This is a genomic window from Streptomyces sp. NPDC001315 (assembly GCF_042896175.1).
Classification (GTDB): Bacteria; Actinomycetota; Actinomycetes; order Streptomycetales; family Streptomycetaceae; genus Streptomyces.
Window position 1 is genome coordinate 493,024 of the sequence record NZ_JBIAWZ010000005.1, and the last position, 54,101, is coordinate 547,124.

55 protein-coding genes and 2 pseudogenes (1 of these 57 running past the window's edge) are annotated in these 54,101 nt (G+C 71.9%); 18 read left to right on the forward strand and 39 right to left on the reverse strand.

Annotation, left to right across the window (positions count from 1 at the left end):
* Positions 1-280 precede the first annotated feature (280 nt).
* The gene (locus ACFY16_RS18285) at positions 281-2,107 is read right to left on the reverse strand and encodes a rhamnogalacturonan lyase (RefSeq protein ID WP_390648199.1); all 1,827 of its coding nucleotides are present in this window, start codon (positions 2,105-2,107) and stop codon (positions 281-283) included.
* Positions 2,108-2,203: 96 nt separating this feature from the next.
* Entirely contained in the window at positions 2,204-3,178 is a 975-nt protein-coding gene (locus tag ACFY16_RS18290; RefSeq protein ID WP_390648119.1) for a helix-turn-helix transcriptional regulator, read from the reverse strand.
* Positions 3,179-3,218: 40 nt separating this feature from the next.
* On the opposite strand from ACFY16_RS18290, the gene ACFY16_RS18295 reads away from it, so the two are divergent.
* Together ACFY16_RS18295 and ACFY16_RS18300 are read left to right on the forward strand one after the other, a co-directional pair.
* Positions 3,219-3,698, forward strand: a complete 480-nt coding sequence (locus ACFY16_RS18295) for a hypothetical protein (protein ID WP_390648120.1) — start codon at positions 3,219-3,221, stop codon at positions 3,696-3,698.
* Positions 3,695-4,174, forward strand: coding sequence for a hypothetical protein (locus ACFY16_RS18300; protein WP_390648121.1), 480 nt, complete (start codon positions 3,695-3,697; stop codon positions 4,172-4,174). The genes ACFY16_RS18295 and ACFY16_RS18300 overlap by 4 nt, the downstream gene beginning before the upstream one ends.
* On the opposite strand, the gene ACFY16_RS18305 is transcribed toward ACFY16_RS18300, so the two are convergent.
* Together ACFY16_RS18305 and ACFY16_RS18310 are read right to left on the reverse strand one after the other, a co-directional pair.
* Positions 4,140-4,886 (reverse strand): class I SAM-dependent methyltransferase, encoded by a 747-nt coding sequence (locus ACFY16_RS18305; RefSeq protein ID WP_390648122.1) that lies wholly within the window; start codon positions 4,884-4,886, stop codon positions 4,140-4,142. The two genes, ACFY16_RS18300 and ACFY16_RS18305, sit on opposite strands and share 35 nt — an antisense overlap.
* 31 nt (positions 4,887-4,917) lie before the next feature.
* Positions 4,918-5,223: a 4a-hydroxytetrahydrobiopterin dehydratase gene (locus ACFY16_RS18310; protein WP_390648123.1), complete on the reverse strand. Its 306-nt coding sequence runs from the start codon at positions 5,221-5,223 to the stop codon at positions 4,918-4,920.
* A 131-nt stretch (positions 5,224-5,354) separates the two neighbouring features.
* Between ACFY16_RS18310 and ACFY16_RS18315 the strand changes: the two genes are divergently transcribed.
* The 3 genes from ACFY16_RS18315 to ACFY16_RS18325 all read left to right on the forward strand — a co-directional run bounded on the left by ACFY16_RS18315 (position 5,355) and on the right by ACFY16_RS18325 (position 8,058).
* Positions 5,355-6,200, forward strand: coding sequence for a helix-turn-helix domain-containing protein (locus ACFY16_RS18315; protein ID WP_390648124.1), 846 nt, complete (start codon positions 5,355-5,357; stop codon positions 6,198-6,200).
* A 97-nt stretch (positions 6,201-6,297) separates the two neighbouring features.
* Positions 6,298-7,161, forward strand: coding sequence for a helix-turn-helix transcriptional regulator (locus ACFY16_RS18320; protein WP_390648125.1), 864 nt, complete (start codon positions 6,298-6,300; stop codon positions 7,159-7,161).
* 81 nt (positions 7,162-7,242) lie between these two features.
* The gene (locus tag ACFY16_RS18325; RefSeq protein ID WP_390648126.1) at positions 7,243-8,058 is read left to right on the forward strand and encodes an SAM-dependent methyltransferase; all 816 of its coding nucleotides are present in this window, start codon (positions 7,243-7,245) and stop codon (positions 8,056-8,058) included.
* Positions 8,059-8,104: 46 nt separating this feature from the next.
* Here ACFY16_RS18325 and dnaK read toward each other — a convergent pair whose 3' ends face one another.
* From dnaK to ACFY16_RS18355, 6 genes are all read right to left on the reverse strand, one after another.
* Entirely contained in the window at positions 8,105-9,979 is a 1,875-nt protein-coding gene (gene dnaK / locus ACFY16_RS18330; protein WP_390648127.1) for a molecular chaperone DnaK, read from the reverse strand.
* Positions 9,980-10,082: 103 nt separating this feature from the next.
* On the reverse strand, positions 10,083-10,859 hold the full coding sequence (locus tag ACFY16_RS18335) for a glycerophosphodiester phosphodiesterase family protein (RefSeq protein WP_390648128.1): 777 nt from the start codon (positions 10,857-10,859) through the stop codon (positions 10,083-10,085).
* Between the two features lie 6 nt (positions 10,860-10,865).
* Entirely contained in the window at positions 10,866-12,254 is a 1,389-nt protein-coding gene (locus tag ACFY16_RS18340; RefSeq protein WP_390648129.1) for a hypothetical protein, read from the reverse strand.
* A 233-nt stretch (positions 12,255-12,487) separates the two neighbouring features.
* Complete coding sequence (locus ACFY16_RS18345) at positions 12,488-12,913, reverse strand: OsmC family protein (RefSeq protein ID WP_390648130.1); 426 nt, start codon at positions 12,911-12,913, stop codon at positions 12,488-12,490.
* Positions 12,914-13,236: 323 nt separating this feature from the next.
* Positions 13,237-15,324 carry a phage holin family protein gene (locus ACFY16_RS18350; RefSeq protein WP_390648131.1) on the reverse strand — a complete coding sequence of 696 codons (2,088 nt, stop codon included), beginning with the start codon at positions 15,322-15,324 and terminating at the stop codon, positions 13,237-13,239.
* 95 nt (positions 15,325-15,419) lie between these two features.
* A complete protein-coding gene (locus ACFY16_RS18355) occupies positions 15,420-15,851 on the reverse strand; it encodes a hypothetical protein (protein ID WP_390648132.1) in 432 nt (143 codons plus the stop codon).
* An 84-nt stretch (positions 15,852-15,935) separates the two neighbouring features.
* Between ACFY16_RS18355 and ACFY16_RS18360 the strand changes: the two genes are divergently transcribed.
* Complete coding sequence (locus tag ACFY16_RS18360) at positions 15,936-16,709, forward strand: MBL fold metallo-hydrolase (protein ID WP_390648133.1); 774 nt, start codon at positions 15,936-15,938, stop codon at positions 16,707-16,709.
* A 161-nt stretch (positions 16,710-16,870) separates the two neighbouring features.
* The gene (locus tag ACFY16_RS18365) at positions 16,871-17,524 is read left to right on the forward strand and encodes a DedA family protein (RefSeq protein WP_390648200.1); all 654 of its coding nucleotides are present in this window, start codon (positions 16,871-16,873) and stop codon (positions 17,522-17,524) included.
* Between the two features lie 9 nt (positions 17,525-17,533).
* Here the strand turns inward: ACFY16_RS18365 and ACFY16_RS18370 are convergent, their stop codons facing one another.
* The 4 genes from ACFY16_RS18370 to ACFY16_RS18385 form a co-directional block, all read right to left on the reverse strand.
* Positions 17,534-18,646 carry an MBL fold metallo-hydrolase gene (locus ACFY16_RS18370; RefSeq protein ID WP_390648134.1) on the reverse strand — a complete coding sequence of 371 codons (1,113 nt, stop codon included), beginning with the start codon at positions 18,644-18,646 and terminating at the stop codon, positions 17,534-17,536.
* Entirely contained in the window at positions 18,643-19,890 is a 1,248-nt protein-coding gene (locus ACFY16_RS18375; RefSeq protein WP_390648135.1) for an aminotransferase class I/II-fold pyridoxal phosphate-dependent enzyme, read from the reverse strand. Before ACFY16_RS18375 ends, ACFY16_RS18370 begins: the two co-directional genes overlap by 4 nt.
* 159 nt (positions 19,891-20,049) lie before the next feature.
* Complete coding sequence (locus tag ACFY16_RS18380; protein WP_390648136.1) at positions 20,050-21,114, reverse strand: hypothetical protein; 1,065 nt, start codon at positions 21,112-21,114, stop codon at positions 20,050-20,052.
* Positions 21,115-21,348: 234 nt separating this feature from the next.
* Complete coding sequence (locus ACFY16_RS18385; RefSeq protein WP_390648137.1) at positions 21,349-22,143, reverse strand: RNA polymerase sigma factor SigF; 795 nt, start codon at positions 22,141-22,143, stop codon at positions 21,349-21,351.
* Between the two features lie 362 nt (positions 22,144-22,505).
* On the opposite strand from ACFY16_RS18385, the gene ACFY16_RS18390 reads away from it, so the two are divergent.
* Positions 22,506-22,913: a DUF2795 domain-containing protein gene (locus ACFY16_RS18390; RefSeq protein WP_390648138.1), complete on the forward strand. Its 408-nt coding sequence runs from the start codon at positions 22,506-22,508 to the stop codon at positions 22,911-22,913.
* A gap of 290 nt (positions 22,914-23,203) precedes the next feature.
* Positions 23,204-23,749: a type 1 glutamine amidotransferase domain-containing protein gene (locus ACFY16_RS18395; RefSeq protein ID WP_390648139.1), complete on the forward strand. Its 546-nt coding sequence runs from the start codon at positions 23,204-23,206 to the stop codon at positions 23,747-23,749.
* A gap of 30 nt (positions 23,750-23,779) precedes the next feature.
* On the opposite strand, the gene ACFY16_RS18400 is transcribed toward ACFY16_RS18395, so the two are convergent.
* The 3 genes from ACFY16_RS18400 to ACFY16_RS18410 form a co-directional block, all read right to left on the reverse strand.
* Positions 23,780-24,094 (reverse strand): DUF6158 family protein, encoded by a 315-nt coding sequence (locus ACFY16_RS18400; RefSeq protein ID WP_390648140.1) that lies wholly within the window; start codon positions 24,092-24,094, stop codon positions 23,780-23,782.
* 172 nt (positions 24,095-24,266) lie between these two features.
* Positions 24,267-25,886, reverse strand: a complete 1,620-nt coding sequence (locus ACFY16_RS18405) for an ABC-F family ATP-binding cassette domain-containing protein (RefSeq protein ID WP_390648141.1) — start codon at positions 25,884-25,886, stop codon at positions 24,267-24,269.
* Positions 25,887-25,950: 64 nt separating this feature from the next.
* A complete protein-coding gene (locus ACFY16_RS18410; protein WP_390648142.1) occupies positions 25,951-26,607 on the reverse strand; it encodes a histidine phosphatase family protein in 657 nt (218 codons plus the stop codon).
* A gap of 67 nt (positions 26,608-26,674) precedes the next feature.
* On the opposite strand from ACFY16_RS18410, the gene ACFY16_RS18415 reads away from it, so the two are divergent.
* From ACFY16_RS18415 to ACFY16_RS18425, 3 genes are all read left to right on the forward strand, one after another.
* A complete protein-coding gene (locus ACFY16_RS18415) occupies positions 26,675-28,177 on the forward strand; it encodes a bifunctional phosphatase PAP2/diacylglycerol kinase family protein (RefSeq protein WP_390648143.1) in 1,503 nt (500 codons plus the stop codon).
* Between the two features lie 132 nt (positions 28,178-28,309).
* On the forward strand, positions 28,310-29,131 hold the full coding sequence (locus tag ACFY16_RS18420) for a class I SAM-dependent methyltransferase (RefSeq protein ID WP_390648144.1): 822 nt from the start codon (positions 28,310-28,312) through the stop codon (positions 29,129-29,131).
* 42 nt (positions 29,132-29,173) lie between these two features.
* The gene (locus tag ACFY16_RS18425; RefSeq protein ID WP_390648145.1) at positions 29,174-29,344 is read left to right on the forward strand and encodes a hydrophobic protein; all 171 of its coding nucleotides are present in this window, start codon (positions 29,174-29,176) and stop codon (positions 29,342-29,344) included.
* A gap of 16 nt (positions 29,345-29,360) precedes the next feature.
* Here ACFY16_RS18425 and ACFY16_RS18430 read toward each other — a convergent pair whose 3' ends face one another.
* The 13 genes from ACFY16_RS18430 to ACFY16_RS18490 all read right to left on the reverse strand — a co-directional run bounded on the left by ACFY16_RS18430 (position 29,361) and on the right by ACFY16_RS18490 (position 38,189).
* A complete protein-coding gene (locus ACFY16_RS18430; protein WP_390648146.1) occupies positions 29,361-29,642 on the reverse strand; it encodes a gas vesicle protein K in 282 nt (93 codons plus the stop codon).
* Positions 29,639-29,833 carry a gas vesicle protein gene (locus ACFY16_RS18435; protein WP_390648147.1) on the reverse strand — a complete coding sequence of 65 codons (195 nt, stop codon included), beginning with the start codon at positions 29,831-29,833 and terminating at the stop codon, positions 29,639-29,641. Before ACFY16_RS18435 ends, ACFY16_RS18430 begins: the two co-directional genes overlap by 4 nt.
* The gene (locus ACFY16_RS18440) at positions 29,830-30,615 is read right to left on the reverse strand and encodes a GvpL/GvpF family gas vesicle protein (RefSeq protein ID WP_390648148.1); all 786 of its coding nucleotides are present in this window, start codon (positions 30,613-30,615) and stop codon (positions 29,830-29,832) included. The genes ACFY16_RS18435 and ACFY16_RS18440 overlap by 4 nt, the downstream gene beginning before the upstream one ends.
* On the reverse strand, positions 30,612-30,944 hold the full coding sequence (gvpJ, locus tag ACFY16_RS18445; protein WP_390648149.1) for a gas vesicle protein GvpJ: 333 nt from the start codon (positions 30,942-30,944) through the stop codon (positions 30,612-30,614). The genes ACFY16_RS18440 and gvpJ overlap by 4 nt, the downstream gene beginning before the upstream one ends.
* A complete protein-coding gene (locus tag ACFY16_RS18450; protein ID WP_390648150.1) occupies positions 30,941-32,056 on the reverse strand; it encodes an SRPBCC family protein in 1,116 nt (371 codons plus the stop codon). The genes gvpJ and ACFY16_RS18450 overlap by 4 nt, the downstream gene beginning before the upstream one ends.
* Positions 32,053-32,790 carry a DNA primase gene (locus tag ACFY16_RS18455; protein WP_390648151.1) on the reverse strand — a complete coding sequence of 246 codons (738 nt, stop codon included), beginning with the start codon at positions 32,788-32,790 and terminating at the stop codon, positions 32,053-32,055. The genes ACFY16_RS18450 and ACFY16_RS18455 overlap by 4 nt, the downstream gene beginning before the upstream one ends.
* Entirely contained in the window at positions 32,787-33,050 is a 264-nt protein-coding gene (locus ACFY16_RS18460) for a gas vesicle protein GvpG (protein WP_390648152.1), read from the reverse strand. The genes ACFY16_RS18455 and ACFY16_RS18460 overlap by 4 nt, the downstream gene beginning before the upstream one ends.
* Before the next feature lie 4 nt (positions 33,051-33,054).
* On the reverse strand, positions 33,055-33,819 hold the full coding sequence (locus ACFY16_RS18465; RefSeq protein WP_390648153.1) for a GvpL/GvpF family gas vesicle protein: 765 nt from the start codon (positions 33,817-33,819) through the stop codon (positions 33,055-33,057).
* The gene (locus ACFY16_RS18470) at positions 33,816-34,241 is read right to left on the reverse strand and encodes a gas vesicle structural protein GvpA (protein ID WP_390648154.1); all 426 of its coding nucleotides are present in this window, start codon (positions 34,239-34,241) and stop codon (positions 33,816-33,818) included. The genes ACFY16_RS18465 and ACFY16_RS18470 overlap by 4 nt, the downstream gene beginning before the upstream one ends.
* A 66-nt stretch (positions 34,242-34,307) precedes the next feature.
* Entirely contained in the window at positions 34,308-34,661 is a 354-nt protein-coding gene (locus ACFY16_RS18475) for a gas vesicle protein (RefSeq protein ID WP_390648155.1), read from the reverse strand.
* 45 nt (positions 34,662-34,706) lie between these two features.
* A complete protein-coding gene (ligD, locus tag ACFY16_RS18480) occupies positions 34,707-35,627 on the reverse strand; it encodes a non-homologous end-joining DNA ligase (RefSeq protein ID WP_390648201.1) in 921 nt (306 codons plus the stop codon).
* Between the two features lie 95 nt (positions 35,628-35,722).
* On the reverse strand, positions 35,723-37,579 hold the full coding sequence (locus ACFY16_RS18485; RefSeq protein ID WP_390648156.1) for a transketolase: 1,857 nt from the start codon (positions 37,577-37,579) through the stop codon (positions 35,723-35,725).
* A 130-nt stretch (positions 37,580-37,709) separates the two neighbouring features.
* Complete coding sequence (locus ACFY16_RS18490; protein WP_390648157.1) at positions 37,710-38,189, reverse strand: phage holin family protein; 480 nt, start codon at positions 38,187-38,189, stop codon at positions 37,710-37,712.
* 54 nt (positions 38,190-38,243) lie between these two features.
* Here ACFY16_RS18490 and ACFY16_RS18495 point away from each other — a divergent pair, with 54 nt between their 5' ends.
* Positions 38,244-38,594 carry a VOC family protein gene (locus ACFY16_RS18495; RefSeq protein WP_390648158.1) on the forward strand — a complete coding sequence of 117 codons (351 nt, stop codon included), beginning with the start codon at positions 38,244-38,246 and terminating at the stop codon, positions 38,592-38,594.
* Positions 38,595-38,638: 44 nt separating this feature from the next.
* Here ACFY16_RS18495 and ACFY16_RS18500 read toward each other — a convergent pair whose 3' ends face one another.
* Positions 38,639-40,600 carry a DUF5107 domain-containing protein gene (locus tag ACFY16_RS18500; protein WP_390648159.1) on the reverse strand — a complete coding sequence of 654 codons (1,962 nt, stop codon included), beginning with the start codon at positions 40,598-40,600 and terminating at the stop codon, positions 38,639-38,641.
* A gap of 186 nt (positions 40,601-40,786) precedes the next feature.
* Here ACFY16_RS18500 and ACFY16_RS18505 point away from each other — a divergent pair, with 186 nt between their 5' ends.
* Positions 40,787-41,134: a DUF6204 family protein gene (locus tag ACFY16_RS18505; protein ID WP_390648160.1), complete on the forward strand. Its 348-nt coding sequence runs from the start codon at positions 40,787-40,789 to the stop codon at positions 41,132-41,134.
* Here the strand turns inward: ACFY16_RS18505 and ACFY16_RS18510 are convergent.
* The 5 genes from ACFY16_RS18510 to ACFY16_RS18530 all read right to left on the reverse strand — a co-directional run bounded on the left by ACFY16_RS18510 (position 41,106) and on the right by ACFY16_RS18530 (position 46,794).
* On the reverse strand, positions 41,106-41,660 hold the full coding sequence (locus ACFY16_RS18510; protein ID WP_390648161.1) for a GNAT family N-acetyltransferase: 555 nt from the start codon (positions 41,658-41,660) through the stop codon (positions 41,106-41,108). The genes ACFY16_RS18505 and ACFY16_RS18510 overlap by 29 nt on opposite strands.
* A 114-nt stretch (positions 41,661-41,774) precedes the next feature.
* The gene (locus ACFY16_RS18515; RefSeq protein ID WP_390648162.1) at positions 41,775-42,698 is read right to left on the reverse strand and encodes an LD-carboxypeptidase; all 924 of its coding nucleotides are present in this window, start codon (positions 42,696-42,698) and stop codon (positions 41,775-41,777) included.
* Positions 42,695-44,647 (reverse strand): prolyl oligopeptidase family serine peptidase, encoded by a 1,953-nt coding sequence (locus ACFY16_RS18520; protein ID WP_390648163.1) that lies wholly within the window; start codon positions 44,645-44,647, stop codon positions 42,695-42,697. The genes ACFY16_RS18515 and ACFY16_RS18520 overlap by 4 nt, the downstream gene beginning before the upstream one ends.
* Before the next feature lie 16 nt (positions 44,648-44,663).
* Positions 44,664-45,968 (reverse strand): M20/M25/M40 family metallo-hydrolase, encoded by a 1,305-nt coding sequence (locus tag ACFY16_RS18525; protein WP_390648164.1) that lies wholly within the window; start codon positions 45,966-45,968, stop codon positions 44,664-44,666.
* Complete coding sequence (locus tag ACFY16_RS18530; RefSeq protein WP_390648165.1) at positions 45,961-46,794, reverse strand: M55 family metallopeptidase; 834 nt, start codon at positions 46,792-46,794, stop codon at positions 45,961-45,963. The genes ACFY16_RS18525 and ACFY16_RS18530 overlap by 8 nt, the downstream gene beginning before the upstream one ends.
* Before the next feature lie 133 nt (positions 46,795-46,927).
* Here ACFY16_RS18530 and ACFY16_RS18535 point away from each other — a divergent pair.
* Positions 46,928-47,533, forward strand: a pseudogene (locus ACFY16_RS18535) (sigma factor); the annotation flags it as partial.
* Here ACFY16_RS18535 and ACFY16_RS18540 read toward each other — a convergent pair.
* From ACFY16_RS18540 to ACFY16_RS18550, 3 genes and pseudogenes are all read right to left on the reverse strand, one after another.
* A pseudogene (locus ACFY16_RS18540) lies at positions 47,527-47,670 on the reverse strand (SAM-dependent methyltransferase); the annotation flags it as partial. The pseudogenes ACFY16_RS18535 and ACFY16_RS18540 sit on opposite strands and share 7 nt — an antisense overlap.
* A gap of 50 nt (positions 47,671-47,720) precedes the next feature.
* The gene (locus ACFY16_RS18545) at positions 47,721-50,114 is read right to left on the reverse strand and encodes an MFS transporter (RefSeq protein WP_390648166.1); all 2,394 of its coding nucleotides are present in this window, start codon (positions 50,112-50,114) and stop codon (positions 47,721-47,723) included.
* Positions 50,115-50,276: 162 nt separating this feature from the next.
* Complete coding sequence (locus tag ACFY16_RS18550; RefSeq protein WP_390648167.1) at positions 50,277-50,720, reverse strand: SRPBCC family protein; 444 nt, start codon at positions 50,718-50,720, stop codon at positions 50,277-50,279.
* A 180-nt stretch (positions 50,721-50,900) separates the two neighbouring features.
* Between ACFY16_RS18550 and ACFY16_RS18555 the strand changes: the two genes are divergently transcribed.
* From ACFY16_RS18555 to ACFY16_RS18565, 3 genes are all read left to right on the forward strand, one after another.
* Positions 50,901-51,941, forward strand: coding sequence for an Rv2578c family radical SAM protein (locus ACFY16_RS18555; protein ID WP_390648168.1), 1,041 nt, complete (start codon positions 50,901-50,903; stop codon positions 51,939-51,941).
* 134 nt (positions 51,942-52,075) lie between these two features.
* Entirely contained in the window at positions 52,076-53,653 is a 1,578-nt protein-coding gene (locus ACFY16_RS18560; RefSeq protein ID WP_390648169.1) for an alpha/beta hydrolase, read from the forward strand.
* Positions 53,654-53,709: 56 nt separating this feature from the next.
* Positions 53,710-54,101: the 5' portion of a RidA family protein gene (locus ACFY16_RS18565; RefSeq protein ID WP_390648170.1), read on the forward strand. It continues 7 nt past the right edge of the window; the window shows 392 of its 399 coding nt (coding positions 1-392); it begins with the start codon at positions 53,710-53,712; its stop codon lies off the right edge, out of view.

Below are 54,101 nucleotides of genomic sequence, written 5' to 3' on the forward strand. Positions count from 1 at the left end.
GGTTGGGTTTCTGGTTCTGTGGCACTCCCACAAACTGTCTGTCTTTTTGTTTCTGGGTGGGCCCCTGGCCCCGCGGGGGCCCCCCCCCGGGGGGCGCCCCCCCCCCCCGCCCCCCCCCCTCCGTACCAGGTAGGCGGACCCGGGCAGCTGAGTACAGGTACTCATGAGGGTGCGGAACTGTTGCAAGGTCCCCGAGGACAAGTGAGAGGCGGTCGCCCGCAGTACGCCGGCGACCGCCCCGGTGGCGCCCTCCCGTCCGCGGGGAGGGCGCCTTATCCGTTCACGGCGTGTAGACCACCGGCCGCGGCGCGGTCGCCATGCCGTCGCCGATGAAGAAGCTCGGGTGAGGCGGCTGATTGTATGCAGTATTCTGCCAGGCCAATGCTGTGCGGTACTGCGTGTCGTGGAGCAGGGTCGTGATCTTCGTGCTGGTCTCGTACGGCGTCGAGTAGATCCTCAGCGCGGTGTTGTCGGTCGTCGGCCAGACGACCTCCTCGCGCCAGTCGCCCAGGATGTCTCCGGACAGCGTCGGGGTCGCCTTGGTGCCGTTGTTCGAGTGGACGGACGCGCCGGTGAGCAGGCGGGTGTCGGACGAGGTGCCGTACTTGTCGATGTGGGTGCCGTCGAGGAGTTCGCGGACGGTGTCGCCGTCCCACCAGGACAGGAAGTTGGTGCTGGACGGCTTGCGGCTCGCCACGACCGTGCCGGACGGGCTGCGAATGCCGCTCTCGGCCGAGGACCAGGACTCGGCGCCCGCACTGCCGGCCCAGATGTCGCCGGCCGTGCCCCGGCCGTTGTCGCCGTTGGCGGGCGTGGACCACAGGACCTGGCCGGTTCGCGCGTCCGCCATCCAGGACGACGGCTTGGAGCTGTCCTCGTCGACCTTGAACTCCTCCAGACCGGCCCGGGACGGGTCCAGGTCGCCGACGTGCATGGCGTCGCCATGTCCGTTCTTCGTCGTCCACAGGGCGTAGCCGTTGTCGTCCACGGCCATCGAGCCGTAGACGATCTCGTCCTTGCCGTCGGCGTCGACGTCGGCGATGGACAGCTGGTGGTTGCCCTGGCCGTCGTAGCCCTTGCCGCTGTTGGTGGAGGAGTTGGTGTCGAAGGTCCAGCGGCGGGTGAAGGCGCCGCCGCGCCAGTCCCAGGCGGCGATCACCGTGCGGGTGTAGTAGCCGCGGGCCATGATCAGGGAGGGGCGGGAGCCGTCCAGGTAGGCGGTGCCGGCGAGGAAGCGGTCGACCCGGTTGCCGTAGGAGTCGCCCCATGAGGAGACGGTGCCGCGGGCGGGGACGTAGTCGACCGTTCCCATCGCCTTGCCGGTCCGGCCGTTGAACATGGTCAGGTACTCGGGGCCGGACAGCACGTATCCGCTGGAGTTGCGGTAGTCGGCCGACGAGCTGCCGATGACCGTGCCCGTGCCGTCGACCGTGCCGTCCGCCGTCTTCATGGCGACCTCGGCCTTGCCGTCGCCGTCGTAGTCGTACACCTGGAACTGCGTGTAGTGGGCGCCCGAGCGGATGTTGCGGCCGAGGTCGACGCGCCACAGCCGGGTGCCGTCGAGGGTGACGCCGTCGACGATCGTGTTGCCGGTGTAGCCGGACTGGGAGTTGTCCTTGGCGTTGGTCGGCTGCCACTTGAGGACGAAGTCGAGCCGGCCGTCGCCGTCGAGGTCGCCGACGGAGGCGTCGTTGGCCTCGTAGGTGTAGGCGACGCCGTCCGGGGTCGTGCCGCCCGCCGGTGGGGTGATGGGGACGTCCTTGTAGCCGGTACGGAACTGGATCGCGTGGACGGAGTCGGCCTGTTCCACGCCGCCCACGACGGCGCGGACGGTGTAGTCGGCCTGGGCCGGGGCGCCGGAGTGGAAGTAGTTGGTGGAGCCGGTGATCGGCGTCGAGTTGACCTTCGTGCCGGCCCGGTAGACGTTGAAGGAGATGTCGCCCGGGTCGGTACCGAGCCAGCGCCAGCTGACCAGGTTGCCGCTGTCGGTGTGCACGCTGACCACGCCCCGGTCGAGGGCCTCGACCTGGCGGGCGGTGGCGGCTTCGGCGGTGTCGGTGACGAGCGTGGTCAGTCCGGCGCCGACCAGGGCCGCGACGGCGGTCATCGCGGAGAGGACGGCGGTGCGGCGTCTGCGGTGCTTGTGCGGGTGCTGCACGGGTCGGTACCTCCTGAGAGGACGGGACAGACGGGTTCCGTCCTCTCAGTTGCCGCCGACGCCGGAGGAGTTGCCGTATCGCTCGGCCAATTCCGCCGCGGTGCGGGCGATGCGCGCGCGCAGCTCCGGCGGTTCGAGCACCTCGACGTCCGCGCCCAGCCGAAGGAACTCGCCGTGCGCGTGGTCGACCGACTCGATGGGGACCGTGGCCAGCGTCCAGCCGTCCTCGCCGGTACGGCCGTTTGCCGCCATCGCCGCTCCCACAGGTCCGGTGAGCCGTGCGCCCGGCGCCAACCGGATCAGCGCCTTCGCCCGGTACAGCCGTGTATGGAAGTCGCGCTGGTAAGCCGTCCAGTACGCGGCCAGGTCGAAGACTTCCGGGCGGGTGAACTCCTCCTTGGAGGCGGCGAGTTCCAGTATCTGGTCGACGCGATAGGTGCGGGGCCCTGGGCCGCCGCCGGCGACGACGTACCAGCGGCCGGCCTTCAGGACCAGTCCGTACGGTTCCAGTCGGCGCTCGACGTCGGTGGGCTCGCGCCAGCGGCGGTAGGTGATGTGCAGGACGCGGCTGTTCCAGACGGCGTCGGCGACGGCGGGCAGGAACGGGGCCTGTTCGGCGTCCGTGTACCAGCCGGGGGCGTCCAGGTGGAAGCGGCTGCTGATGCGGTCGGCGTGGACGCGCAGCCCGGCCGGGAGGGCGGCGCGGACCTTGAGCTGGGCGGCGGCCAGGACGGAGCCGAGGCCGAGCTCGGCGGCGGGTCCGGGGGCGCCGGCCAGGAAGAGGGCTTCGGCCTCGTCGGCGGTGAGGCCGGTGAGGCGGGTGCGGTAGCCGTCGAGGAGACGGTAGCCGCCGGCGTGGCCCGCGTCGCCGTACAGCGGGATGCCGGCCGCGCTCAGCGCTTCCACGTCCCGGTAGACCGTACGGACGGAGACCTCCAGTTCCCCGGCGAGCTGGGCGGCGGTCATCCGGCCCCGGGTCTGGAGGAGGAGCAGGATCGAGACGAGTCGGCTGGACTTCACTGACACAGGATGGCAGCGAAGCGGTCCTAACGTGCCGCTCATGGCCTTCACGGAGAAACTGCTGACCGTGCCGCCGCCGATCGAGGTGGCGGGGCGGCACGTCAAGCGATACCACGTCACCGCGGACCCGGCGGGCATCGCGCCCGAGGTGGAGAAGGCGGCGTACGCGATCCTGCCCGAGCTGCTGCCGGAGCCGGACGGCACGCCGCCCGCGACGTTCGTCGTGCTGCACCGGGGCGGCGACGACGGCGCCTATCTGAACGCGTACAGCTGGGTGTGGGACAACGTCCTGCACTTCCGGGGCGCCTCGGCGGGCCAGCCCGTGCTGGGCTGCCCGGACCGCGACCCGACGCACTTCGTCACGCCCGATGTGCCGTGGATCGGCTGTGTGTGGGAGCTGCCGCCGATCCTGCACGAACGGGACGCCTGGGTACGGCACCTTCTTGAGCCCGAAGTCCCGGATCTGGCCGCCTACTTGACCGATTCCCTGCCCGAGGGCACGACAGGAGACCGCCGATGAGCAGCCCGCACGACTTCGACTTCTTCCACGGCGAGTGGGAGATCCACAACCGCCGCCGGACCGACTTCCTCGACCCGGGCAGCGACTGGGAGGAGTTCGGGGCCACCAGCCGCTGTTGGCCGCTTTTCGGCGGGGCCGCGAACATCGACGAGCTGGATGTGCCCGGTCAGGGCTGGCAGGGGCTGACGCTGCGGCTGTTCGACCCGGACGCGAAGGACTGGTCGCTGAACTGGTCCTCCAGCCGCAGCGGGAAGCTGTTCCCGCCCGTCGTCGGCCGCTTCGAGGGCGGTCGCGGGGAGTTCTACGGCGACGACACGCACGACGGAGCGGACGTGCGGGTGCGGTTCGTGTGGTCGGGGCTCTCCGAGCGCGCGGCCCGCTGGGAGCAGGCCTTTTCGGTGGACGGCGGGGAGACCTGGCTGACCAACTGGGTCATGGAGTTCACTCGGCCGGCTTCCGGTAGGCGCGCAGGGTGAACCGGGGGTCGGGGCGGGGGCGGTCCTGGTCGGGGAGGGCCTGGAGGCGGGCGGCGAACCGCTCGGCGAGCGGTTCGCCGGGCGGCAGCGTCACGAACCAGCCGCGCCGCAGGTCCGCGACCGTTCGGCGGGGGCTACGGCCCTGGCCGCGGCCGGCGAAGCAGGCCTGCCCGGCCGGGGCGAGGCCACGCGCGAGGGCGTACGACTCCACGAGCGCCGCCCCGTCACGGGCCGCCCGGGGTGGCCGGGAGGCGAGTACGGCGTCGATGTCGCTGCCCACGTTGTGGGAAGCGGCCTTGTCGACCGTGGTGACGTACACCCCGCCCGGCCGCAGGACCCTGGCGCACTCGGCGACGATGGCCCGTACGTCCTCGTCGCTGTCCGCGAGGTGCAGCAGCCAGACGCTGCTGACGGCGTCGAACTGCCGCTCCCGGAAGGGCAGTCGACGGCTGTCGGCGCGTACGACGGCGCCGGGCAGGCGGGCGGCGGCGTGGCGGGCCATGGCGGGCGCGAGGTCGACGCCGGTGACCCGCATGCCGTCGCGGCCGACGGCCAGTCGCCGGGTGACGATGCCGGTGCCGCAGGCGACGTCGAGCAGGCTGCGCGCCCGGGGTGGTACGAGGCTGAGCACGGCCTCCGCGGCCGCGGCCGCCCTGGGTTCGCCGCCGCGGGAGGCGTCGTAGCGTTCGGCTTCCTTGTCGTAGTCCAACACGCGCGTCCCCCGTTCCGGTCCGGCCGCGCGCTCAGTGGGCTCCGTGTCCCGGGGCCAGTTCCTCCACTCTGCGGGCGAGCTGGAAGTCGAGGTCGGTCACGGCTCCGCCCACGCTGTGGGTGTTCACGGTGAGTGAGACGGTGTTGTAGCCGAGGGTGAGGTCGGAGTGGTGGTCGAGTTCGTCCTGGACCTGGGCGATGTGGATGACCAGGGCGGTCGCCGCGAAGTGCGAGGTCAGCCGGTACGAGCGGGCGAGGCGGTCCCCGTCGTGGGACCAGCCCGGCAGCTCCGCCAGCCGGTCCTCGATCTCCTTCTGCGACAGTGGTTCGACGGCCATGCCCTCGCTCCCTTCCTGGGTGTCGCGTACCTGTCCAGCGTGCCACAGGACGGCCGCTGCGGCCCTGGTCAGGCGTGCCGTTGCGGGCGTTCGCGGACACATTCGGCCGGTCCTGCTCTACGGTCGTACGTATGACCACTGCCGTGTCCGCCGCCGTGTTCTCCTCCGCCGCGTCCTCCGCCGCCCCGCCGGACAAAGGGGTGGGCCCGTTGTTGCGGGCGTGGCGGGAGCGGCGGCGGGTCAGTCAGCTGGAGCTGGCGTTGCGTGCGGACTCCTCCGCCCGGCACATCAGTTTCATCGAGACGGGGCGTTCCCGGCCGAGTGAGGAGATGGTTCTGCGGCTGGCCGAGCACCTGGACGTGCCGGTGCGGGAGCGCAACGCGCTGCTGCTGGCGGCCGGTTACGCCCCGCACTATCCGGAGACGCCGCTGGACGATCCGGCACTGGGCGCGCTGCGGGACGGCATGGAACGGCTGATCCAGGGCTACGAACCGTATCCGGCGCTGGTGGTGGACGCGATGTACACCGTCGTCGCGGCGAATCGGGGCATCACGATGCTGCTGGCGGGTGTCGCGGAGTCGCTGCTGGCGCCACCGTTGAACGCGATGCGGCTGACCCTGCACCCGGAGGGCCTGGCGCCGCGCATCCGCAATCTGCGGGAGTGGCGGGGGCATCTGCTGGCGCAGATGGAACGGCAGATCGCCCTGTACCGTTCGGACGCGCTGCGCGCGCTGTACGAGGAGGTGGCGGCCTATCCGGTGCCGGAGACCGGGCCGGAAGACCGCGAACCGGCGGAGCCCGTACCGTACTTCGCGCTGCCGATGCAGGTGGAGCACGAAGGGCGAGTGCTGTCGTTCATCTCGTCGATCTCGACGTTCAACACCCCGATGGACGTGACAGTCGCCGAGTTGGCGATCGAGACCTTCCTGCCGGCCGATCCGGCGACGGTCAAATACCTTCACTCACTGGGTACTTGAGGCGTCGGTGACGCATGCGATTCCTTCGATCACATGTGCTGCCGCCCGGCCCGTGGCACACTGGCCCGGTTCCGTCGACACGTAGGGGAGACGTGGCGTGAGTGAGCGTCGGCCCGCTCCCACCGTGGGCCAGGTGGTGCTCGGCAGGCGGCTGCAGGAGCTGCGGGATGCGGCCGGACTCAAGCGCGAGGAGGCCGCACGCATCCTGCGGGTGGCGCCGGCGACCGTGCGGCGGATGGAGATGGCCGAGGTCGCGCTGAAGATCCCGTATGTACAGGTGCTGCTGGACACGTACGGTGTGCCCGCCGGCGAGGCGGCGGTGTTCGTGTCGCTGGCCGAGGAGGCGAACCAGCCGGGCTGGTGGCAGCGGTTCCACGACGTGCTGCCCGAGTGGTTCAGCCTGTGCGTCAGCCTCGAGGGCGCCGCCGGGCTGATCCGGTCCTACGAGCCGCACTTCGTGCCCGGCCTGCTCCAGACGGAGGCGTACGCGCGTGCCGTCATGGAGGGCGGGACGATCGCGCAGCAGGGCGCGGAGACGGTCGAGCGGCATGTGTCCCTGCGGATGACCCGGCAGCGGTTGCTGGACCGGGAGAACCCGCCGCACCTGTGGGTGATCATCGACGAGACGGTGCTGCGGCGCCCGGTGAGCATCGACGGCGAGGTGATGCGCGACCAGTTGGACAAGCTGCTGGAGTTCGGCGAGCGCAGCCGCATCACGCTGCAGGTCGCCGAGTTCGAGGCGGGGCCGCATCCGGGGACGTACGCGCCGTTCTCGCTGTTCCGTTTCGCCGAACCCGAGCTGCCCGACATGGTGTTCACGGAGTACCTGACCGGCGCGCTGTACCTCGACTCGCGTCGGGAGGTCTCGGCACATCTGGAAGTCCTGGACCACATGACGACGCATGCCGCCTCGGCGCAGCGCACCAGGGAGATCCTCCAGCGGTACCGCGAGGAGTACTGACGCGTCGGCCGCACCCCCTGGTTGTGCGTACGCACATTTCTGCCGGAGACCGAGGACCCGAGACCGAGGAGAAGACGCCGTATGACCGGTTCCGAGGCCGCGCCCACCCGCATCGACACCAGCCGGCCGCATCCGGCGCGGGTGTACGACTGGTGGCTGGGCGGCAAGGACAACTATCCCGTGGACGAGGAGCTGGCCCGCGGGATCCTCGCCGTGGACAGCACGGCGGTGCGCGGGGCGCGCGCCAACCGCCGCTTCATGCACCGAGCCGTGCGCACGGTCGCCGAGGCGGGGATCCGCCAGTTCCTGGACATCGGCACGGGCATCCCCACCGAGCCCAATCTGCACCAGGTGGCACAGGGGATCGCAGCGGACGCGAAGGTGGTGTACGCCGACAACGACCCGATCGTGCTGCGGCACGCCGAGGCACTGCTGACCGGCTCGGCCGAGGGCAGCACCGCATACGTGCACGCCGACGTCCGTGACCTGGACATGGTGCTGCGGCTGGCCGGGGAGACCCTGGACTTCACACGGCCGGTCGCGCTGTCGCTGGTGGCGCTCACCCACTACCTGAGCGACGGGTCGGACGGCGACGACGCGCACGGGCTGCTGGCGAAGTACGTCGCCGCGCTCGCCCCCGGCAGCTTTCTGATCCTGTCCCAGGTCACCCCGGATCTCAGCCCGAAGGTCATCGAGGGGGCGGCGAACCTCTTCCGGCAGAGCGGAACCCCGTTCCACCCCCGTTCGCTGGCCGAGTTCTCGCGTTTCTTCGACGGCCTGGAGTTGCTGGGACCGGGCGTGATCCCCGTGTCCGGGTGGCGGCCGGGACCGGAGGACGTGGCGGCGCAGGCGGAGGGCATCGTGCCGGTGTACGCGGGGGTCGCCCGTAAGGCCTGACCCGTACGGGACGGATGCCGCCTGCGCCTGGAACCGGGAAACTGTCCTAGGCGGCCCCGCCTTTCGTGTCCCGTTCGTCGTCGACGATCTCGGCGTCGACCACGCCCTCCTCGTCCTGTACGCCCTGCGCGTCCTCCTGGGGTGCCGCGGACTGCGTCGGGGACTGCTGCTGGGCCTGGGCGTACATGGCCTGGCCCAGCTTCTGGCTGACCGAGGCCAGCTTCTCGATGCCGGACCGCAGGGCGCTGGTGTCGGCCTGCCGCTCGAGGAGTTCCTTCAGTTCCGTGATCGCGGTCTCGACCTCCGACTTGGTGTCGGCGGGGACCCTTTCCTCGTTGTCCCGGATGAACTTCTCGGTCTGGTAGACGAGTTGCTCGGCCTGGTTGCGGGTCTCGGCGGCCTCGCGACGCGCCCGGTCCTCCTCGGCGTACTGTTCGGCGTCCCGCATCATGCGGTCGATGTCGTCCTTGGGCAGGGCGGAGCCGCCGGTGACGGTCATCTTCTGTTCGCGGCCGGTGGCCAGGTCCTTGGCGGAGACGTGCATGATCCCGTTGGCGTCGATGTCGAAGGCGACCTCGATCTGCGGGACGCCCCGCGGGGCGGGCGGCAGGCCGGTGAGGTCGAAGACGCCGAGCTTCTTGTTGTAGGCGGCGATCTCGCGTTCGCCCTGGTAGACCTGGATGCCGACCGAGGGCTGGTTGTCGGTGGCCGTGGTGAAGATCTCCGAGCGGCGGGTGGGGATCGTGGTGTTGCGTTCGATGAGCTTGGTCATGATGCCGCCCTTGGTCTCGATGCCGAGGGACAGCGGGGTGACGTCGAGGAGCAGGACGTCCTTGACGTCGCCGCGGATGACGCCGGCCTGGAGGGCTGCGCCCATGGCCACGACCTCGTCCGGGTTGACGCCCTTGTGCGGGTCCTTGCCGGTGAGTTCCCGGACCAGGTCGGTGACCGCGGGCATCCGGGTCGAACCGCCGACGAGGATCACGTGGTCGATCGCGGAGAGCTTCACTCCGGCGTCCTTGACGGCCTGGTGGAAGGGGTTCTTGCAGCGGTCCAGCAGGTCGGCGGTGAGCTCCTGGAACTGGGCGCGGGTCAGTTTCTCGTCGAGGTGGAGGGGGCCTTCGGCGGAGGCGGTGACGTAGGGGAGGTTGATCGTCGTCTCGGAGGACGACGACAGTTCGATCTTGGCTTTCTCGGCGCCCTCGCGCAGGCGCTGCTGCGCCATCTTGTCCTTGCTCAGGTCGATGCCGTACTGGCCCTTGAAGCGGGTGACGAGGTGCTCGACGATCCGCTGGTCCCAGTCGTCGCCGCCGAGGTGGGTGTCGCCGTTGGTCGCCTTCACCTCGATGACGCCCTCGCCGATCTCCAGGAGGGAGACGTCGAAGGTGCCGCCGCCGAGGTCGAAGACGAGGACGGTCTGCTCCTGGCCCCGGTCGAGGCCATAGGCGAGGGCGGCGGCGGTGGGCTCGTTGATGATCCGCAGGACCTTCAGGCCCGCGATCTCGCCGGCCTCCTTGGTGGCCTGCCGCTGGGCGTCGTCGAAGTAGGCGGGCACGGTGATCACGGCGTCCGTGACGTCCTCGCCGAGGTAGGACTCCGCGTCCCGCTTCAGCTTCTGCAGGACCCGGGCGGACAGCTCCTGGGCGCGGTAGCGGGTGCCGTCCACGGTGTCCTGCTCCGGGAACCGCCACACCGGGTCCCCCATGTGCCGCTTGACTGAGCGGGCGGTGCGGTCGACGTTGGTGACGGCCTGCCGTTTGGCGACCTCGCCGACGAGTACCTCGGCGTTCTTGGCGAAGGCCACGACCGAGGGTGTGGTCCTGGCGCCCTCCGCGTTGGCGATGACCGTGGGTTCGCCGCCCTCCAGCACCGCCACCACCGAGTTCGTGGTCCCGAGATCGATCCCGACCGGACGTCCCATCGCTGTCCCCTTCCGCCAGGGTCACCAGGAGGTTCCGCCGGGGGAGCCTCCCGCCTTCCAGCACAAAACGTGCGTGCTTTCTTGTCAATGGGACGGGTCGGGCTCAGGGGCTCGGGCGCTCCGCCGCGGCCAGTCCGAGGCGGCCCCCGTCCGGTGGCGGCTCCCCGCGCAGTTCCACCGCCCGCCGCGGGCGGTCCGTGATCAGTACGTCCACCCGGGTGTCGTCGAGGAAGGTCCGCATCCCGGTGTCGTCGTTGACCGTCCACACCATGGTGAACAGTCCGTTCCGGGCTGCCTCGCGCAGCACGTTGGCGCGGGCGAGCCGCTGGTGCACGGCGACGCCGTGGGCGCCGCAGGCGCGGACGCGACGCATGGGGAACAGCTCGCTCAGCCGGGTCGCCGCCAGGCGGGCCGACCCCACCTCCTTGCGGTCGCGCCCCAGGGACAGGGCGGTGCGCACGGCCGGGAACGCCTCGGTGATCGCGGCGACCGAGCGGTCCTCCAGGGTCGTGGCGACGAACCCGTCCACGCCCAGCAGGGCGACGGCCCGGTCGATCAGCTCGCGCTCGTAGCCGGTCTCCTTGAGGTCCAGGTGCCCCACGAGCTTCCCGGCGACCAGCGCCATGACGTCATCGACGACGGGCACGTCGTATCCGGCGTGTTCGTTGAGCTCGTCGTGGGTGATGCGGGACAGGAGCGGCCCGGTGTGGTTGACCCGGGGGTCGTGGTAGACGACGTGGACGCCGTCGGCGGTGCGCCGGATGTCGAACTCGACGTACTCCGCGCCCGACGCGATGGCGTCCTCGTAGGCCTGCCAGGTGGCAGGGCCGAAGCGTTCGGAACCGCCCCGGTGGGCGGAGACGGCAGGTCGTCGCGGCATGGGCGGTCAACTCCCGGTGGGATGGCGGGGTGCGGGCAGGGAGACGCGTCCGTCGTCGGACTGGTCGAGGAGTGAGCCGGAGCGTCCGCTGACCCGCCGGAGCATGAGAAAGCCGATCAGGAACAGTGCGACGAAGGGGAGCCAGGCCAGCGCGTAGGCGACGCCGTAGGAGCGCAGGTCGAGGATGGAGCGGTGGGAGTCGACATTGGTGCCGTTCACCCCGAAGAACGCCAGGAGCAGGGTCGGGGGGAGCGCGATGAGCGTGGCCGCGGCTACGAGGCCGGAGACGGTGCGATCGCGGCGGTCGTCGCGTTCCGCGAGCGCTGCGTCGAGGGCGGCGGAGCGGGCGTTGATGACGGAGGTGAGACGCTCGACCATGCGGGCGGAGTTGTCGAGGCTGTCGCGGATGCCGAGTGCGTCGCGCAGGGAGGACTGGAAGCCCTCCATGAGCATCTCCGGGATCAGCAGGCTGTCGACGTAGGCCTCCACGCCGAAGGCGAGGTCGAGTTGGAGTTCGTTGACGCCGGCCGACAGGCGTGAGATGAGCGAGCGGACCTCGAACGGCGAGTCCGTCAGGGCGTGTTCGTTGGCTCTCATCATCTCGAAGGTGGCCAGCCGGGTGCGCTGGAGGACAGCCAGGGCGGAGATCAGGCCCACCGCGACCAGGGTCAGGCAGTTCTCGACGTGCGGGGCCCAGCCGGCCTGTACGGAGACGCCGCGGCCGTGCGCGGTCAGGGTGACGCCGTGGTTCCTGAGGTTGGGCGGCAGGCTGACGGCGAGGTGGGGTGCGGCACTGCTGGGCATCTTGCCACGGTAGATGATCCCGTTCAGCGGGACGGAGCGGCGGGCGTCGTCGGCGAGGTCGGTGCCGAGCAGCTCGGTCAGCAACTGCCCGCCGGGGAAGACGATTTGGTGGACGTTCTGGCCGAAGGCGAGTGGCCGGGGCAGGCTCAGCAGTTCGCTGAGGACCTCGAGCAGGGGCCGGCCACGAAGCCGCAGGTGTTCGCGCTCGAAGCAGGTGGTCGCCAGCCAGGCGGCGACGGCGTCGGCGGAGGTCTCTCCGGTGAAGTCGCAGTCCATGACGAGGGTCGCGTCGCCGCGTGGAGTGGTGACGACGAGGAGTCCGAGTGCGGTGAGTTCCAGGGAGTGCGGGTCGCCGGGGAGTTCCAGATCCTCCGGTGCCAGGCGTTCGCTCAGCACCGGCAGGGGCAGCACGGCCTCGCTGGCGCGCAGATGCGGGGTGAACCGGCCGAAGTCGAACTGGTCCAGGAGACGGCCCGGTCGGCCACTGGCGGGATCGACCCGGCCCGCGAGGCTGAACAACAGCCGGATGCGGGTGAGTTCGCGCGTGGCCGAGTCGAGCACCGTGCCGTTGCTGGACGTTCCCGGCAGCATCAAGATCCTTCCGATCGCAGCATCAAGGTCCTTCCGATCGCCGTACGAACCCGCACGAACCCGTACGAGCACCGGTGACACGAATTCCAGTAATACAAACACCAGTGACGTGTACGGACGATCCTGACTTCCGTTCTTTTCCTACCCGGCGGAGGGTCGGGCGACCCCCGCCGGACAGTCGCGCGGGCCGCCCGGGCAGGCGGCCCGCGCGAGCAGGCGTGCGTCCCGCCGGATCAGGCGAGCTTCGCCGACAGGGTGATGGTGGTTCCCGTCAGGGCCTGGCTGACGGGGCAGTTGGCCTTGGCGTCCTCGGCGGCGGCGACGAACGCGTCGTTGTCGATGCCGGGGACCGAGCCCTCGACGGTGAGGTGGATGCCGGTGATGCCCTCACCCGGCTGGAAGGTGACATCGGCCGAGGTGACGAGCTTGGTGGGCGGGGTGCCGGCGCCGGCCAGGCCGTGCGACAGGGCCATGGAGAAGCAGCTGGAGTGGGCGGCGGCGATCAGCTCCTCGGGGCTGGTCTTGCCGTTGGCCTTCTCGGCGCGCGACGGCCACGACACCGGCTGCTGGCCGATGCCGGAGGAGTCGAAGGTGACGACGCCGTTGCCCTCGAGCAGGTTGCCTTCCCAGACGGTGTGTGCGGAGCGCGTGGTTGCCACGGTTCTTCCTTTCGCGTGGGTTCCCGGGTGCGGGATTCCTGTGCACCATCCGATCACATTCCGGCTCAGCGCACCCGGAACACCGGCCCACGTGCGGTGCCGGGGCGGTGTCACGGAAGACGACCCGCGCGGCCCGGGACGTCCCGGGCCTCGGCGTAGGAGGCGACGGCACGCAGAGCCTGCCAGGCAGGGGCGACGGCGCACAGGGCCCTGCCGGGCAGGAGCGATGGCACCCGGGGTCTCACCGGGCACGAGGCGACGGCACGCAGAGCCTTGCGAGCAGGCGGCGGTGTTTGCGGCACCGCCGCCGAGGACTTCCGTGCTCAGGCGGCGCGTTCCTCCTCCTCCGCCTCCAGCGGCACCTGGGGGCCGATCGATTCGCGCAGCCAGCGGCGCAGGACGCGGTGGACGTGTTCGGCACCGACGAGTTCGGCACCGTCGTCGACCGGTGCGGAGAAGGCGAGCGGGGACATCAGGAAGGGGCTGCCCTGGGCGCCGCCGAGGCCGCCGTGCGAGCCGATCTGCTCCTCGAACGAGAGGACTTCGCCGTCGGCGGGGTCGTGGAAGGAGTTGACCATGATGTCGGCGGTGTGCGGGAAGGAGTGGGTGCGGCGGACGGCGTCGGCGGCACCCGGTCCGAAGCCCGCGAGCGGGCCGGGGTCCTCGTCGAGTCGGTCCAGGGGGATCTCGGCGCCGCGCGCACCGAGCACCAGGCCGCCGTGCTCCTCGCTGCGTACGAGGAGGAAGCCGATGCCGGGATGGTTGGCGAGGGTCGCCAGGAGTGCGGGGTGGCGGGCGTCGATCTCCTCCTTGCTCATGCGGTGCGGCACATCGGGGAAGGAGATCAGGCCGAGGTTGCCGGAGGCCAGCACGAGCGGCTCCGAGCGGCGGCGTGCGGGGCGGTGTTGTTCGCCGCCCTCCTCGACGGGGCGGCGCAGCGCGGCACGGACGGCGGCGCGGGCCTCAGCGCCGCTGCGGGTGCGTTCGGCGCGGCGCGGTACGGGCAGTCCGCAGCCGGCCCGCACCAGGTCGCCGAGGGTGAGGCCGTAGCGGGAGTGGAAGGTTTCGCCGGGGCTCTGCCCGTGGTCGGACAGTACGACGATCCGGTACGGCCGGGGGGCGTGCTCGGCGACGTTGCCGATCAGCGCGAGCGAGCGGTCCAGGCGTTGCAGGACCTTCTCGACGTCGCGGCTGCGCGGCCCGGAGTGGTGGGCGACCTCGTCGTAGGCGACCAGGTCGGCGTAGACGGCGGTGCGGCCGGCGAGCATGTCGCCCATCACCGCGGCGACGACGACGTCCCGTTCGACGACGGTCGCGAAGGCGCGGACGAAGGGGTAGAGGCCGCCGCGTTTGACACGCGGGCGCTGCTTGCGCAGCCGGGCGCGGGTCGACTGATGGATCTCGCGGCCGACTTCGGCGACGAACGACAGGGCGGTGCGCACGGCGTTGGCGGGGTCGGAGAAGTAGGCGAAGTAGCCCGCCCGGGACCGGTTGCGGCGGCCGCGCCGGCGGGTGGCGATGGACAGCACGAGGGCCTGTTCGTCGGCGCCGCCGCTGAAGAGGTTGCCGCGGCTGGCGCCGTCCACGGTGAGCAGTCCCCCGTCCCCGGTGCGTTCGATGGCACGGCGCTGGAGTTCGGCGGCGCTGGTCGGCCGGTTGCAGACCATCACCTCGCGGCTGTCCTTGTCGTACCAGCGGAAGGCGGGGACGTCGAAGTTGCTGCCGTGCAGCATGCCGAGCTGGCTGGCTCCCGTCTGGCTGGACCAGTCGGTGCGCCAGGGCGTCAGCCGGTGCGTGGTCCTGCCCCGGGCGTGGTCCGGCGCCGTGCCCAGCCAGGCGGCGACGGTGGGCATCAGGCCCTTGCCGGCGGCGTCCACGAGGACATCGTGGCCGACGCCGTCGAACTGGAGGAAGACGGTGCCGGGGGTGGCCGGGCAGGGCGGGTGGGCTCTGCGGCGGCGGTCGGCGAGGCGGTAGAGCCGGCGGCGGTAGGCGTCGTCGTCGCGCACGGCGAGGGCACCGCCGGTCGCGGAGGCCACGGCGGACATCACGGCGGCGACGATGACGGCGGTCTCGGGGGCCGCCTCACTGCTGCCGGAGGGGTTGAGGCGCAGCGCGAGCAGCAGGAGAGAGCCGTTGAGGAAGAAGACCAGCAGGCCCAGGACGAGTGCGGGGACCAGCAGCAGCAGCCGTACGAGAAAGGGCCACACGACGGCCGACAGCACACCGAAGACGCCGGCGCCGAGCGCGGCGGTGACGGCGATCCGGGTGGCGCTGTCACCGTCGGCGGACTGAAGCTGGAAGTCCGGCAGGATGCCCGCCAGTACCAGCATGGTGACCGTGGAGACGGCCCACACCCCGATGCTCCGCCCGGCCTGACTGACGACCCGCCGCCACCGCACGCCCCGCACGTCCCGCACACCTCACGTCCCGGTCCCACGCCGGCCGCGGGCCTCGAGCCACCACCCTGTCACACGCCTGTCGTACGGGCGGTCGTGGTCCCGGGCTAACGCCCGTCGTAGCCGGCCGTCGGCATCGACAGCCGGCGGTGCACCCGCGCCTTCATCTGCGCGTCGTACAACGGTTCCGCCCGTCCGACCGTCTCGACCCGTACCCCTCGGCGCAGGCACTCCGCGGTGAACTCCTCCACCGACGACAACGCGCTCTCCAGCACCCGTCGGCTGGGCGCCACGAACAGGTCGAGGCCGGGCCGGACGCCGTCCCACAGCACACCGTGGTCGGGGCGCAGTCCGCGCACCAGCAGTTCCCGGGCGACGACGTATCCCCGCTCCGCGGCCCACCGCGCGCACATCGCGTGCTGGCTGCGGGAGTCCACCAGGAACGGGTCGGCGTCCAGCTCCTCCAAGGGCGTCAGGCTCGCGATCGCCGTCACGCGTACCGCGGCCGGTCCGCCGGAGGCACCCCGCACCTCTCCCATGGCGTCCCCCTCACCTCCGGGTTTCGCCGCCGACCCTACTCCTGCCCGTAGGCTTCGGGGGAGTCGCGCGAAGGAGGCAAAGAGGTGCCGGTGGAGATCACCTGGTGGGGTCACGCGACCTGCACGGTCGAGGACTCGGGCGTCCGTGTGCTCACCGACCCCCTGTTCGCCCGCCGTCTCGCGCATCTGCGGCGCCGCCGTGGCGCGCTGCCACCGCCGGACGCCCGGCGTGCGGACGTCGCGCTCGTCTCCCATCTGCACGCCGACCATCTGCACCTGCCGTCGCTGGGGCGGCTCGCGCCGGGCACGCGCCTGCTGGTGCCCCGTGGCGCGACACGCACCGTCCCGGCGCTCGGCCGGCTCACCCACCTGCGGATGCGTGAGGTAGAGCCCGGGGACGAGACAGTGATAGGCGGACTGGTGGTGCGGGCCGTGCCGGCCCGGCACGACGGGCGGCGGCTGCCGCTCGGACCGCACCGCTCCCCCGCTCTCGGCTACGTCGTCGAGGGCGAGGCCCGGACCTACTTCGCCGGGGACACCGGCCTGTTCGACTCGATGGCCGAGGAGGTCGGGCCGGTCGACGTGGCGCTGCTGCCGGTGGGCGGCTGGGGCCCGTACCTCGGTGAGGGGCATCTGGACGCGGGTCGGGCGGCCGAGGCACTGGCCCGGCTGGCGCCGCGCAGCGCGGTGCCGGTGCACTACGGCACCTACTGGCCGATCGGGATGGACGCCGTGCGCCCCCACGAATTCCACGCGCCCGGTGAGGAGTTCGTGCGTTTCGCGGCCGAGCGGGCGCCCGGGGTGGCGGTGCACCGGCTCGGTCACGGGGAGAGCGTGCGCCTGGAGGTCGCGCGGTGACACCGCTGGCCGCCGCACCACTGACCGCCGTCATGGCTCTGGCCTCGGCCCCGCTGTCCGCACTGGCCGCCGCGCCGGAGTACGTCGTGTCGAGTCTGGCCGGTGCGCCGGTGTCCGGCCTGACCGCCGTGGCGGCCGCGCCGGTGTCCGGTCTGAGTTCTCTGGCCGGCGCGCCGCTGTCCGCTGCGACGGCCGTGGCCGCCGCCGTGAACCGGACCGTGCCGCCGGAGTCCACGCAGCAGGCACTCGGTTATCCGTCGCTGTTCCTGCTGGTGCTGATCGGGGCGCTGGTGCCGGTGGTGCCGACGGGGGCGCTGGTGAGTTCGGCGGCCGTGGTCGCCTTCCACCAGACGGCGCCGTTCTCGCTGGCTCTGGTGTTCGTGACGGCGTCGCTGGCCGCGTTCCTCGGCGACGCGGCGCTGTACTGGCTGGGCCGGCGCGGAATGCGGTCGAAGAACGGTTCGCGATGGCTGGAGGCGATCCGCGCGCGGGCCCCGGAGGACCGGCTGGCGCAGGCGCAGGAGAAGCTGGCCGATCACGGAGTGGCGGTCCTGGTGCTGTCCCGGCTGGTGCCGGCGGGCCGTATCCCGGTGATGCTGGCCTGTCTGATGGCGAACTGGCCGCTGCGCCGCTTCGCCCGGGGCAACCTGCCGGCCTGCCTGGCCTGGGCCGTGACGTACCAGCTGATCGGGATCCTCGGCGGTTCGCTGTTCAGCGAACCGTGGGAGGGCGTGGTCGCGGCGGTCGCGCTGACCGTGCTGGTCAGCGCGGCGCCGAGCGTGTGGCGGCGGATGCGGAAGACCGCCAGGGCCTGACCGGGGTCCCTAGGACAGGTCCTGGGCCAGGACCCGTGAGCCTCCGATCGGCAGGTCCCACAGGTCCTCGCGGGCCAGGCCCGCCTCCTCCCAGGCGGCCCGCACCCGGGTGAGCGGTTCGAGGACCGGTTCGGCCGAGAGCACGAACGTGGCCCAGTGCATGGGTGCCAGGCGGCGGGCGCCGACGTCCTGGGCGGCCCTGACCGCCTCCTCCGGGTCGCAGTGGACATCGCTCAGCCACCAGCGCGGGTCGTACGCGCCGATGGGAAGCAGGGCGAGGTCGATGCCCGGGTAACGCTGCCCGATGCGCGCGAACCAGGGGCCGTAGCCCGTGTCGCCGGCGAAGTAGACGCGCCGGCCGTCCGGATCGGTGAACACCCAGCCGCCCCACAGGCTGTGACAGGTGTCGGTGAGGCTGCGCTTGGACCAGTGGTGGGCGGGCACGAAGTCGAAGCGGACGCCGCTCAGTTCGGCCGCCTCCCACCAGTCGAGCTCGGTGACGGTGGTGAACCGGCGGCGGCGGAACCAGCGCGCGAGTCCGGCGGGCACGAACACCGGCGTGTCGCGCGGGAGTCGGCGCAGCGTCGGGGCGTCCAGGTGGTCGTAGTGGTTGTGGCTGATGACGACCGCGTCGACGCGCGGCAGTTCGCTCCAGGCGACGCCGACGGGTGTGATGCGGGCCGGGGTGCCGAGGATACGGCGGGACCAGACCGGGTCGGTGAGGACGGTCAGCCCGCCGACCCGCACCACCCAACTGGCGTGCCCCGCCCAGGTGACGGCGACGGTGCGGGTGTCCACGCGGGGCAGCGGGCCGGGCTCGTAGGGCAGTCGGGGGATGTCGGCGAGGCCCTCCTTGCCCGGGCGCACGGAGCCCTCGCGGGCGAAACGGGCGATGGCCTTGAGGCCGGGCAGCGGGGCGGTCAGCCGGTCGTGGAAGGTACGCGGCCACACCCGCCGCTCCCCCAGCGGCCGGGGTTCGGCGAGCGGCGGGAACGGGGGCGCGAAAAGGGACGTGTCCGCCGGGGTTCCGGCTTCCTGCGTGGTCGTCGAACTCGTGGTCGTCGTCGTACTCGTGGTGGTGGTCGTACTCGTGGTGGTGGTCGACTCGGACTGCTGCGTCATCGAGGAGGCTCCCATCGCTGAGCGTCGTCGCGGAGATCGTCGAAGACCGACCTCAAGGTGATCAACGCGCGTTGCACGTGAGGCAGTTCCCACGGTGAGGGTGAACTGAGGCATTGTGCGCGCTCCTCGTCCGTACCGCCCAGCAACGGTGCGGTGGACAGGCGTACGCGCGGTGCGCCGAGGTCGTCGCCGAAGCGGTGCCCGCCGGGCGCGGGCATGCCGAGCCGGGCGGTGAGGAAGTCCTCCAGTTCCTGCGCGTCGCCCACGCCCCGCGGGGCCAGCGCGGCCCGCAGCGGACTCAGGTCGGCGTACAGATGGCGTCCGGCCTGCGGCGGCCGGGCGAGCGCACCGGCGGCGACCACGGCGGCGTACGTGGCAGCGGCTACGCGCGCGTGCAGGCGTACGGCGGCGGCCACGCGCGCGGTGACCGGCTCGGGCTCGGCGAGGGCGTACCCGGCCGCCGCGGCGACCGGTGCCGCGACGCGGGCGCCCAGCGCGGTGAGCACGTCGAGCACGCGCGCGTGGAGGTCGTCCCCGGTGGCGCCCTCGGGGAAGCGGGCCACAGCGGCCGGCCAGCCGGGCGGCAGCAGCGCGCCGGCCAGGTCGCTGACCACGGTGACCCCCTCCGGCAGCATCTCGGCGGGGCTGAACAGCACCGTGGCGTGAGGGTCGTGCAGGGTGTCGCGCCACGTCTCGTCACTGACCAGGTGCAGGCCCTCGCCGGCGGCGGCCTCGACGGTCTCGTGCAGCACTTCGGGCGGGGCGACGGTGGCGGTGGGGTCGTCGGCGACGGACAGCACGAGCAGCCGCGGGTCGCCGCCTTCCGCGCGGACCCTGCGAACGGTCTCCAGCAGGGCGTACGGGTCCGGTACGCCGCCGCACTCGGCCGGTGTCGCCACATGGAACACGGGTCTGCCCAGCAGGCGCGCGTACGGGGCCCACCAGGCGGCACAGGGCCGCGGCACCAGCACGTCGCCGCCAAGCGCGGCGGTCAGCGCGACCAGCAGGGTCGGCGCGCCGGGAGCGGCGGCCACACGGTCGGGCGTGGCGGCCAGTCCGCGCCGGGCCCAGTAGCCGCACGCCGCCTCCAGCAGCGACGCGCCGCCACCGACCGGCTCCGTTCCGGCGCGGCCCGCGGCCGTGGCAAGCACCCCGGACAGTTCCGGGAGCAGCGGCAGTCCGTCGTCGGGGAGGGGCGGCCCGTAGCGGACGGGGCCGTGGCCTTCGGGGTCCGTCCGCCGCATGCGTACCTCCGCGCAGTCGTGGTGCCCTGTTCCACCGCTGTGGTTCCGTGTGCGCTCGCGGCTCTCGCGCGGAATCGTGCTCTCGGGGGCTTCGGGTACCCATCCCGCCGCCTTGCCATGAGCGCCCGCTCGCGTTGCGCCCGTCACACATCGGGTGGGTCAGTACTCCCGGGTGGATCCGTGGTGCCACAGTCGGTGCGCGGCGGCGCCGAGCGCACCCGCGATGAGCAGGCCACCGGCGAAGAGGGCGGGGACGGACCCGGTGAAGGCGCCGCCCTCGCCGGCCTCCACACCGTGCGGGATCCCGGCGGCTCCCGCGCAGGCGTCGGTACGCGGCTCGGTACGTGTCTGCGTGTGCGGCTCGGTGTGTGTCTCGGTGCACGACTGGCCGCTGTCCTTGCCGGTGCCGGTGTCGCCGGCGCTCTCCCTACCACTGCCGGTGCTGCTGTCCCTACCCCCGTCGCCGCCGCTGTCTGTGCCGGTGTCGCCGGCGCTGTCTCCACCGCTGTCTGTGCTGCTGTCTCTACCGCCGTCGCCGCCGGTGTCCCAACCGCTGCCGCCGCCACTGTCTGTGCTGGTGCCGCCGACGCTGTCCCCGCCGCTGTCTCTGCCGGTGCCGCCGCCGCTGTCTGTGCCGCTGTCTCTACCGCCGTCACCGCCGGTGTCCCAACCGCTGCCGCCGCCACTGTCTGTGCCGGTGCCGCCGACGCTGTCCCCGCCGCTGTCTCTACCGCCGTCCGCGCCACTGTCCCTAGCACCGTCGCCGCCGCTCTCGCCGCCGGTGCCGCTGCCTGTGCCGCTGCCTGTGCCGCTCTCGCAGGGCGTGCCGGGCTCTTCGCCGCAGCTCTGGCCGGTGTCGTCGGCCCCCGCCGGGCAAGTGCCGTCGGCAGTCCGCGCGGACTTCGTGCCCTCGGCAGTCCGCGTGGAGTTCGTGCCGTCGGCAGTCCGCGCGGACATCGTGCCGACGGCGGCCGGTCCGCCCTCGAAGTCCTTGTCGGCGGCGATGCGGGCGGTGGCGCGGTGGGCGGGCCCGCCGACCCGGTCGGTCCCGGTCGGGGAGCCGCCGGGGGCGTCGCAGGCGACCGAGCCGGTGACGTCGCCGCCCGGGTCGAGTGTGCTGGGGCTCGCCTGCGCGGCCGGGTCCGCCAAGGCGGCCGGCGCGCCGGTGACTATGGCGGCACCGGCCAGGGAGACGACGGACAGGAGGCGGGCGGTGCGGCGCATGGGGCGGGCTCCTTCGGCCTGGCGGCTGTCGGGACACTCCGGTCGTGCCCCGCAGCCATCACAGCCCGCCCGGCGTCGGGCCGCGCGCCGCCGGACACCATTAGCGGGACAGTGCGGGGCCGACCGGGTGAAGAAGCCGACCCCGACCGCGACCCCGCCGGCCGCGCGGGGAAGTGCGCGACCACCGCGCACGTCTCGCACCCGGCACCGCCGCGACTCATGCCGCGCCGCGCTCTATGCCGCCTCGCGCATCACCTGATCCCTGAGCCGGTCACAGCACCGGCTGATCAGCCGCGACACGTGCATCTGCGAGATGCCCAACCGCTCGGCGATACGGCTCTGCGTCATGTCCCCGAAGAACCGCAGATACAGGACGGCCCGCTCCCGCTCCGGCAGCGCCGCCAGCCGGGGCCTGACGGCCTCCCGGTCCACGACCGTGTCGAGCGCCGGGTCGGGCGAGCCGAGGGCCTCGCTGAGGGAGTACCCGTCCTCGCTGCCGGGCAGCTCCGCGTCCAGCGAGAGCGCGGTGAAGCTCTCCAGGGCCTCCAGGCCGGTCCGGACGTCCTCCTCGCTCAGGTGCGCGTGCTCGGCGATCTCGGCGACGCCGGGCCGCCGGCCCGAGACGTTCTGCGAGAGGTCCTGGCAGGCGATTCGGACGCGGTTGCGCAGATCCTGGACCCGGCGCGGCACATGCAGGGTCCACATGTGGTCGCGGAAGTGCCGCTTGATCTCACCGGTGATGGTGGGGACGGCGTAGCTCTCGAAGGCGTTGCCGAGCTCGGGGTCGTAGCGGTCGACGGCCTTGATCAGGCCGAGGGCCGCGACCTGGCGCAGGTCCTCGAGGTTCTCGCCGCGGCTGCGGAAACGTCCGGCGAGCCGGTCTGCCATCGGCAGCCAGGCCTCCACGAGTTGTTCGCGGAGTGTGTCGCGCTGCTGGCCCGGGGGGAGCGTGGCGAGCCGGCGGAAGGCTTCCGCGGTGTCGGGGGCATCGTGGTGCGGGTGGTGCTTCGCGCTCGCTCGATGTGCCATGGTGCGTCGCAACTCCCTTGCGCATGCTCTGGTCGGACGGTCACCGTGGGAGCGCGGCCATCGTCCGGACAGGCGCGTCCGGGGGTGTGGAACTCGCCGCTGCCACGGACGTGCCTCCTGTCCGAAGCACTGGGTCTGCGCCTGCCCGCGGCCTCGGACGGCAAACGCCGGGCAGGCGCCGGGCAGGTTTTCCACGCTCCCGGTGGGTGACTCGGCCCGGTAGCGACGTGGGAACGGGCCGACCGTCGCGGAGGGCGCTCCGCAGTCGATTTCCGTTCTGGGCCTGTTGACCCCCGTGCCGGCCGTGTCGGCGTCCGCTCCTCGGGTACGCGTTGGTCGACCCCCGAAGACTGGAGGGAGACATGCAGCGAGGCAGCGACCGGCTGAGCGTCCACCGGGACGAGGAAATGAAGCACGAACTGCAGGAACTGCTCAGGTCGGGGCACCCCACGCGCACCGAGGAATGGCACGATCCGGAACCCGGCGCCGACGACGACCCGCAGATCTGGGTCGAGCTCGTGGCACCGGGGCGCTCCGGTGGGTCCCTGGCGACGGTGCGCCTGGAGCTGGCCCGGCTTCTGGGCCGCAGCGTCTTTCCGGCGACCCCGAGCGAGCTGATGCACGTACTGCGCGACAAGAACGCGCCCGACCCGCTGATCAAGGCGGTGGAGGCGCTGCCACGCCCGGCGCGCTACGCCAACCTCGGGGAGCTGGCCGAGGCGGTGACGCGCCGAGGGCCTGCCGGTACGTACGGCCGGGGCCGCGGATGAGCCGGAACCAGGCATAGGAGAGCGCGGCAAAACTGGCGTCACCGGGGATGCCGGTGACGCCAGGACCCGCTGTCCACGGTGCCCGGACTCGCCGACCGGGGATGCGTCGGCGGAACGCATCGGCGCGATCAGGGACTGGAGCGGCGACTCCTTGGTGCCCGCGGTGTCCTCGATCCGGGTGTCGGCGATGGCTGCGGCGTACGAGGCGGCCGGAGGTCCCTGCCCTGCGGCGAGAAGCGCGCCATGGGCGACCGTGCCCGTGGGCGAGCCACGAAAGGACGTCGAACATCATGCGTATCGCGTTTCTGACCGCACCCCAGGGTGTCGAGCAGGTGGAGCTGACCGAGCCGTGGAAGGCGGTCTCCGACGCCGGTCACGAGCCTGTGCTCGTATCGACCCGGGCCGGGAAGGTCCAGGCCTTCGAGCACCTGGACAAGGCGGACACCTTCCCGGTCGACGAGGTCGTGGGCGAGACGTCGGCGGACTCCTTCGGCGCGCTGGTCCTGCCGGGCGGGGTGGCCAATCCCGACTTCCTGCGGATGGACGAGAAGGCCGTGTCGTTCGTGCGGGACTTCTTCGAGCGGGGCGCCCCGGTCGCCGCGATCTGCCACGCCCCGTGGACGCTGGTCGAGGCCGACGTCGTACGCGGCCGGGTGCTGACCTCCTGGCCGAGCCTGCGGACGGACATCCGCAACGCGGGCGGCACCTGGGTCGACGAGCAGGTGAAGATCTGCGACCACGGCCGCAACAAGCTGGTCACGAGCCGTAAGCCGGGCGACCTCAAGGCATTCTGCGAGGCGTTCCTGGACGTGTTCGCGGCACAGGAGACCGCCTGAGGCACAGCCCCGGCAGGTCGACCGGGCGGGTCAGGCGCCGCCGTGTCCCGCCCCGGGTCCCCACTTCCCCACCGGTGTCGCCTCCGTACACGCGGCGGCCCGCTCCCGCGCGCCGTCGCGGGTGCGGGCCGGCGACACGAAGCGGCGGGGGTTGCGCCGCAGGTACTCGCCCTCCAGCTGCGCCATGCGTTCGTTGTGGGTGCGCAGCGCGTCGTTCGAGCCGTACAGCAGGGTGTCGTGGCGCGTGCGGTGGATGTTCTCCAGCTCCTTCATCAGTTGCTGGTCGTCCAGTCGCGCCGGGTCGACTCCGCTCATGGTGGTACCCCGCTCGTCGTGTTCGTCCATGCGGTCCGAGTACCCGCCCAGTGAGCATTTCCCCCGAACGGCCTCCGGGAGGGAGCCATGGAGCTCGCATTCCTGAATCCACTGTACGAACATCCGGGCTTCCGGGCCTCTGCGTACGTGCGCGAGCGGCTGCCGCAGCCGCTGTCGCGCCGTCCGTGAATTCCGGAGTGCGCTACCGGGCCCGTTCGACCCGCCGTTCGTCCCACACCGGCTCCGGGGTCTCGCGGACCCGGCCGTCGCTGCCGAAGACCAGGTAGCGGTCGAAGGAGCGGGCGAACCAGCGGTCGTGGGTGACCGCGAGCACCGTGCCGTCGAAGGCCTCCAGGCCCTCTTGGAGGGCTTCGGCGGACTCCAGGTCGAGGTTGTCGGTCGGCTCGTCCAGCAGCAGGGCCGTGACGCCTTCCAGCTCCAGCAGGAGGATCTGGAAGCGGGCCTGCTGGCCGCCGGAGAGCCGGTCGAAGTTCTGCTCGGCCTGCTGCGTCAGCTCGTAGCGGCGCAGGCGGGACATGGCGGCGCCGCGGTCCTGGGCGTGCTCCTTCCACAGGATGTCGAGGAGGGTGCGGCCCTGGAGCTCGGGGTGCGCGTGGGTCTGCGCGAAGTGCCCGGGCACGACACGCGCCCCGAGTTTCCACTCGCCCGTGTGCGCCACGTCGTCGCCGGCCAGGAGCCGCAGGAAGTGCGACTTGCCGGAGCCGTTGGAGCCGAGGACGGCGACGCGTTCGCCGTAGAAGACCTCCAGGTCGAAGGGCTTCATCAGACCGGTGAGCTCGAGCCCCTTGCAGGTGACGGCCCTGACACCGGTGCGGCCGCCCTTGAGGCGCATCGTGATGTCCTGCTCGCGCGGCGGCTCCGGCGGCGGCCCGGCCTCCTCGAACTTGCGCAGCCGGGTCTGGGCGGCCTGGTAGCGGGACGCCAACTCGTGGCTGATGGAGGCGGCCTGACGCAGATTCAGCACCAGCTTCTTCAACTGGGCGTGCTTCTCGTCCCAGCGCCTGCGCAGCTCCTCGAAGCGGGCGAAGCGTTCGCGCCGGGCTTCGTGGTACGTGGCGAAGCCGCCGCCGTGCACCCAGGCGTCGGCACCGGCGGGGCCGGGTTCGACGGACACGATCTTCTCGGCGGCGCGGGCGAGGAGTTCCCGGTCGTGCGACACGAACAGCACGGTCTTGCGGGTCTCCTTCAGCCGCTCCTCGAGCCAGCGCTTGCCGGGTACGTCGAGGTAGTTGTCGGGCTCGTCGAGCAGCAGCACCTCGTCGGTGCCGCGCAGCAGCGCCTCGAGCACCAGCCGCTTCTGCTCGCCGCCGGACAGCGTGCGCACCTGCCGCCACTGCGCCTTCTCGTACGGCACGCCCAGCGCGGCCGTGGTGCACATGTCCCAGAGGGTCTCGGACTCGTATCCGCGCGCCTCCGCCCAGTCGGAGAGTGCCTGCGCGTACTTCAGCTGGGCGGCCTCGTCGTCCACGGTCATCATGCCGTGCTCGGCCCGGTCGACGGCCTGCGCGGCCTCACGGATGCGCGGCGGCGCGACCGACACGAGGAGATCCCGTACGGTCGTCTCGTCCCGTACGGAGCCCACGAACTGCCGCATCACGCCCAGGCCGCCACTGACGGTGACGGTGCCGCCGTGCGGCTTCAGCTCGCCGGAGATCAGCCGGAGCAGGGTCGTCTTGCCCGCGCCGTTGGGCCCGACGAGGGCCACGACGGCCCCTTCGCCCACCCGGAACGACACATCGCCGAGCAGCGCCCTCCCGTCGGGGAGGCAGTACTCGAGGTGCGCGGCTTCCAGATGTCCCATGAACAGGCATTCTGCGGGTCCCCCGCCGCACCCGCCAAATACTTATCCGACCGTGCGGCTCCGCTCAGGCCGTCTCCTCCAGCGGCCGGCCCGTCGGGCCGCCCTCGCCGGCGGGGGTCACCGTGGCGCCTGCCCAGGTCAGGGCCTTCCAGCCGTCGGTCGGGGTGCCCTCCAGGATGACCACGCCGGTGTTCTCCAGGCGGTGGGCGGCGGCGAAGGGGATGTCGACGTTGTGGGCGCGGGCGGCGGCCCACATGCGGATCGCGGCGCCGTGACTGACCACGGCTACCGTGCCGGCGCCGGTGTCCGCGGCCTCCGCGATCACGGCGTCGTAGCGGGCGAGTACCTCGGTGCCGCTCTCGCCGCCGGGGATTCTCAGCGCGGTGTCTCCGGCGGCCCAGGCGAACACCGTACGCATGTAGAGCTCGCCCTTTTCGGAGTCGCCGGGCAGCATCTCCAGGTCGCCCGCGGAGACCTCCCTGATGCCGTCGCGCACGGTCACGTCGAGGCCGCGGGCGGCGGCCAGGGGCGCGGCGGTGAGCTGGGTGCGTACGAGGGTGGACGCGTAGACCGCTTCGATGTCCTCGCCGGCGAGGGCCTCCGGCAGCCTCGCGGCCTGCTGTTCGCCCAGTGCGGTCAGGCCCGGCCCCGGGACGGCGGTGTCCAGGAGGTAGTCGACGTTCGTGGGCGTCTGGCCGTGGCGGACGAGGAGCAGGCGCATGCGGTCACCCTTCGGCATTCGTGCCGTCCCGGGCAGGAAACGACCACTTCAGGGTACCCGTCACGGCATGAGCCCAGACGTCGACCTCACCGTCCTGAAGCCCGGCCGCCACGCCCTGCGCGACCGGCTGCTCGCCCTCGACTGCCGCCTGTTCCAGTTCGCCGCCGATCGCGACTGGCCGGGTGCCGAGCCCGTGCTGCCGCGGCTGAGCCGAAGCGCGAACCATGGCGTGCTGTGGTTCGCGACGGCGGCCGCCGTCGCGGCGAGCCGTACGCCGCGGGCCCGCCGGGCCGCCGCCCGGGGGCTGGCCTCCCTGAGCCTGGCCTCCCTGACCATCAACACCCTCGGCAAGCGCTCGGTGCGCCGGTCCCGCCCGGTCCTGGACCCCGTACCGCTGGTACGGCAGCTGAAGCGGCAGCCGATCACCACGTCGTTCCCGTCCGGGCACTCCGCGTCGGCGGCCGCGTTCGCCACCGGGGTCGCCCTGGAGTCGCCGGCGTGGGGCGCGGTGGTGGCGCCGGTGGCGTTCTCCGTGGCCATGTCCCGCGTGTACACCGGGGTGCACTTCCCGAGCGACGTGCTGGCGGGCGCGGCGCTGGGCGTGGGGGCGGCCTTCGCCGTACGGGGCATGGTGCCGACCCGCGCCCAGGCCGTCCCGCCGGCCCGGCCGCGCGCCGAGGCCCCGGCCCTGCCCGACGGGGACGGTCTGGTGGTCGTGGCCAACACCGCGTCGGGCACCGCGGACCGGGTGCGGGCCCTGCGGGACGCGCTGCCGCTCGCGGAGGTCGTGGAGTGCGTACCGGACGATGTCCGGGCCGCGCTGGAGAAGGCGGCGGGCCACGCCCGGGTCCTCGGTGTGTGCGGCGGCGACGGCTCGGTGAACGCGGCCGCGGACGTCGCCCTGCGTCACGGCCTGCCGCTGGCGGTACTGCCCGGCGGCACGCTCAACCACTTCGCCTACGACCTGGCCGTGGAAGGCGAGCGGGACCTGAGCGGGGCCGTGCGGCGCGGCGAGGCCGTGCGCGTGGACGTGGGCCGGTTCAGCGCCGGGGACACGCGGGGCGTCTTCCTCAACACGTGCAGCCTGGGTGTCTATCCGGAGCTGGTGCGGGAGCGGGACCGCTGGTCGCACCGGATCGGCGGCTGGCCGGCCGGGGTGCTGGCGGCGCTGCGTGTCCTGCGCGCGGACCGTCACCCGCTCGCGGCCGAACTCGGCGGCCGCACCCGCCCGTTGTGGCTGCTGTTCGCCGGCAACGGCACCTACCACCGGATGGGCCTCGCGCCGGGCCGGCGCAAGGACCTGGCCGACGGACGGCTCGACGTGCGGGTGGTACTCGGGGGCCGCAGGCCCGCGCTGCGTCTGCTGGCCGCCGCGGCCGCGGGACCACTCACCCGCTCCCCCGCCCACGCCGCGGTCCAGGTGAGCCGGCTGAACCTGTCGGGCGTCGAGCCGGGCACGCTCCTCGCGTACGACGGTGAAGTCACCGAGGTGGCAGGCGATGTGACGCTGGAGAAGCTGCCCGAGGCGCTGGTCGTGTACCGCCCGCTGACCGGCGACCGCCAGAATTGACGATCCGTCAGTCCATATAGTAAAACTGCGGTCTCATCATTCGAGTGGCCCGCGTACGGTGACACGTATCGCCCCGCCGGGTCGCAAGCCCTGCGGGGGCCGGTACGCGAAGTCGACGAGAAGGGCACAGCCATGCCGAAAGCTCAGGAGACCGCCGTCTACACGCACGGGCACCACGAGTCCGTGCTGCGTTCGCACACCTGGCGCACCGCCGCCAACTCCGCCGCGTACCTGCTCGGCTCGCTGAAGCCCCACATGGCGATCCTGGACATCGGCTGCGGCCCGGGCACCATCACCGCCGACCTGGCGGAGCTGGTCCCTGACGGGCACGTCACCGGCGTCGACCACGCGCCGGGGATCCTGGAGCAGGCGCGGGCCACGGCCGCCGGGCGGGGTCTGGCCAACACCGACTTCGCCGTCGCCGATGTCCACGCCCTGGACTACCCGGATGACACGTTCTGCGTGGTCCACGCCCATCAGGTGCTCCAGCACGTCGGTGATCCGGTGCAGGCGCTGCGCGAGATGAAGCGGGTGACGAAGCCGGGTGGGTTCATCGCGGTCCGCGACTCGGACTACGCGGCGATGACCTGGTACCCCGAGTCCGCGGGCATGGACGACTGGCTGGACCTGTACCGCCGGGTCGCCCGCGCGAACGGCGGGGAGCCGGACGCCGGACGCCGGCTGAAGTCGTGGGCGCTGGCGGCGGGCATCACGGACATCACGGCCACCTCCGGCACCTGGACCTTCTCGACCCGCGAGGAGCGGGAGTGGTGGAGCGGACTGTGGGCGGACCGCACGGTGGCCTCGGCGTACGCGGAGCGGGCCACCGGGGGCGGTCACGCGACCGAGGAGCAGCTGCGGGCCGTCTCGGACGCCTGGCAGGAATGGGGTAAGCGGGAGGACGGCTGGTTCAGCGTCCTGCACGGAGAAATTCTCTGCCGAAAGGAAGCCTGATTCCCCGAGTTCGGGAAACACGAGGAGAAGGAGGTTCACATTATGGTTCCCATTCTTCTCGTGCTGCTTCTGGCGCTCCTTCTCTTCGGTGCCGGATTCGCGATCAAAATACTCTGGTGGATCGCGCTGATAGTGCTCGTCGTTTGGCTGCTCGGATTCCTTTTCCGCGGAACGAGCGCAGCCGGAGGCAGGGGCCGCTGGTACAGGTGGTGAATTGCCCCGGGGGGATTCACTCCCGGGGAAGCAGCGGTCCGAGCGGCCCGAGGTCCAGGTTCAGGTCCTCGGGCCGCAGTCCGTAGCGCTCACGCAGCTCGGTCATGCGGTCCTCGAGCAGCATCAGCGTCAGGCCGATGCGTTCCTCCTGCTCCTCGCTCAGGTCACCCGTGTCGAACCGGCGCAGCGCCTGCCGTTCCATGAGCTGCCTCAGCAGTTCCACGACCGTGAGCACGAGTTTGACGAGGTCTCGCTCGACGGTGTCGGGTTCCAGGTCCAGGCGGTTGCGCCGGGTCACGGCAGCTCCTCGATCTCGAAGGGGGACGGCACCTGTGCGTTGACCGAGCTGATCAGCGCGTTCAGATCGATACGGACGAGGTCGACGTCCGCGATGCGCAGGGTGATGTCCCCGGTGATCACGACCCCGCCGGCCAGCAGTCGGTCGAGCAGGTCGACCAGGGCGATCTCACGGCGTTCGACGACGGTCACGCCTCTCCCGCCCCCTCTGTCCCCGCCGCCCCTTCCTCCCCGGCGAAGGAATAGGCCGCCCAGGGACCGGTCAGTTCGACCCGCATTCCGGGAGCGTCGTCCTTCGTACCGTCCACCAGTTCCACGAATTCCTCGGAATCCGCCCGCGGCACCAGATAGGCCGCATTCAGTACGTTGCGCCCGGACACGTCGGAAAGCGCCGAGTTCTGCGGGGCATGGAGGCGGGAATCCTCGGCGTACCCGGAAAGCATCTCGTGCAGTCGGGTCGCGAATTCCTCGGCGCGCTGCCACAGCTCCTCATGGGTGCGGTTGCTCCGGCTCCGCTGCCGGAGATAGTCCCGGCCGCTGGTGGCTTTTCCGGCGGGCGGTGGATTCTCGGCCGGCTGTGCTTCCGCGTACACCTTGACGCCCCATTCGACCCGCTCGTCCAGCCGGTCGAGGGTGCGTGCGAACTCGGCCTCGCGTGCTTCCATCATGACGCGCAGGCCGCTGTCGTCCCGGAAGACGGTGGCCATCCGCATCGGCAGCGGGGTGGTGACGGTGGTGAGCGCGTCGACCACGCCCTGATGGGCGCGCGCGGTGGCGGCCAGCCAGTCCAGGTCCTCCAGGTGCGCACGTAGCGGTTCCTCGGCGAAGTCCTGCTTGGGCACGGTGGAGACGACGGCGACCAGGCCGTGGTGGTTGAGCAGCCCGACGGGCGCGCCGGCCACCCCGGTGAGTTCGGCCTGGAGGGCCGCGCGGAAGGGGCGGCAGACGGCGTAGACGTACCGCAGTCCGGTCATGGTGCCTCCTTCTGGGCGCGGCCCGGCTCCAGCTGGGCAAGCCGTTCCCGCAACTCGGCGTTCTCCCGGGTGAGTTCGTCCCGTCGCGCCTTCGACGACAGCGCGGGGTCGGTCTCCCACCAGTCGATGCCCATCTCCTTCGCCTTGTCGACGGAGGCGACGATGAGCCGCAGTTTGACGGTGAGCAGTTCGATGTCGAGCAGGTTGATCCGGATGTCGCCGGCGATGACGATGCCCTTGTCGAGGACACGTTCAAGGATGTCGGCGAGATTGGCGCCCCCGCCCTGTCCGTAGGGATAGGGCTCGGGAAGCCGGCCGGGCGTCGTCATCGACGGCTCCCGGCGTCGGCGTAATCGGACTCTTTCTCGTACTCCTCTTCGGGCTCTTCCTCTTCCTCCTCGTACTCACCCTCGGGCTCTTCTTCCTCTTCCTCTTCCTCTTCCTCCTCGTACTCGCCCTCGGGCTCCTCCTCGCCCTCGGCGGCCTCTTCGCCCTCCTCCTCGGAAGCCTCGGCGTCCTCGTCCTCGTACTCCTCCTCGCCCTCAGCAGGCGTGCCTTCCTCTTCCTCCTCGGCGATCGCGTCCTCGTGGCTTTGGACGACTTCGCCGTCGCGGATCTCGCCGCGCCAGCTGTCCTCCACCTCGCCCTTGATGGTGATGAAGCGGACGAAGTTCTTGAGGTCGAGCCGGGCCCGGCGGCCCTGGGCGCGCCAGATGTTGCCGGTCTTCTCGAACAGTCCCGAGGGGTAGTACTCGATGACCAGCAGCACGCGGGTGAGGCTGTCGTCGAGCTGGTGGAAGGAGACGACGCCCCTCGTGGTGCCCTTGGCGCCCTCCGAGGTCCACGCGATGCGGTCGTCGGGCACCTGCTCGACCGTCTTGGCCTTCCAACTGCGGTTGGACCAGAAGACCTTGAGCTGCCAGTCGGAGTGCGTGTCGTCCGCGCGGCTCGCGTTCTTCACGCCCTTGGCGAAGGTGCTGAAGTCCTGGTATTGGGTCCACTGGTCGTACGCCGTACGCAGCGGCACGCCGACGTCGATCTGCTCGATGATGACGGTCGGCTTCTTGCCCGCGCTCTTGCGCTTGCCCTTGCCACCGCCGCCGAGCTTCTTGAACGCGCCGACGACGCTGTCCTTGGCGCGCGTGGCGCCGAGCTCCAGCGCAGTGCGCATCGGGCCCTTGCCCTCGGCGAGCTTGCGGCCGCCGTCGAGCGCGAGCTTGGCGAAGCCGGGGCTGTTGCCCTCGGCGATGTCGTTGAGCTTGCCGGTGGTCTCGCCGAGTTTGCGGCCGACGCCGACGAGCAGGCGCTGGGCCTGGGCGGCGAGGTACTCCTGCGCCTCCGCCTTGAGCCGGTCGGCGGCCTCGCTCTGCACCACTCCGGTGAGCGGGTTGTCCTTGGCCTTGTCCGCCGCGGACTTCGCGGCTCCGAGGGTCTCGGTCATCGGTCACCACCACCCTTCGGCAGCCTGGCGCGGGCAGCGCGGCTCGCGCCCCCGGCCCGGGCCGTCTTCTTCGCGGCCGTCTTCCTGGCCGCGGTCTTCTTCGCCGCCGCCTTCTTGGCGGGAGCCTTCTGAGCCGTCTTCTTCGCCGGCGCCTTCTCGGCGGCCTTCTTCGCGGGCGCCTTCTTCACCGCTCGCTTCCTGGCCGACTCCGACTTCCCCTCGGCCTCCTCGTCGCCCTCTGCCTCCTCGGCCTCCTCGTCGCCCTCTGCCTCCTCGGCCTCCTCGTCGCCCTCTGCGCCCTCGGCCTCCTCGTCGTCCTCTGCCTCCTCGTCGTCCTCGCGCTCGTCCTCGGCCTCCGCGTGCTCTTCCTCCGGTTCCTCCTCCTGCTCCTCGTCCCCGGCGCCGAGGCCCGGCACCACGCCCTCGAGCTGGTCACGCACCTGCGCGGTGCGTCCGTGCAGCCGGTCGGCGAGGGTGCTCATCTGCCGCTCGACCATGGCACCCGACGCCGCCTTGCCCACACCCCGCAGGTCCTGGCGCAGCTGGTCTCCGATCTCCTTGAACTGCGGGTTGTCGCGCAGTTGCTGGTTCACGAGGTCCGCGACGGCCTTCGGGCTCAGATTCATCCGTTTGCCTGCCACGAGCGAGCCGAGGGCGAACGCCATCTTCATTTTCTTGGTACGTCCCAGGACGTATCCGGCCCCTACCGCGAGGCCCAGTCCCACTCGATTCATGATCCCGTCCCGTTTCCCGTTCCCGCGCCGGAGCGCAGGGCGATCTCCAGTCGGTCGAGGAGCTCGTCCTCCTGTCGGTCGAACTCGTCCTCGGCGATCTCCCCCGTCTCCAGCTGCTCTTCCAGCCGAGACAGTTCGGCCCGGATCGTGGCGGGGTCGTAGTAGATCCGCTCCGCCTCCTGGAGGACCTGCCTCATCACCCACCCGGCGCCGCGCACCGGGGCGAACGGCAGCAGCAGGACTTCGCCGATCAGGCCCACGTCGTCACCCCGCTCCCGCGTCCACGCCCGCCCTGGTGCCCGCGGGCTCGGCAGGACCGGGCTCGACGAAGCTGTACGGCGGCAGCGGGCCGTTCACCCGTACTTCCAGGTGGGGCAGGCTCTTGCGCACGTCGTCGACGGCCTCCAGGAACTCCGCGGCCGCGTCGCGGTCGACCAGGAAGGAGAGGTTGGCCAGCCAGCCCGTGGACTCGGGGCCCACGCTCACGGCGTCGCCGGTCGACTCCAGGGCGCTCTCCAGCCGGGTGGCGTCCTCGGCCTCCTGGGCCCGCACCGCCGCCGCGACCATCTCACCCAGCCTGATCTTGTCCTCGTAACTGCCGCCGCCCGCTCGCCGGTTGGCCTCCGCGAACGCCCTGAGCTCCGGGTTCCCGGCCATCACGTGATGCAGGACGGCCTCCTCGACGTGGGTGGCCTTGACGTTGTACTCGACCCGGCCGTCGAGGGCGCGCAGGCGCTCCTTGTAGTGGTCGACGCGCTCGGCCAGCACTCCGGTGACCGTCCGGTCGTCCGGGGCGACACTGCCGAACCGCATGGGCAGCACGCAGCCGACCGCAGCGATGTCACCGAGCACGGTCTGGTGGGCGAGCAGTTCCCTGCGCTTGGGGCGCAGCCCCTCGGGCGCGTCGCTGACCACGGCCGCGAGGTCGCCCTCCTTCAGGACGCGGACGGGCTGTTCACCGACGCCGGTCGTACCGTCGGGCAGCGCGGGGTGGGAAGCGGCCGTGATGCCGTAGACGTACGTGCTCACTCCTGTTCCTCCTTCCGGCGCGCGGCCGTGCTCTTGCGGGGGCGCGGCCTGGACTCGGTCTGGCCCTCGTCACGGGCTTGCTTGAAGGCGTCGGATATGGTCTCGGCGGCGCCGGACAGCGCGCCCTTGGACTTGCCGCGGGCGCCGGACTCGGTGATCTCGCCCACCAGGTCGGGCAGGCCCGGGCTCTTGCGGGGTCCGGCTTCCAGGTCGAGGCGGTTGCACGCCTCGGCGAAGCGTAGATAGGTGTCGACGCTGGCGACGACGACGCGGACGTCGATCTTCAGGATCTCGATGCCGACCAGGGAGACCCGGACGAACGCGTCGATGACGAGCCCCCTGTCGAGGACGAGCTCCAGTACGTCGTAGAGGCCACTGCTGCCGCCTCCGCCACCGGTTTGCTGTGTCGGGACAACTGTCATGCCGACCGTGCCTCCTCGTGTCTTGGCGAGGGCCTGCGGGTGTGGGTGCGGGTGCGGGGAGGCGGCCTAGCGACCGCCGGACCGGTGTGCGTCGGCCCGCCCGCGTTCGTAGCGGCGGAGCCGCCGGTAGCCGGCGAGCTGTCCGTCGGCGTCGAGGTCGATCTGGTAGCTCGCCATCAGGCTCATCGTGTCGGGCACGCGAACGAGCTCCAGGACCTCGACCTCCAGGGACCAGCCGTCCTCCGTCTGCTCGAAGGACGTCACCTGCTCCGCGGTCATGCCGGTGAGCTCCGCGAGCTGGGTACGCGCGTTGCGCACCACCTCCATGGGGCTCGGCCGGTCGCCCGTCGTGCTCTGTTCCGTGTCTCTGCGTGAATCCTGTGAGTTCTGCGACTTTGACGTGTGGTTTGTGTTCGACATGGCCACCTCCCCTACCGTGTGGCCGCATGGTCCTTGGCCAAACCTTCACGAGGCCCGCAAGCCGCTGAGCCTGCGCCGGACCGGCCCCAGGGCGCGACCGGGGCGCAGCGCACCCGCCCACGGATCGGTGCGGGCCTGCTCGACCGCGTCGGCGACGGTCCAGCGGCGGGCGGTCGTCCCGGGATCGTCGAGCTGCTCCCAGCTGATGGGCACGGCCACAGGTGCCCCGGGCCGTGCCCGTACCGTGCAGGGGGCGACCGCGGTCTGCGCGTAGGCGTTGCGCTGCACGTCGAGATAGAGCCGGTCGCCGCGGTCCTTCTTGCGGGCGGCGGTGGTGAGCCGGTCGGGGTGCCGGGCGGCAAGCAGCTCGGCGATGTCCTTGGCGAGTTCACGGACGTCGTCGAAGTCGTCGCGCCCGTCGACCGGGACGATGACGTGCAGACCACGCGAGCCGGTGGTCATCAGCGCGGACGGCAGTCTGAGTTCGCCGAGCAGCTCGCCCAGCCACCGGGCAGCGTCCCGCACCGCGGTGAAGTCGTCCCCGGCCGGGTCGAGGTCGAAGACCATGCGGTCGGGCCGGTCGACGTGTCCGGCCCGGGACAGCCAGCGGTGCAGGGTGAGACAGGCCTGGTCGGCGAGGAAGACGAGGGTGGCGGTGTCGTCGCAGACGACGTGCGTGACCGTGCCGCCCTCCTTGGCGACCTCGACGCGGTGGATCCACTCCGGGTAGTGCTCAGGGGTGTTCTTCTGCATGAAGCGGGCGCCGTCGAGCCCGTCCGGATACCGCTCCAGCATCAGCGGGCGGCCGCGCAGGTGCGGCAGCATGAACGGGGCGACCGACCGGTAATAGTCGACGAGGTCGCCCTTGGTGTACGCCTCGGCACTCTCGGCGTCCTTGGCACTCCCGACGTCCTTGGCGCTCCCGGCGCCGGGGACGAGCACCTTGCCGGGCCGGTGCACCTCCACCGTGCGGCGACCGGCTCGTACCGTCCGGGTTTCGTCGCGGTCCGCGGCGCGAGTGTCGTCACCGCCCCCGCCCGTCGTCCGGCCGTCCCCCGCGCTCACCGCACGACCGCCTCCTCCACCAGCAGCCGCGCGGCCGCCGCGATCGACTCGGCGTCGATGCCTGCGGCGTGCAGCTGCTCGGCCGGCGTCGCCGAGCCCGGCATCGTACGGACCGCGAGCCGCACCAGACGCGGCACGGGGCGGCCGTCGAGGAAGGCCTCCAGGACGGCGTCACCGATGCCGCCCTCCTCGCGGTGGTCCTCGACCGTGAGCAGGCAGCCGGTCTCCTCGGCCGCCTGCCGCAGCGTGCGGCGGTCGACGGGCTTGACCGAGTAGAGGTCGATCACCCGGACCGGGATGCCCTGCCCGTCCAGCGTCTCGGCGGCGGACAGTGCCTCGTGGAGGGTGACGCCCGCCGCGACGATCGTCAGCCGGTCCCTGTCGGAGAAGCGCAGGACCTTGCTGCCGCCGACCGGGAACTCCTCGTCCGGGCCGTAGATCACGGGGCTCGCGCCGCGCGAGGTGCGCAGATAGCGGACGCCGTCCAGACCCGCGGCCGCCGCGACGAGCTTGGCGGTCTGGTTGGCGTCGCACGGGTACAGCACGGTCGAGCCGTACACCGACCGGAACATCGCCAGGTCCTCCAGGCCCATCTGGGAGGGCCCGTCCTGCCCGATCGAGACACCCGCGTGCGAGCCGTTCAGGACGATGCCGGAGCCGCTGATCGAGGCCATGCGCACGAAGTCGAACGCGCGCGTGAGGAAGGCGGCGAACGTCGAGGCGTACGGCACCCAGCCGCGTGCCGCGAGCCCCACCGCGGCCGCTACCATCTGCTGTTCGGCGATGTAGCACTCGAAGTAGCGGTCGGGGTGCTCCTTGGCGAAGAACTCGCCGCGGGTGGAGTCGCCGACCTCGCCGTCGAGGGCCACGACGTCGCCGCGGGCGGTGCCCAGCGCGGCGAGCGCCTTGCCGTAGGCGTCGCGGGTGGCGACGCCCCCTTCGTGGTCTCCCGTCTCGAAGCGCGGCAGTTCCAGCTGCCCGGTGCGTACGGAGTGCAGCATGCGGGCGTCCGGCGGCTCCTGCACCCGGACGCGCAGGTCGCGCGGACCGCCGAGTTCGGCGATCGCCTCGTCGGCGTGGGGCAGCGGCTTGCCGTGCAGTCCCTCGCGGTCCTCGACGGACGCGACGCCCTTGCCCTTGAGCGTGCGGGCGAGGATCATGGTCGGCTGCCCCTTCGTCGACTCTGCCTCGCCGAACGCCCGATCGATCGCGTCGACGTCGTGGCCGTCGATCTCCACGGTGTGCCAGCCGAAGGCCTGGAAGCGGCGCGCGTACGCGTCGAGGTCGTGGCCGTGCCGGGTCGGGCCGCGCTGGCCGAGCCGGTTGACGTCGACGATCGCGGTCAGGTTGTCCAGGTGCTCGTAGCTCGCGTGCTCGGCGGCCTCCCACACGGACCCTTCGGCCAGCTCGCTGTCGCCGCACAGCACCCACACGCGGTAGTCGGTGCGGTCGAGCCGCTTGCCGGCCAGCGCGATACCGACACCCACGGGCAGGCCCTGTCCGAGCGATCCGGTGGCGGTCTCGAGCCACGGCAGCTGTCGCGGGGTCGGGTGGCCTTCGAGACGGCTGCCCATCTTGCGGAAGGTGAGCAGCTCGGCCTCGTCGATGGCGCCGGCCGCCTTGTAGGCCGCGTACAGCAGGGGTGAGGCATGTCCCTTGGAGAGGACGAAGCGGTCGTTGGCGGGGTGTGCGGGGCGGTCGAAGTCGTAGCGGAGGTGGTGGGCGAGCAGTACGGCCACCAGGTCCGCGGCGGACATCGAGGACGTCGGGTGCCCGGAGCCCGCGGCGTCGGCCGCGCGCACGCTGTCCACGCGCAACTGCTGTGCCAGTTCGACGAGTTCACGGGTGTTCATGAGTCTCCTTCCGCGGGGCTCTCGAGGGCATGAAGAGGCGTACGAGGTCTCGCGTACCTCGCGTACGAGGCTTTCCGCGTCCCCCTGGCCAGGGGGCCCAAACGTCCGCCCGGTTCCTCGCCTCCGTCGCTCACGTCCGCCGCTGCGGCGCCTGAGGGCCGGCGTCCCCGCCCGGGCGCGGTACCGTGCCCCCGGTCACGTCCGGCGGAGCGGGCGGCACCGGCGGATACGGCATCCCGGTCGCGCCCGGGGGCGCGGCGGGCGGCATACCGGGCACACCCGCCGGATCCTCGGCATGCGGCAGGCCCGGCTGCGCGGGCTTCGGCCGGGCCGCACCGCGCAGCGCGTAGGCCACCGCGCCCAGGATCAGCGCGGTGATCAGCGCGGCGGCCCAGTCGGGCAGGACGAGCGCGAGGGCCAGTCCCACGGCGAGCGCGAGGGCCGCGCCCGCGTACAGGGCGACCGCGCCGGACGCGCCGTACAGCATGGCCGTACGGCGCTGCTTACGGGTCTGCTCGCGCAGTTCGTCCCGCACGGTCTCCCGCGCGACCTGCGCCAGCTCGTCGACCAGATGCTTGTCGAGATGCTCCAGGTGTTCCAGACTGTCCATGGCCGCCGGGTACCCGTGGCCCGCGACGTTACGCGGGCAACTAGGCTCACCCGCATGGAGATTCTGGGAGCCACGCTGCGCGTCTGCGTCGACGATCTCGAGACCTCGGTCCGCTTCTACGAACGGCTCGCCGGAGCCGAAGCCCTCCGCTTCGAGCGCGCGGGCGTCCAGGTGGCCGCGGTCGGCTGCTTCCTGTTGATGAGCGGGCCCGAGTCCGAGCTGGAGGTGCTGCGCAAGGTCGCGGCGACGATCGCCGTGGCGGACGTCGACGAGACCCACAAGGTCCTCGCCGAGCTGGGCGCCGACATCATCGCGGGCCCGATCGCCACACCGGTGGGCCGCAACCTGATCGTGCGGCATCCGGACGGCGCGGTGTACGAGTACGTGGACCGCCGCCGCCCGTAGGACCTCACCTCACCGCTCTCGCCCGGCGTCGCCTTCCCCGCGCCTCAGGGCGCGGATGGTCGCATGCGGAAGTCGTAGGGCGCCGGGAGCGGTGCGTCGCTCACCCGGGCCCACAGCCGGCCGAGGTCCTCGGCGCCCTCCCTCAGGTCGGCTACCTCGAAGCCCGCGGCGAAGACGGCGCGTGCCGCAGCGTGCCTTCCCTCCGCATAGAGGATTTCGGCCTCCAGCAGCCGGAACCGGCCGCGCGCCCGGGTCCGCGGGTGCAGCCGCTCCCACACGGCCCGCGCCGCCGCCGGCCGCCGTACGGCGAGCAGCGCCTCGACCGTCTCACGGCCGAGCGCGGTGGTGGCCGCCGTCCACGACTCGCCGTTGTCGCGCCGCTCGTGGCACAGGTCCTCGAAGGCGTCCGCGTACCGGTCGGCGGCCCGCTCGAGGTTGCCGCTCTCCCGGTCGGCGACCGCGAGGCAGCGCAGCAACGGCCAGACGGAAGGCGCGAGTTCGAGGGCCCGTTCCCAGCTGCGCACCGCCTGCGCCCGGTCGCCGGCGTGCCACTGGGCGACACCCAGGTGGTATTCGGTGAGCGGGGTAGCGGGCGCGGTCTCCAGCATGTCCCGCCACTGCGGGGCGACGAGCGTGCAGCCGGGCGGCCGTACCCGGCGTGGCTCGGGGAAGGACCCGGTGCGCAGCAGTTCACGCCACGGGGCCTGGGCGTCGCCGAGGGTGTGTTCGCCGAAGGGCGTGCCGGGCAGCTTCCAGTCGGCGCGCAGCACCTCGAGCGCGCCCCAGCCGGAGCCGGTGGCAAGGATCTCGCCGGGCTCGGTGTCGGCGTGCGGCCGCCACGCCTCGTAGGCGGCGTCGACGTCGGCGCGCGGGAGGACGGCTTCGAGCCGCTCCTCCGCCTCACACAGCACGTCGGCCCATTCCCCCTCCGGCGGTGCGGTCAGCGGCCCGTACGCCTCCAGCCACGACACCTCGCTCTCCGCCTCCAGGCGTACGTGCTCCAGCTGGGTACGGGCGAGCCCCGCCTGGATCTCGCAGTAGCCGCCGGTGCCCGGCTCGGTGAGCCATTCCTGCCAGCGCCGCCCGCCGGTCCCCGTGCCCCACACGAACAGCTTGCGGCCGCGCAGCACGTCGGTGGACGTCTGCACCAGCCCGTGCCCGTCGCCGTCGAGCGCGGCGATCCAGCGCCGCCGGCCGTCGGGCACCTCGTAGAAGTAGTCGGCGGCGAAGGTGCTGTTGAGCGGGTACGTGCGGTCGGTTCCGTCGTACGACGGGACAGGCACCCTGCGCAGCCGCCGCTCGTAGCCGAACTGCCACGCCTCCTCGGCGGGGGCGAGCACCCGGCGCTCCTCGGGCACGGCGATGTTGGACCACCAGTAGGTGGGCACGGGGTGCTGGTGCGGATTGCGGACGCGGACGCCGACGTAGAGGAAGTCGGAGCCCTCCGGCAGCCACAGGTCGACCTGGAAGGGCAGGTCGCGCAGCCGTTCCCACTCCCACAGGCGCAGCATGTCGCCGCCGTCGGGGGCGGAGACGCGGGCGGCGTGCAGGGGCGAGCAGGAGAGGGTGGTGTGGCCGGTCGCGCCGATGTTCCACTCGATGCCGCCGGAGTACCAGGCGCCGTTGAGGGCGAAGTCGGCCGGCTGGAACACCGGGTTGCGGTAGAGGAGTTCACGGCCGGTCGGCTTGTGGAGGAGGGACGCGATCCGGCCGCCGAGCGCGGGGAATACCGTGGCGCGCAGGCGGTCGTTCTCGATCACGAGGGCGTCGATGTCGCGGGGTTCGCGCGTCCGCCCGTACCCGTCCCGCACCCGCACGGGCAGCAGGCTGCGCAGTGGTGCGTGTCCCACCTGCCGGGCCATGTCCCTCGGGAGCTCCTCCCGGTCCCGGTCGTCGATGCGGTGGAGCTCATCGAGGGGGCTCAGCGGCGGGAGCGGGTTGTCCGGGCCCAGCTGTGCGGCGGGCATTGTCACTACGTCACGTCGGATCGTCGTCACGATCACCATGGAACCCGGCAACCGGTGCCCTGCCCAGGGGAGCTAACGGTCAGGATTACGCAAAGCCGCCCACGACGACCTCGGCGAGCGGCGTGGCGGGCCCTCCTGCTCTGCACGCGATATTTCGTATACGGTTCACCGTCGTCGGCGTAGAGTCGGGCGTCCAAAGGATTGCGTGAGGGAGCGGAACGGCACATGAGCGAGCAGCACACCTACCGGGTGATCGTCCGGGGAACCTGGGACGGACTCACCGACGAGGCCCGTGCCCGGCTGCTCGCCGAAGCCCCCGAGCACGGCATGGCGAGCATGCGGTTCTGCGAGGAGGGCTCCCTGTCGTACGAGCCGGTGCCGCTGAAGCACTTCTCGATGCGCTACGTCGTGGTGTCGGACGCGGCGGACGGCGAGGAGATGGCGGGCGCGATCGCGGAGGACCGCGCCGAGGCCGCCCTGCGGGGACTCGGCTACGGCTTCGGCGCGCTGAAGTCGACGGTCACGGACCTCGACACGATGAAGGTCAACCGGAAGCCCGCATCTCGGCGGTGACGGCCCAGCGTTCGTGGTCCCGCCAGGCACCGTCGATGTGGAGCATGTTGGGTGAGAAGCCCTCCAGGCGGAAGCCGCAGCTGCGGGCGAGGGCGACCGACGCGGTGTTGGCGGGCTGCATGTTGATCTCCAGCCGGTGCAGCCGCATCGGCCCGAACGCGTACCCCACCACGAGGTCCAGCGCCTCACGCATCAGTCCGCGCCCGACCGCGTGCGCGAAGGCGCCGTAGCCGAGGGCGCCGCTGAGGAAGGCGCCCTCGACGATGTTGTTGATGTTGACGAACCCGGCGATGGCGCCGCCCTCGTCCTTCTCGCAGACCAGGAACCCGGCCTTCGTCCGGTCCTCGATCAGCCGGCCCGCGTAGGCGGTGTACGCGTCGGCGGTGTCCGGCGGGAACAGCCACGGGTGGTGCAGGTCCTTGCTCTCCCGGACCCGGGCGGTGAACTCGGCACCGTCCTCGTAGGTGAAGTGACGTATACCCACGCGGGGGCCCTCGGCGAGGTAGCGGGATACGGTGTGCGGCATCCCTCCACCCTACGACGGCCCGTCACCCGCGCTTCCTGGAATACGCCCGTACAGGGCACCGATGGCCCCGGCGGCGAGCAGCGCCGTCCGCAGCGGACGGGCCGGCCCGGCCGCTCAGCTCAGCGCGGGCTCGTCGAGCGTCAACGTGCCGGTGTCCGTGTCGAGTTCGGCGGTCACCCCGAAGGGAACCGTCAGCGCCCCTTCGCCGTGGCCGAATCCGAGCTCCTCCACGACGGGGACGCCCAGGCCGCCGAGGCGGTCGGCGAGGACGGCGCGCACCTCGTCGTACGGACCACAGCCGGCCCAGGACCCCAGCGCGATCCCGGCGACGCCGTCGAGCCAGCCCGTGCGCAGGAGCTGGGTCAGCATCCGGTCGATCCGGTACGCCCGCTCGCCGACGTCCTCGAGCATCAGCAGCCCACCCCTGGCGCCCGGGTGGGCATGGGGGGTGCCGAGGTCGGAGGCGAGCATGCTCAGACAGCCGCCGAGGGTGACGCCGCGCGCCCGCCCGGGGGTGAGCGCACCGCCGCCCGAGGTGAGGGTGCGGACCGTCTCGGGCGCGAACAGTGTGGCCCGCAGGTGCTCCTGGGCCCGCGCGCTCTTGATGAAGTCCACGCCGGCGGCCGCGGGCCCGTGCAACGTGACCAGGTCGAGGCGGGTGGCGAAGGCCTGGTGCAGCACGGTGATGTCACTGAAGCCGACGAACACCTTCGGTCCGGCCGCCCGCATCGCCGTCCAGTCGAGCAGGTCGACCATCCGCTGGGCCCCGTACCCGCCCCGCGCGCACAGCACGGCGTCGACCGACGGATCGCACCAGGCGTTCTGGAGGTCGGCGGCTCGGTCCACGTCCGCGCCGGCGAGGTAGTCCAGCTCGCCGTGCCGGTCGAGCACATGAGGTGCGGCCACCGGGTCGAGGTCCCAGCCACGCAGCACATCGAGGCCGGCCTGAAGCCGCTCCTCCGCCACGGGCCCGCTGGGCGCCACGACGGTCACCCGGGCGCCGGGGGCGAGCCGGGGCGGTCGCAGGAGTTGCTTCACTTGACGAGCTCCAAGGTCGCAATGCCGGGCGGGTTCAGCGCGAACACCTGCGCGTACAGGGAGAGTTCGGACTCCAGGACGCGCACCATGGTCTCGGCGCGCCGGAACCCGTGCCCCTCCCCCTCGAAGGCGATGTACGCGTGCGGCACCCCCCTGCCCCGCATCCGGGCGAGGAACCGTTCGCACTGCGCGGGCGGGCAGATCACGTCGTCCAGGCCCTGGAGAAGCAGGAAGGGCGCGGTGACCCGGTCGGCGTGCTCCACCGGCGAGCGCTGCGCGTACCGGGCGGGTACCTCGGCGAGCGGCCCGACCAGGCTCTCCAGGTACTGCGACTCGAAGTCGTGGGTCTCCCCGGTGGCCCAGCCGGCAAGGTCGAGGATGGGATAGATGATCGTGCCGCAGGCGTAGACGTCGGTGCTGGTGAGGGAGGCGGCGGTGGTCCAGCCGCCGGCGCTGCCGCCACGGATGGCGAGCCGGTCGCGGTCGGCGGTGCCCTCGTCGGCGAGGGCGAGCGCGACGGCCGCGCAGTCCTCGACGTCGACGACGCCCCACTGCTCGCGCAGCCGGTTGCGGTACTCCCGGCCGTACCCGGTCGAGCCGCCGTAGTTGACCTCGGCGACGCCGATGCCGCGCGAGGTGAAGTAGGCGATCTCCAGGTCGAGCACGAGCGGCGCGTGCCCGGTGGGCCCGCCGTGCGCCCAGACGACGTACGGCGGCAGTTCGGCGGCGGGTGCGGCGTACCCCGGGTGGTGCGGCGGGTAGATGTGCGCGTGGATGTCGCGTCCGTCGGGGCCGGTGAAGGTACGGATCAGCGGCTCGGGGTAGTGGGCCGGGTCCACGGCGTCGGTGTGGGGGGAGCCGACGACCCTGGCCCGGCCGGTTCGGGTGTCCAGCTCGACGATCTCGTAGGCGCTGCGCGGGCTGGCGCCGACGGCCACGACCCGCTCGCCGTGCACCGCCAGCGTGGGCGCGAACTCGGTCCAGGGGCCGGCCGCGTCGACGACCTCGCCGGTCTCGGGATCGAGTATCCCGAGTGCGGTCGCGCCACGGCCGTGCACGACGGCGACCAGTCCGCTCTCCAGCGGGGCGAACCAGCGGTGCCCGAGCTTCCACAGGGGGCCGCCGAACTCCTCCTCGCGGGGGCAGAGGGGCTCGCCGTCCTGGTACAGGTTCCACCAGCCCATACGGTCGCTTGCATACAGTAGACAGCCGTCGGTCGACCAGTCGACCTGCGCGATGGACTCCTCCGGCCCGCCGGCCACCGTCCGGGCCTCCCGGAAGGTGCCGTCGTCGCCGACCTCCGCCACTACCAGCTCCGTGCCGTCCCACGGCATCCGCGGATGGTCCCAGGCGAGCCAGGCGGCCCGCCGCCCGTCGGGCGAGAGCCGCGGCCCGGTCACGAACCGGTGCCGGTCGTCGCCGAGTTCACGTACGGCGTCCCGGTCCTGCGCGGCCGAGCCGTCCAGCGGTACGGCGGCCAGGACCCGGCGGACGTCGGTGGGCCCGTCGCCGGTGAACTCCTCCAGCACGCACCACACCTCCCCGCGGTCCAGGCGCAGTTGCGGCTCCGCCCAGCGCAGTCCGCCGCCCACCGGGGAGACCGGGGTGAGCGGGCGCGGCTCGCCGCCGGGCTCGAACCGGTACAGCCGCTGGTCGGCGAAGTTCACGAACACCACGAGCGGCTCGCCGTCCCGCAGGACTCCGGCCCAGGGCTGTCCGCCGTACTCGATGACGCGGCTGCGCACGTTCCACGGCGCGGGCAGCACGGACTCCTCGGTGCCGTCGGCGCGCCGTCGGACCAGGGTGCGCCGACCACCCTCGGCGGGCCGTGGCGCCGTCCACCACACCTCGTCGCCGACGAAGCCGACGTACTCGGGGTGCCCGTCATGGGCAGCGGCGAGAGCCGCGTCGATGGGCGAGGGCCAGGAACCGTAGGCCAGGGTCTGCACGTTCTCCCCCACTCGCCTAGGCCGTCCGCAGGAAACGGTCGAGGACGCGGACACCGAAGTGCAACGCCTCCACGGGGACACGCTCGTCGACCCCGTGGAAGAGGGCCTGGTAGTCGAGGCCCTCCGGCAGCTTCAGCGGCGCGAACCCGTAGCCGGTGATGCCGAGCCGCGAGAACTGCTTGGCGTCCGTGCCGCCCGACATGCAGTACGGCACCACGTGCCCCTCGGGCGCGAACTCCTTGACCGCGGCGCTCATTTGCGCGAACGTCGGCGAGTCCACCGGCGCCTGCAGGGCGACCTCACGATGGTGGAACTCCCACTCCACGTCCGGCCCGGTCAGCCGGTCGAGGGTGGTGCGGAACTCCTCCTCGCCGCCGGGCAGATAGCGTCCGTCGACGTACGCGACGGCCTCCCCCGGGATCACGTTGACCTTGTAACCGGCGTCCAGCATCGTCGGGTTGGCGCTGTTGCGGACGGTCGCCTCGACGAGCTTGGCGGCGGGGCCGAGCTTCTCCAGCAGCGCGTCCACGTCGGACAGGTCGGCGTCGACGCCGTACAGGGCGGCGAGTTCGGTGAGGGCCGCGCGCACGGTCGGGGTGAGCCGCAGCGGCCACTCGTGCTCGCCGATGCGGGTGATCGCGGCGGACAGCCGCGTCACCGCGTTCTCACGGTTGACCTTGGAGCCGTGCCCGGCCCGCCCGCGCGCGGTGAGCTTCAGCCAGCCCGTGCCACGCTCACCGGCGGCGATGGGATAGATCTGCCGCCCACCGCCGTCGTGGAAGGTGAACGCACCCGACTCGCTGACGCCCTCCGTGCACCCCTCGAACAGCCCGGGGTGCCGGTCGGCGAGAAAGCCCGAACCGTCCTCGGCGCTGGCCTCCTCGTCCGCGGTGAACGCCACGACGATGTCCCGCCGGGGCCGCACGCCGTTGCGCGCCCAGTCCCGCACCACGGCGAGGATCATCGCGTCCATGTTCTTCATGTCGACGGCGCCACGCCCCCACACGACCCCGTCGCGCACCTCGCCGGAGAACGGATGCACACTCCAGTCCTCGGCCTGCGCCGGCACCACATCCAGATGACCGTGGACGAGCAGCGCGTCCGCCGACGGATCGGTGCCCTCGATACGGGCGACGACGTTGGTCCGCCCCGGGGTCCGCTCCAGCAGCACGGGCTCGAGCCCCGCCCCGGCCAACTGCTCGGCGGCGTACTCGGCGGCGGGCCGCTCCCGGCAGTCCCCGCCACCCCGGTTGGTGGTGTCGATCCGGATCAGGTCGGACGTGAACCGGACGACCTCGTCCAGTGCCTGCTCGTCAGCCATACTGCTCCTCCACCGCAGCCGAGACGATCGTGGTGACCGCCTTGAAGCTGCGGATCCCCTCGTACATGGTGTCGCTGGTGTACGCGACCTTCCGCTCCCCGATCCGGTCCACGCCCGGCACCACGGTGGCCGCCATCGCCAGGTGCTCGGCGTCGAACTCCAGGGCGATCGTGAACGGGCCCCCGACCACCGGCTCGTGGCGCACCGCCAGCGCGGCTGCCTCCTTGGCCGCCGCCCGGATGTCGGCGGCGGTCCTGGCCGGCGTACGGCACACGGCCGCGTACCGCGACACATGGTCCTTGACCGCGACCTTCAGCGCCTCCGGCGCGTACCCCAGCGCATCCTCGCAGGCCACGTCGTCGCCGGTGACGAGGATGACGGGCACCCCGTACTCGGCGACCACATGCGCGTTGAGCAGCCCCTCGCTGGCCCGTACGTCGTTCACCCACACCCCGGTGATCGAGTTCGCGAGGTAGGTGTGCGCCAGGACTCCCTCGGCGCCGGCGCCCGCGTGGTAGCCGACGAACGCGATGCCGTCGACGTCGCCGTGCTGCACGCCCTCCACCATGGACAGCGCCTTGTGCCGCCCGGTGAGCATCTGCGCCCGCTCGTCGAGCCGCTCCAGCAGCAGATTGCGCATGCTCCAGTGGGCCTCGTTGATGAGCACCTCGTCGGCACCCCCGTCGAAGAAGCCGAGCACGGCGGCGTTCACGTCCGAGGTGAACATCGACCGGCACCGCTCCCACTGCGGAGTCCCCGGCAGCACGTCGGCCGGCCAGGTGACGCCGGTGGCACCCTCCATGTCGGCGCTGATCAGGATCTTCATGGTGCGCCACGTTACGCGTCGACGGGAGAACCGGCCAGGACCCGCCGTCTCCGTCGGCGGCCCAAAGCCGGGTCCCCAGGTTTGGCGCGTCCCACCAGGCCCTCCGGCACACCGCGAACGGGGAACGCGAGCGATGACCGAACACCTACTGGCGGCGGAGCAACTGGAGGCGGACCGGGCCCACTTGCGGGCCGTGCCTACCGGATGCCGGGCTCGCCGAGTGAGGCCGAGGACGCCGTGCAGGAGGCATGGCTGCGGGCCGGTCGCGCCGATGTCGGCGATGTGGGGAACGTCACGGGCCGGCTGACCACGGTCGTGGGGCGGATCTGCCTCGACACGCTGCGCTCACGGCGGGCCCGGCGCGAGGAACCCCTCGACGTCCAGGTGACCGACCCGGCACTCGGGCCGCGGGACGGCGGCGACCCGGAGGAGGAGGCGCTGCCGGCCGACTCGGTCGGGGTCGCGCTGCCGGTGGTGCTCGACACGCCGGCACCGGCCGAGCGCTGGCGTTCGTCCTGCACGACATGTTCGCGGTGCCCTTCGACGCGATCGGCCCGCTGATCGAGCGCACCTCGGCCGGCACGCGGCAACCGACGAGCCGGGCGCGGCGCGGGTCAAGGGCGCCGCGCCGGCCGCCACACCCGACCTGACGGGGCAGCGGGCGGTCGTGGACGCGTTCCTGGCCGCCACCCGGGCCGCCACCCGGGCCGGCGACTTCGACGCGCTGGTCTCGCTGCTCGCTCTTCTCGGCGGCGTCGAGCAGCCGGTACGCCGCCTGCCCCGCGAGGTCGGCGTGCCGGGCGTGGTCCAGGGCCGCGGCGGCAGGGCGGCGCCCATGACGTGCGGGAAGCGGTCGGCGAGGAAGCGGGTCCGGGTTTCACCGCGGCGCTCCGGCGGGCGGGCCCGCCCGCCCCCCTTGCGCCGGGTCAGTCCTCGTGGCCCAGCTGGAGGTCCCGTTCCGTGCGTCCACCGCCCGCCACTTGCAGCACGGTGGCCACAGGGGGATACCCGGCAGCGATCACGGTGTACTCGCCGGAGGACAGGTCCACGAACCGGAACGTTCCGTCAGGTCCGGTGGTGAGCGTGTCGACGACGTTGCCCGCCGCGTCGAGCAGGGTCACGCGCGCGTCCTCGACGGCCCGCCCGCCGCCGGCCCGCACGGTGCCGCGCAGGACTGCGCCGCCCGCGAGTTCGACGTCCTGCCGGGTCTCCCGGGAGGCCTGGACCGTGACGGGGAGCGCGGCCGGGCGGAAGGCGGGCGCGCTCGCGGCGAGGGTGTACTCGCCGGCCACCAGCTCGGTGATCACGTAGCCGCCCTCGCGCGCGCTGCGGGTGCTGGCCACGACCTCGCCATGGACGTTGGTGAGGGTGACGGTGGCGTCCCGCACGGGCGTGCCGTCGGCGGTCAGTACGGCGCCCGCGAGGCGTCCGGCGCCGCCGAGGACGACATCCAGCTCGACGGGGCGCTCACCGACGGTCACGGAGACGGCCTGGGGCTGGTGTCCGCCCGCGGCGGCGATCAGGACGTACGCCCCGGATCCCGGCGTCGAGAGCGCGTACCGCCCGTCCTCGCCGCTCGCGCCCCGGCCGATCTGCGCTCCGACGGCGTCGATGAGGGTGAGGGCAGCGCGGGGCACGACGGTCCCGTCGGGGTGCTGCACCGTGCCGCAGACGGGGATTCCCGCGGCGTACGGCGAACGGGCCTGCGGAACGGTGGCGTGCGCGTGCGCGGACTCCTGTGTCGCGGCGGCGGGGGTGTTGTGGGACACCAGTGGTTTCTCCTTGAGGAAGAAGGCGATGAACAGGCCGAGGACGAGCACCGGCACGAGGTAGAGGAAGATCCGCGGCATGGCGTCGGCGTAGGCCCTGATGTAGGCGTCGCGCAGCGCCGGGGGCAGCGCGTGGACGAGCTGCGGGGTGAGGGACTCCGGATCGGGGAGGCGGGCGCCCGCGCGCGCGGGGAGGCGTTCTTCGAGGGCGTCGGAGAGCCGGCCGGCGAAGAGGGTGCCGAAGATCGCGGCGCCCACGCTGCCGCCGATCTGCCGGAAGTAGTTGTTGGCGCTGGTGGCGGTGCCGAGGTCGGTGGGGCGCACGGAGTTCTGCACGGCGAGGACCAGGACCGGCATCACCATGCCGATGCCGGCGCCGAGGACGGCCATCCAGATGCTGTAGTGCAGCCGGGGCGTGTCGACCTCGAGCCGGGACAGCAGCCACATGCCGACGGCGGACAGCGCGCCGCCCAGGACGGGGTAGATCTTGTAGTGGCCGGTGTGGCTGATGAGCTGCCCGGAGACGATGGAGGCGCCGACGATGCCGCCCATCATGGGCAGCATCAGCAGCCCGGACTCAGTGGCGCTCGCTCCGTCGACCATCTGGAGGAAGGTCGGCAGGTAGCTCGCGGCGCCGAACAGCGCGACACCGACGACCAGGCCCACCAGACCCGTGACGTTGAAGACGGCGTCCCGGAACAGCCTGAGCGGGATGAGGGGTTCGGCGGCGTGGTGCTCGGCGACGAGGAAGAGGACGGTGGTGACGACCGCTCCGGCGCCGAGGCCGAGGATGACGCGTGAGTCCCAGGCGTATTCGGTGCCGCCCCAACTGGTCAGCAGGACCAGGCAGGTGGAGGCGGCGGCGAGCAGCAGGGCGCCGAGGACGTCGAGGCGCGGCTTGACGTCGGGCTTCGGCAGCTTGAGTACGACGGTGACGACGGCGAGGGTCACCAGACCGAAGGGCACGTTGAAGTAGAAGCACCACCGCCAGGACAGGTGGTCCGTGAAGTAACCACCCAACAGCGGGCCCGCCACGGAGGCCAGGCCGAAGGCCGCTCCGATCAGGCCCATGAACCGGCCGCGCTGCCGTGGCGGCACGATGTCGGCGATGATCGCCTGCACGCCGATCATGAGCCCGCCGGCGCCGACGCCCTGCACGGCGCGGAAGGCGATCAGCTGGTCCATGGTCTGCGCGCGACCGGCGAGCGCGGAGCCGACGAGGAAGACGACGATCGCGAACTGGAAGACGCCCTTGCGGCCGAGGAGGTCGCCGAGCTTGCCGTAGACCGGAAGTCCGATCGTGGAGGTGAGCAGATAGGCGGTGATCGCCCAGGACATCCTGTCCAGTCCGTGCAGCTCGCCGACGATCTTCGGGAGCGCGGTGGCCACGATCATCTGGTCCAGGGCGGCCAGGAGCAGCGCGAGCATCAGCCCGGAGAAGACCAACCGGATCCGGCGCGGGGCCAGTTCCGCGGTTGCGGCCGGCTCGGGAGCGGGGGCGTCCGGGGGCGCCGTCGTCGGCTCGCCCTTCACCAGAGTGATCCCGCCCACGTACCGCTCCCCTCGTCACGCCTGCCACACAATTCCCGCTTAAAGCGACAACTGCGAGCAAGCGCGACGAGTTACGGCACAACCGCGCGCAATATGGAGATCCACTCGAACCGGTGAGGGGACCAACGCCCCATCAGGACCGGCCCTTTGGGCCGGGAAATCCTACTTCTCGACCTCGGACGCGAGCTTGGCGAGGATCGCGTCGTAGATCCGGCCGAGACCCTTGGGGGCGAAGGTCTTCTCGAAGAAGCCACCGATGCCGCCGGCGCCCTTCCAGGTGGTGGTCACGACGACGCGGGAGGATCCCTCACCGGCCGGGGTGACGCGCCAGGTGGTGACCATGGAGGAGTTGCGGTCCTTCTCGACGAGCTCGCCGTCGGTCGGCTCACTGACCTCCAGCAGGCAGTCGCGCACGCGCTTGCTGGTGGCCTGGAGCTTCCAGTGGACGAGGGTGCCCTCGCCGTCGCCGCCCTCGCGCACCTCGTACTCGCTGAAGTGCTCGGGCAGGAGCTTCACACGCGTGCCGCTGTAGTCGGCGAGGGCGTCGAACACCTTCTCCGCGTCCGCCGCGACGACCCGCTCCGTAGTGGCCTCGACCTGCGCCATGGACTTCCTCCAGCACCTGAGTTCTCGGGGTTGGAGCAAGCCAACCACCCCTCTCCCCGGCCACCCAAATCGGGGTCTCGGAAGTGATCGAACAGGGTGCACGACCCGATCGGGATCGGTGCCCGCACGATCATGGGAACACATGTTCTAATCTGGGGACAGTGCTACCGAGGAGGTGTCATGCGCTGGGAGAACCTCGCAGCGGAGTCCGGCCACGAGCGCGCGGCCGATACCGCGCTGTTCGGCGCGGACGCGGTGACCACCCGTACGTTCGACACCCCGGAGTTCGCGGGGATCACCTTCCACGAGATCCGGGCCCGCTCGATCATCAACCGGGTGCCGGGCGCCTCGCGCATGCCCTTCGAGTGGACGGTCAACCCCTACCGGGGCTGCACGCACGCGTGCGTGTACTGCTTCGCCCGCAAGACGCACAGTTACCTGGACCTCGACACGGGCCTCGGTTTCGACAGCCAGATCGTGGTCAAGGTCAACGCTCCGGAGCTGCTGCGCCGCCAGCTCGCCTCGCGCCGCTGGCAGGGCGAGCACATCGCGATGGGCACGAACGTCGACTGCTACCAGCGCGCGGAGGGTCGCTACCAGCTGATGCCGGGCATCCTGACCGCCCTGCGCGACCGCGCGAACCCCTTCTCGATCCTGACGAAGGGCACGCTGATCCTGCGCGACCTCGACCTGCTGACCCAGGCCGCGCAGGTGACGGACGTCGGCATCTCCGTCTCCGTCGGTTTCACCGACCCCGGGCTGTGGCGCACCGTGGAGCCCGGCACCCCGACCCCGGAGCGCCGCCTGGACGTCGTACGGACCCTGACCGACCAGGGCATCGGCTGCGGTGTGCTGATGGCGCCGGTGATCCCCTTCCTGAGCGACCACCCGGCCCAACTGCGGGCCACCGTGCGGGCGATCGCGGCCTCGGGGGCCACGTCCGTCACTCCCCTGGTCCTGCACCTGCGCCCGGGTGCCCGCGAGTGGTTCATGGCCTGGCTGGGGCAGCACCATCCGCAGCTGGTGCGCCGTTACGAGCGGCTGTACGCGGAGGGCGCCTACGCACCGAAGTGGTATCAGCGCCGGGTCACCCGTCAGGTCCACGAACTGGCCCAGGAGTACGGCATCGGCCCCGCGCGCGCGGGAGCGAACCGGCGGATCCAGCCCCCTGAACCCGAACAGGCGCCGATGTCCGAACCGACCCAACTCTCGCTGATCTGAGAGCGTTCGAGCGCATCCGGCGCGCAATTGGGTCAAGTAATGCCAGAACGCGTCCTTCCGGGCGCGCTTTCCGGGACGATGCGGCGGGGACCGTGAACCTCTCGGTCCGACCCCCTCCGTCCTGGGAGGACTGCATGAGGAAACGCGCAGCCGTGCTGTGCGCGGCCGCCGCCGTCGTGGCCGGAACGCTCACGGCCGTGCCCGCCGACGCGAGCCCGTCGTGGACCGCGGACACCGCCCCCGCCGCCAAGGTCACCTGGAAGAAGTGCGGCACCACCGACTATCCGAAACTCCAGTGCGCGTCCCTCGAGGTGCCGCTCGATCACGCGAACCCGCGCGGGCAGCAGGTCACGCTCGCGCTGTCCCGGGTCCCGCACACCGCGACCAAGTACCAGGGTCCCCTGCTGGTCAACCCAGGTGGCCCGGGCGGCAGCGGTCTGACCCTCGCCGGCTTCGTCGCGTCCTCGCTGCCCGAGGCGGTGGCGGCGCAGTACGACGTGATCGGCTTCGATCCGCGCGGAGTGGGCGCGAGCAAACCCGCGCTGGACTGCGAGCCGGGCCACTTCGAACCGGTGCGCCCGGACTCGGTGCCGAGCACGCCGGCCGTCGAGAAGGCCGGCCTGGCGCGCGCCAAGGCGTTCGCCGACGCCTGCGGCAAGAAGTACGCGCGCGTGCTGCCGTACATCGACACGGTCAGCGCCGCACAGGACATGGACTCGATCCGGCAGGCACTCGGCGCGAAGAAGGTCAACTACCTCGGCTACTCGTACGGCACCTACCTCGGCGCGGTGTACGCCAAGCTCTTCCCGCAGCACGTCCGCCGCCTGGTCCTCGACTCCATCGTCGACCCCACCGGCGTCTGGTACGACGCCAACCTCGGGCAGGACCGTGCCTTCGACAACCGTCACCGGGCGCTGATGAGCTGGATCGCCGAGTACAACGCGACGTACGAGCTCGGCACCGACCCGGCGGAGGTCGAGGCCAAGTGGTACGCGATGCGGGCGGCGCTGGCCAAGAAGCCGGCCGGCGGCAAGGTGGGGGCCTCGGAGCTGGAGGACACCTTCATGCCCGGCGGCTACTACAACGGCTACTGGCCGTACCTCGCCGAGGCGTTCTCGGCATACGTGACGAAGAAGGACGCCGAGCCACTGGTCGAGGCGTACGAGAACTTCGCCGCGGTCGACGCCTCCGGCGACAACGGCTACAGCGTCTACACCTCGGTGCAGTGCCGTGACAGCTCCTGGCCGCGCGACTGGAACCAGTGGCGCAAGGACAACTGGGCGGCGTACGAGGAGGCGCCGTTCATGACGTGGAGCAACGCCTGGTACAACGCGCCGTGTGCCTTCTGGCCGACGGACTCGAAGCGGCCGGTGAACCTCGCCAACGGCAAACTGCCGCCGACCCTGCTCTTCCAGGCGACGAACGACGCGGCCACCCCCTACCAGGGCGGCGCGACGGTCCACCGTCTCCTGGCCCACTCCAGCCTGGTGGTGGAGCAGGGCGGCGGGAACCACGGCATCGCGCTGAGCGGGAACACCTGCCTGGACAAGTACCTGGCGGCCTACCTGACCGACGGCACGGTGCCGCGCGGCCGGGGCGAGGCCGACGCGGTGTGCCGGACCCTGCCCGATCCCAAGCCGCTGACCTCGAAGGTGGCGTCCACGTCGGCACCCGGCTCGACCCTGCACGCTCTGCTCGGCTTCCACGGCTGAGGCCACGACCGGGACCCGTCGGAGGCGCTGTCAGTCCCATGGTTCACGATGGACGCATGAGTGAGCCGACCAGGATCGCCGCCCCCGACGGGGTCGCCCCCGCCGCGCAGTACAGCCACGTCGTCACGGCCACCGGCCGCCTCGTCGCGGTCTCGGGCCAGGTCGCCGTCGACGAGGACGGCAGTATCGTCGGCGAGGGCGACCCGGCGGTCCAGGCCCACCAGGTCTTCCGGAACCTGGAGCGCTGTCTGACCGCCGCCGGAGCGACCTTCGACGACGTCGTCAAACTCACCTACTTCGTCACGGACATGGCGCACATGCCCGCGATCCGCGCGGCCCGCGCCGCGCACATACCCGACGACCGGCTTCCGGCCGCCTCGGCCGTGCAGGTGGCCGCGCTGGTCCGCCCGGAGTTCCTGATGGAGATCGAGGCGTTCGCGGTGGTGGG

What these genes read in the sequence shown, in the direction of transcription:
- ACFY16_RS18285 (WP_390648199.1), bottom strand. Translation starts at nt 2,107, where the DNA reads ATGACCGCCGTCGCGGCCCTGGTCGGCGCCGGACTGACCACGCTCGTC.
- ACFY16_RS18295 (WP_390648120.1), top strand. Translation starts at nt 3,219, where the DNA reads ATGGCCTTCACGGAGAAACTGCTGACCGTGCCGCCGCCGATCGAGGTG.
- ACFY16_RS18300 (WP_390648121.1), top strand. Translation starts at nt 3,695, where the DNA reads ATGAGCAGCCCGCACGACTTCGACTTCTTCCACGGCGAGTGGGAGATC.
- ACFY16_RS18310 (WP_390648123.1), bottom strand. Translation starts at nt 5,223, where the DNA reads ATGGCCGTCGAACCACTGTCGCAGAAGGAGATCGAGGACCGGCTGGCG.
- ACFY16_RS18315 (WP_390648124.1), top strand. Translation starts at nt 5,355, where the DNA reads ATGACCACTGCCGTGTCCGCCGCCGTGTTCTCCTCCGCCGCGTCCTCC.
- ACFY16_RS18325 (WP_390648126.1), top strand. Translation starts at nt 7,243, where the DNA reads ATGACCGGTTCCGAGGCCGCGCCCACCCGCATCGACACCAGCCGGCCG.
- dnaK (WP_390648127.1), bottom strand. Translation starts at nt 9,979, where the DNA reads ATGGGACGTCCGGTCGGGATCGATCTCGGGACCACGAACTCGGTGGTG.
- ACFY16_RS18335 (WP_390648128.1), bottom strand. Translation starts at nt 10,859, where the DNA reads ATGCCGCGACGACCTGCCGTCTCCGCCCACCGGGGCGGTTCCGAACGC.
- ACFY16_RS18340 (WP_390648129.1), bottom strand. Translation starts at nt 12,254, where the DNA reads ATGCTGCCGGGAACGTCCAGCAACGGCACGGTGCTCGACTCGGCCACG.
- ACFY16_RS18355 (WP_390648132.1), bottom strand. Translation starts at nt 15,851, where the DNA reads ATGGGAGAGGTGCGGGGTGCCTCCGGCGGACCGGCCGCGGTACGCGTG.
- ACFY16_RS18370 (WP_390648134.1), bottom strand. Translation starts at nt 18,646, where the DNA reads ATGACGCAGCAGTCCGAGTCGACCACCACCACGAGTACGACCACCACC.
- ACFY16_RS18375 (WP_390648135.1), bottom strand. Translation starts at nt 19,890, where the DNA reads ATGCGGCGGACGGACCCCGAAGGCCACGGCCCCGTCCGCTACGGGCCG.
- ACFY16_RS18380 (WP_390648136.1), bottom strand. Translation starts at nt 21,114, where the DNA reads ATGCGCCGCACCGCCCGCCTCCTGTCCGTCGTCTCCCTGGCCGGTGCC.
- ACFY16_RS18385 (WP_390648137.1), bottom strand. Translation starts at nt 22,143, where the DNA reads ATGGCACATCGAGCGAGCGCGAAGCACCACCCGCACCACGATGCCCCC.
- ACFY16_RS18390 (WP_390648138.1), top strand. Translation starts at nt 22,506, where the DNA reads ATGCAGCGAGGCAGCGACCGGCTGAGCGTCCACCGGGACGAGGAAATG.
- ACFY16_RS18395 (WP_390648139.1), top strand. Translation starts at nt 23,204, where the DNA reads ATGCGTATCGCGTTTCTGACCGCACCCCAGGGTGTCGAGCAGGTGGAG.
- ACFY16_RS18400 (WP_390648140.1), bottom strand. Translation starts at nt 24,094, where the DNA reads ATGGACGAACACGACGAGCGGGGTACCACCATGAGCGGAGTCGACCCG.
- ACFY16_RS18405 (WP_390648141.1), bottom strand. Translation starts at nt 25,886, where the DNA reads ATGGGACATCTGGAAGCCGCGCACCTCGAGTACTGCCTCCCCGACGGG.
- ACFY16_RS18410 (WP_390648142.1), bottom strand. Translation starts at nt 26,607, where the DNA reads ATGCGCCTGCTCCTCGTCCGCCACGGCCAGACGCCCACGAACGTCGAC.
- ACFY16_RS18415 (WP_390648143.1), top strand. Translation starts at nt 26,675, where the DNA reads ATGAGCCCAGACGTCGACCTCACCGTCCTGAAGCCCGGCCGCCACGCC.
- ACFY16_RS18420 (WP_390648144.1), top strand. Translation starts at nt 28,310, where the DNA reads ATGCCGAAAGCTCAGGAGACCGCCGTCTACACGCACGGGCACCACGAG.
- ACFY16_RS18425 (WP_390648145.1), top strand. Translation starts at nt 29,174, where the DNA reads ATGGTTCCCATTCTTCTCGTGCTGCTTCTGGCGCTCCTTCTCTTCGGT.
- ACFY16_RS18440 (WP_390648148.1), bottom strand. Translation starts at nt 30,615, where the DNA reads ATGACCGGACTGCGGTACGTCTACGCCGTCTGCCGCCCCTTCCGCGCG.
- gvpJ (WP_390648149.1), bottom strand. Translation starts at nt 30,944, where the DNA reads ATGACGACGCCCGGCCGGCTTCCCGAGCCCTATCCCTACGGACAGGGC.
- ACFY16_RS18450 (WP_390648150.1), bottom strand. Translation starts at nt 32,056, where the DNA reads ATGACCGAGACCCTCGGAGCCGCGAAGTCCGCGGCGGACAAGGCCAAG.
- ACFY16_RS18455 (WP_390648151.1), bottom strand. Translation starts at nt 32,790, where the DNA reads ATGAATCGAGTGGGACTGGGCCTCGCGGTAGGGGCCGGATACGTCCTG.
- ACFY16_RS18470 (WP_390648154.1), bottom strand. Translation starts at nt 34,241, where the DNA reads ATGACAGTTGTCCCGACACAGCAAACCGGTGGCGGAGGCGGCAGCAGT.
- ACFY16_RS18475 (WP_390648155.1), bottom strand. Translation starts at nt 34,661, where the DNA reads ATGTCGAACACAAACCACACGTCAAAGTCGCAGAACTCACAGGATTCA.
- ACFY16_RS18485 (WP_390648156.1), bottom strand. Translation starts at nt 37,579, where the DNA reads ATGAACACCCGTGAACTCGTCGAACTGGCACAGCAGTTGCGCGTGGAC.
- ACFY16_RS18490 (WP_390648157.1), bottom strand. Translation starts at nt 38,189, where the DNA reads ATGGACAGTCTGGAACACCTGGAGCATCTCGACAAGCATCTGGTCGAC.
- ACFY16_RS18495 (WP_390648158.1), top strand. Translation starts at nt 38,244, where the DNA reads ATGGAGATTCTGGGAGCCACGCTGCGCGTCTGCGTCGACGATCTCGAG.
- ACFY16_RS18500 (WP_390648159.1), bottom strand. Translation starts at nt 40,600, where the DNA reads ATGGTGATCGTGACGACGATCCGACGTGACGTAGTGACAATGCCCGCC.
- ACFY16_RS18505 (WP_390648160.1), top strand. Translation starts at nt 40,787, where the DNA reads ATGAGCGAGCAGCACACCTACCGGGTGATCGTCCGGGGAACCTGGGAC.
- ACFY16_RS18510 (WP_390648161.1), bottom strand. Translation starts at nt 41,660, where the DNA reads ATGCCGCACACCGTATCCCGCTACCTCGCCGAGGGCCCCCGCGTGGGT.
- ACFY16_RS18525 (WP_390648164.1), bottom strand. Translation starts at nt 45,968, where the DNA reads ATGGCTGACGAGCAGGCACTGGACGAGGTCGTCCGGTTCACGTCCGAC.
- ACFY16_RS18530 (WP_390648165.1), bottom strand. Translation starts at nt 46,794, where the DNA reads ATGAAGATCCTGATCAGCGCCGACATGGAGGGTGCCACCGGCGTCACC.
- ACFY16_RS18550 (WP_390648167.1), bottom strand. Translation starts at nt 50,720, where the DNA reads ATGGCGCAGGTCGAGGCCACTACGGAGCGGGTCGTCGCGGCGGACGCG.
- ACFY16_RS18555 (WP_390648168.1), top strand. Translation starts at nt 50,901, where the DNA reads ATGCGCTGGGAGAACCTCGCAGCGGAGTCCGGCCACGAGCGCGCGGCC.
- ACFY16_RS18560 (WP_390648169.1), top strand. Translation starts at nt 52,076, where the DNA reads ATGAGGAAACGCGCAGCCGTGCTGTGCGCGGCCGCCGCCGTCGTGGCC.